This window comes from Vibrio sp. TMPB1044, from assembly GCF_030442075.1.
In the GTDB taxonomy this organism is placed as follows: Bacteria; Pseudomonadota; Gammaproteobacteria; order Enterobacterales; family Vibrionaceae; genus Vibrio; species Vibrio satsumensis.
Map to the genome: position 1 here is coordinate 195,543 of NZ_JAUJED010000078.1, position 57,671 is coordinate 253,213.

Here is a 57,671-nt window from a genome sequence, read left to right on the forward strand (position 1 = left end):
CAAGATCGTCTGAAGAATGACTTTGATCTAGACTTTGATATTCAAGGTTGGTTAGACGAAGACGACAAGCTTTACGAAGAAGCATTGCGTGAACGAATCCTAGGTATGGCGGTTGATTCGTACAAACAGAAAGAAGAAGTGGTTGGTGCTCAAGTACTGCGTAACTTCGAGAAGTCTGTGATGCTACAAACGCTAGATGGTCTTTGGAAAGAGCACTTGGCTGCGATGGATCACCTTCGTCAAGGTATCCACCTTCGTGGTTATGCTCAGAAGAACCCGAAACAAGAGTACAAGCGTGAGTCGTTTGAACTGTTTGAAGGCCTACTAGATGTACTAAAAACAGACGTTGTTACCATTCTTTCTAAAGTTCGCGTTCAGCAACAAGAAGAAGTTGAAAAGATGGAAGCGCAACGTCAAGCCCAAGCTGAAGAAGCGGCGCGTCGTGCAAAAGCACAACATGCAACAGCTGAAAACCAGCTAGGCGATAATGAAGCTGAAGCTGCATCTCCACAAACGGTAGTACGTGATGAGCGTAAAGTGGGTCGTAACGAACCATGCCCATGCGGAAGTGGCAAAAAATATAAACAGTGTCACGGTAAAATTGACTAAGCTTGGTGAATCGTTGCTGTAACGGATGATTGCAGTGTCGGAGGTACTCACTTACTAACGTAAGCTCCGTGCCTCCTCCTCGCACTCAACACGTCACAGCTTAGCTTCACACAAACTTATTGATAAAAAGAGTCGCTTAGGCGGCTCTTTTTGTATATGAAAATAATAAGGTTTCGATGGCGTCATCCTCGAGAGTGAGGGACGAGCGAGTCGTGGACCTTTGGAACTAACAAAAGAGCAGATTCCCTATCTAATTCGTTCCTCATTGTAGGGAATGACGGTAAGGGCACAAAAGGAACACCATCAATGAAAAGAATCCACATTGTAGCTGGAATTATCTTTAACCAAGATAAGTCACAGGTATTTATTACTAAGCGCCCAGACGACAAGCATAAAGGCGGTTTCTGGGAATTTCCTGGTGGTAAAGTAGAAGTAGGCGAAACCATTGAACAGGCGATGACTCGTGAACTTGATGAAGAAATCGGTATCAATGTGACTGAACAGTCTCTGTTTGAACATCTTGAGTTTGATTACAGTGACAAGTCGCTTAAGTTTGATTTCATCCTTGTGACTGATTTCGAGCAACAGCCTTATGGTAAAGAAGGGCAACAAGGTGAATGGGTCGATCTTGAATCATTGAGCCAATACGCATTCCCTGAAGCGAATGTGCCAATTTTAGAGCGAGTAATAAAAGAGTTTTCGTAATTGCTAGCCTGAGTTTGAGATTGTTGTTAGTTTAAAGAGATTAATCGATTGAACGTTGCTGCAAGAGATAAGTGGCAACGGTAACCAAAACAATGGAGATATTCGCAGTGGTAAGAATTGCAATTGCAGGAGCAGCGGGCCGTATGGGTCGCAACTTGGTGAAAGCCGCTCATCATAATTCAGAAGCAAGTGTTGGTGCTGGTTCAGAGCGTCCAGAGTCATCTTTGGTCGGCGTTGATGTTGGCGAGTTATGCGGTGAAGGTCGTTTTGATGTTGCTCTAGTGGATGACTTGTCTAAAGCGATCGAAGAGTTTGATGTGATTGTCGATTTTACTGCACCTGTTAGCACATTAGCGAATATTGAACTTTGTAAACGTCATGGTAAAAAGCTGATCATCGGTACGACGGGTTTCTCTGAAGAAGAGAAGCAGGTGATTGATGCAGCTTCAAAAGAGATGCCTATCGTAATGGCACCTAACTACAGTGTCGGTGTGAACCTGGTATTTAAGCTGCTAGAGAAGGCCGCTAAAGTGATGGGCGATTATTGTGATGTCGAGATCGTTGAGGCTCACCACCGTCATAAAGTTGATGCACCTTCTGGTACTGCGATTGGCATGGGCGAAGCGATTGCTGGTGCGATGGGCAATGAGCTAAACGATGTAGCCGTGTGGTCACGTGAAGGCATTACTGGCGAGCGTACAAAAGATGAGATTGGTTTTGCGACAATTCGAGCTGGCGACATTATTGGCGAGCATACCGCTATGTTTGCTGATATCGGTGAGCGAGTCGAAATTACTCATAAAGCCACAGATCGAATGACCTTTGCTAATGGTGCAATCAAGGCAGCAGTTTGGTTAAATGACAAACCTGCTGGCTTTTATACCATGACTGACGTCCTTGGTTTGAACGATCTGTAAATAGATATTTATGCGCTGGCAACTGCCGGCGCTTTCTTTATTTAGTCCCTTTTTTACAGTGATCCCTCTTCTACTATCCTCCTTTTACTTTCTTATTATCGTCATTTTCCCTTAGTTTAAGTGTTATTTATATTGCCTTTGGTGTGTTTTCTGTTTTAGATCTTTAAATTATCATGTTTTCTCTTTGTATTTATCGTTTGCGTTTTGTTGCTGATATTTTTATTACTCTATGCTTAGCTAAAATGAGGGGTGAAAATTAGAAAATCATAATATTCGGTTTAAATGAGCATGAAAGTTGAACTTTTGAAGCTTTGATGGTGTAAATTGGATTAGTCCTTACAAATGTTTAATTTCTTTTACGTTAAATGTTGACACGTATCACGCACATCACTAAAATACCGCCAATTTGTCTAATTTCCATAAACACGCAGTTTCTGGTGTTGCAGGAAGGTAGATTTGCAAATTAAATCAATTTTAATGCATTTTTATTTCTGGAGGTTGTCTTGAAGAAGTCAGCACTACTCGTCCTAGAAGATGGGACAGTATTTCACGGTGAAGCCATTGGCGCTGTAGGTTCTGCAGTTGGTGAAGTCGTTTTTAATACCTCGATGACGGGGTACCAAGAAATCCTCACTGATCCTTCCTATTCTCAACAAATCGTTACTCTTACTTACCCTCACATTGGCAATACCGGAACCAATTCCGAAGACGAAGAATCTTCTTCAATCCACGCTCAAGGCCTTGTGATTCGCGATCTCCCTCTAATCGCTTCTAACTTCCGTAATGAACAATCCCTTTCTGATTACCTTAAGTCGCAAAACGTTGTTGGTATCGCTGATATCGATACTCGTAAGCTGACACGTATTCTTCGTGAAAAAGGTGCTCAGAACGGTTGTATCGTAGCTGGCAACAATTTAGACGAAGCTTTGGCTTTAGCTAAAGCAAAAGAATTCCCTGGCCTGAAAGGTATGGACCTTGCGAAAGAAGTTACAACAAAAGAAGCGTACCAATGGAAACAAGGTTCGTGGACGCTTACGGGTGGACTTCCTGAAGCGAAAGCAGACTCTGAATTGCCATACCACGTTGTTGCTTATGACTTCGGTGCAAAACGAAACATCCTACGAATGCTTGTTGACCGCGGTTGCCGCCTAACGGTTGTTCCAGCTGAAACTTCTGCTGAAGAAGTACTAGCTCTGAACCCAGACGGTGTTTTCCTTTCAAATGGCCCTGGTGACCCAGAACCATGTACTTACGCAATTGAAGCGACAAAAGTGTTCCTAGAAAAAGGCTTGCCAATCTTCGGTATCTGTCTAGGTCACCAGATTCTTGCTCTTGCGTCAGGTGCTAAGACAGTGAAGATGAAGTTTGGTCACCACGGTGCAAACCACCCGGTTAAAGATTTAGATCGTGATGTTGTGATGATTACTTCGCAAAACCACGGCTTTGCTGCTGACGAAGAAACCCTTCCAGAGACACTGCGTGCAACTCACAAATCACTATTTGATGGTTCTCTACAGGGTATTCACCGTACAGACAAACCAGCATTCAGCTTCCAAGGTCACCCTGAAGCAAGCCCAGGTCCAGAAGATGCGGCACCGCTATTCGACCACTTCATTGAATTAATTAAACAGCACACAGCGTAATCCGGAGTAGTAGATAATGCCAAAACGTACTGACATTAAAAGTGTTCTAATTCTAGGTGCTGGCCCGATTGTTATCGGTCAAGCATGTGAGTTTGATTACTCTGGTGCTCAAGCTTGTAAAGCACTTCGCGAAGAAGGTTACCGAGTTATTCTTGTAAACTCGAACCCAGCGACAATCATGACTGACCCTGACATGGCTGATGCAACTTACATTGAGCCTATCCAATGGGAAGTTGTGCGTAATATCATCGCTAAAGAGAAGCCTGATGCAGTTCTACCTACAATGGGTGGCCAAACTGCATTGAACTGTGCTCTAGACCTAGAAAAGCACGGTGTTCTTGAAGAGTTCGGTGTTGAAATGATTGGTGCAACGGCTGACGCTATCGATAAAGCAGAAGACCGTTCACGCTTCGATAAAGCAATGAAAGCTATTGGCCTTGAGTGTCCAACTGCTGATACAGCGAAAACGATGGAAGAAGCTTATAAAGTTTTAGACATGGTTGGCTTCCCTTGTATCATTCGTCCATCGTTTACGATGGGTGGTACTGGTGGCGGTATCGCTTACAACAAAGAAGAATTTGAAGAAATCTGTCGTCGTGGTTTGGACTTATCTCCAACAAACGAACTTCTTATCGATGAATCACTTATCGGTTGGAAAGAGTACGAGATGGAAGTGGTTCGTGACAAAAGCGATAACTGCATCATCGTATGTGCGATTGAAAACTTCGACCCAATGGGTATTCACACGGGTGACTCAATCACCGTGGCTCCAGCACAAACGCTGACAGACAAAGAATACCAACTAATGCGTAACGCATCTCTAGCAGTACTGCGTGAGATTGGTGTTGAAACAGGTGGTTCAAACGTACAGTTTGGTATCAACCCGAAAGATGGCCGTATGGTTATCATCGAGATGAACCCACGTGTATCTCGCTCTTCAGCACTAGCTTCTAAAGCAACAGGTTTCCCAATCGCTAAGATTGCAGCGAAACTGGCTGTTGGTTTCACGCTAGACGAGCTAATGAATGACATCACTGGTGGCGCAACGCCAGCATCATTCGAACCAACAATCGACTACGTAGTAACTAAGATTCCTCGTTTCAACTTCGAGAAATTTGCAGGTGCTAACGACCGTCTAACGACACAAATGAAGTCTGTTGGTGAAGTTATGGCTATCGGCCGTAACCAACAAGAATCTCTACAAAAGGCACTCCGCGGCCTAGAAGTTGGCGCGACTGGTTTTGACGAAATGGTAGACCTAGACGCACCAGATGCTCTAACGACTATCCGTCACGAACTTAAAGAAGCTGGCGCAGAGCGTATTTGGTACATCGCTGACGCATTCCGTGCTGGTATGTCGGTAGACGGTGTATTCAACCTGACGCAAATCGACCGTTGGTTCCTAGTTCAAATCGAAGATATCGTTAAGCTAGAGCAAGAACTTAAAGCGAAAGGCTTTGCTGGTCTAAATAAAGACGAGCTAAACAAGCTTAAGCGTAAAGGTTTTGCTGATGCGCGCCTATCTAAGATTCTAGGTGTAGCGGAAAGCGAAATCCGTCGTCTACGTGACCAATACGACATCCATCCGGTATACAAGCGTGTAGATACGTGTGCAGCTGAGTTCTCTTCAGATACGGCTTACATGTACTCATCTTACGATGACGAGTGTGAAGCAAACCCAACAGACAAAGAAAAAATCATGATTCTAGGCGGCGGTCCAAACCGTATTGGCCAAGGTATTGAATTTGACTACTGTTGTGTACATGCATCACTAGCGCTACGTGAAGATGGCTACGAAACTATCATGGTTAACTGTAACCCTGAGACAGTTTCTACAGACTACGATACGTCTGACCGCCTGTACTTCGAACCGGTAACTCTAGAAGACGTGCTAGCAATAGCTCGTGTTGAGAAGCCAAAAGGCGTTATCGTTCAGTACGGTGGTCAAACGCCACTTAAACTGGCACGTGCTCTTGAAGCGGCTGGCGTACCAATCATCGGTACTAGCCCTGACGCAATCGACCGTGCAGAAGACCGTGAGCGTTTCCAAGTTGCTGTAGACCGCCTAGGCCTACTTCAGCCAGAAAACGCAACAGTAACAACAATGGAGCAAGCGGTAGAGAAATCTCGTGAAATCGGCTTCCCACTTGTTGTTCGTCCTTCTTATGTACTTGGTGGTCGTGCGATGGAAATCGTATACGACGAGCAAGATTTACGTCGCTACTTCAACGAAGCAGTTAGCGTATCAAACGAATCTCCAGTACTACTTGATAGCTTCCTAGATGACGCTGTTGAAGTAGACGTTGATGCGATTTGTGACGGTGAGCGCGTTGTAATCGGCGGTATCATGGAGCACATCGAGCAAGCGGGTGTTCACTCAGGTGACTCAGCATGTTCTCTTCCTGCATACACGCTAAGCCAAGAAATCCAAGACGTAATGCGCGAGCAAGTTGAAAAGCTAGCGTTTGAGTTGGGTGTTCGTGGTCTGATGAACACGCAGTTTGCTGTTAAGAACAATGAAGTGTACCTAATTGAGGTTAACCCTCGTGCAGCACGTACGGTTCCATTCGTATCTAAAGCAACGGGTGCGCCAATCGCTAAGATTGCCGCTCGTGTAATGGCTGGTCAATCTCTAGAGTCTCAAGGCTTTACGAAAGAAATCATCCCACCTTACTACTCAGTGAAAGAAGTTGTACTTCCATTCAACAAGTTCCCTGGTGTTGACCCACTGTTAGGCCCAGAAATGCGTTCTACTGGTGAAGTTATGGGTGTTGGCGCGACATTCGCAGAAGCATACTCTAAAGCTGAATTGGGTTGTGGTCACATCTACCCTGAAGGCGGTCGTGCATTGCTCTCTGTTCGCGAAGGCGATAAAGAGCGTGTTGTTGACCTAGCATCTAAGCTATCTAAGCTTGGTTACCAGCTAGACGCAACACACGGTACAGCGGTTATCCTTGGTGAAGCGGGTATCAACCCACGTCTAGTAAACAAGGTACACGAAGGTCGTCCTCACATTCTTGACCGTATCAAGAACAACGAGTACACGTACATCGTGAACACAGCTGCTGGCCGTCAAGCGATTGAAGATTCTAAAGTTCTTCGTCGTGGCGCATTGGCTGAGAAAGTTAACTACACGACAACGCTAAACGCTGCATTCGCGACTTGTATGGCGCACACAGCGGACGCGAAGACGTCAGTAACTTCAGTTCAAGAGCTCCACGCACAGGTTAAAGCTTCTCAAGCTTAATAGCCTAAAGTGTATCGCTGTTAAGCGGATATAAATGCTCAAAGCCCACTCTCCGGAGTGGGCTTTTTTATGTCTGTTATCCAATATGAGTTAAATGGTGAAAATCTGGAATAGGTTAGAATCTTGTGTTTCGTTGTTGATCGTTTGCTCACGGTGGTAACTTGTCGCTATACGAGAACTTAAGGCGTGGGTATATGGAAATCACTCTAGAAATATTGGCTATCTTGTTTGTTGTTGCAACGGCAGCAGGCTTTATTGATGCAATGGCTGGCGGCGGTGGGTTACTGACTCTACCGGCATTGCTCGCGGCCGGAGTACCACCAACGCAGGCACTGGCAACCAATAAACTCCAAAGCTCATTTGGTAGCTTTTCTGCGAGTTGGTATTTCGTGCGTAACGGTATAGTCAGTATTAAAGAGATGCGACTCGCGATCTTTTGTACCTTTATTGGTTCTGCCATTGGCGCCGAGTTAGTCCAGCACATTGATGCGAGCCTACTGACTAGTGTGATACCGTTGCTGCTTATCGCTATCTCTCTCTATTTCCTGTTAGCACCACAAACCAGAGCGTCTGAGGGTAAACAGAAGATCTCTGAGGCGATGTTTGCGTTATGTGTTGGCGGCGGTGTTGGTTTCTATGATGGTTTCTTTGGTCCGGGCACAGGTTCTATCTTCACAGTTTGTTTTGTTGCTATTGGCCATTTTTCGTTAGTCGATGCTACTGCGCGCACCAAGGTACTTAACTTCACTTCGAATATCGCAGCCTTGATCTTCTTTATTTTAGCAGGCTTGCCAATTTGGGAGCTGGGATTAGTGATGGCGGTCGGCGGCTTTATGGGCGCCCAGCTTGGCGCTAAAGTCGTGGTGACAAAAGGGCAGAAATGGATTCGCCCCCTTGTGATCGTAATGTCGATGCTAATGGCGTCTAAACTGCTTTGGGAACAGCATCAACAATGGATTCTATCAGTGCTTTAACTCGTGGAGACTGATAGCTATTTGGTCTGACACAGATATGAATCGGTCGAATAAGGCCTTCTAGTTCTTGAAAGCTAAATAGGTATTGAGACTCAATATTGAGCGTCTTTACGATAGAGAGCGGGATTAAGGCTGGTCCAGTTCCACCAAGTGCAAGTTGCGCGGCTGCGGTATAAGCATCCATCTCCATCAAGGGTTTAATGCCAAACTTCTCTAATACAGAGAGCTGATAAGAGTTGGCAGGATTGGTCATATCGTTGGTAATCACCAATGGAGGAAGCTCCGTTAGCGGTGACTTACTCACTATGTAAAACGGCTCATCAAACAGGTGGAATGCCATTAAACCATGATGCGGTGGCAGTAAGCCAGCACACAACCCCAAAGTCGCCTTGCCAGATTGTACTCGCTCTATGATTCTCGGCGTGTGGTTGGTGGTAATGGTGATGTACTTATCTTGTTGGATAAATTGCCCCATCATTTCACCTAAATAACCCGCTATCAGCGACTTAGAGCTATCTAAAGTAATGAGAGTGGTATCTTCCAACTCTTGCTGTTCATAAATAAGACCACGAAGTTCATTGAATGTAGGGCCAATACTCTCGATTAATGCAATTGCATCCGGCGTGAGTTTTATCTGTCGGCCACTCGGTTCAATGAGCTTTTTACCTAGCTTCTTTTCTAAATTCGCAATCCGTTTGCTGACCGCTGATTGGCTGATATAAAGCAAACTGCCTGTGCGGCTCATGGTCTTTGCTTTACTCAATACCAGTAGAGTTTCGATTCCTTCGAGTAGCATTGGGTTATATTCATGAAAGTTGGGAATGATTGTGTCAACTTACCTGAAACGCAATCCATTCTCTAGACTTGAAACTAAAGCTTTGAACCAAGTTAGGTATTTTTAGTTATGCTCGCACGTGTAACGCGAGAGCATAATAATTGTGTTGGGGGGAGCTCAAATTAAGAAAGGCTCCTTTGAGGAGCCTTTCTTAATATTTGGTAATGGTCTATTTGATGGCGAAGGTCGGCAGTGATAAGTGCCAACGAATAGCCCCAAGCCTGATCAGCAGCGTTGAGAATACACCGGCTAAAAATGCCGTCTCTGAATCGTGCCCCATGCGAATAGCCATAGTGTGGAATGCACCGCCGATGATACAAGCGGTCGCGTAGACTTCGCTTCGTAGGATCATCGGTACTTCACGGGCAAGTACGTCACGAATAATACCGCCACCACAGCCGGTGATGACACCCATGATGATGGCCACTAGTGCTGAATCTTGATAGATAAGCGCTTTTTCTACACCAATGCCAACAAACACCGCTAGGCCGATTGCATCACATACTGGCAGTATCCACCACGCCAGACGTTTGGGACGCCTTACGATGATCATGGTCAGCAAGCAGGTAATGATGATTACCCAAAGGTAGGTGGTGTCAGTGATCCAAAACACTGGAGTTGCACCCAATGCCATGTCACGAATAGTACCGCCGCCAATTGCGGTTACACTGCCTAGAACGGCTACGCCAAAGGGGTCCATCTTAAGACGGCCAGCGACAAAAACGCCTGAAATAGCAAAGATGGCAGTGCCAAATAAATCGATAATATAAAGCAGCATGGAGTCCATGATACTGGTGCTCTTATAGTTAAAATTATAGGGACAGGTCGGTGGCGAATTGTACGAAAAAACGCAGCAAATAGTTAGTGATTTTGCCTAGCTCTATCGAAGAAATCGCACACTTGTTGGATCGCTTTCAAAGTTCTCGTTGTCGGGCGATTAATCCAGTCAGAATTGAGTGACCAAATCTGATTTTGAACAACTGCTGGGATCTCATCTTCCCATGTTTGCCACATGGTTCCATTCTCAATCGCGTGCTGAGACGTGAAGATCACTTCAGGTTTCTTAAGTACAACTTGTTCGATGCCAACTTGCGGATAGGGGGAAGCACTGTCTTTAAAAATATTGTGGCCACCACAAAACTCAAACACCTCACTTGGCCAGTGCCCTTGAGCAACAGTGATGATCGGCTTCTCACTGAGTTGGTAGAAGTAGTTTACAGGTTCGGCGCCTTTATATTTTAGTCTTAACGCGTTGAGTTGTTCTTTGTATTGCTTGGCATTATTTTCACCGACACTTGGGTCATTTGCGTACTGGCTGAGTTGTTCAATATTGGTCGCGATGCTGTCTAGGCTTTTGGTTTTTGAGTAGTAAATATTAAAACCAAACTGCTCTAGCTTCGCGAGTTCTCTAGGCGGGTTGCCGGCAGGCCATGCAAGAATCAGATCTGGCTGCAGTGCGATGATCTTTTCAACCTTGATGCCTTGATAGTTTGCCACTTTTTCAAGCTGGTCTGCTTGTGGTGGGTAATCACTACGTTCACTTACCGCAACAAGGCTATCGCCTAAACCAGCGCTGTACGCGAGTTCAGTGGCGTGAGGAGCAAGGCTTACTACGCGTTGAGCAGGCTGTATTTCTGGAGTCAGCGATGTTTCTTCCGCAAATGATAAAGGCAGCCATAAGGTGGAAGACAAAATAGTAAGGCTTGTAACAAGTGTTGAAGGTTTCACTCTAAACCCCTTGGTGAACAAATAGTAAGATTAGGCTTTGTAAAAATATCCAGATAGTAATACGACTAAACAGCAGCTTCTGAACCTGAGATAAATGCAGAGCTGATGGGGCTATTCTTCCGCCTAATTTTGCACGAATGGCTTTGGTGTTGTCATAAATGGCAGGGCCACCCAGTGATAGCTCAAGCTTATTGCCAACGGCTGTAATTAACCATGCCGGACCGGGTAGAGGCCAAGAGCGACTCTGAACGAGCATCATCTTAAATGTGTGAGACGCTTTATCACCACAGACGATCATCAAGGCAAACAAGCGCATGGGTATAAATTCTAGGATAGCGACGATCTTGATTGCCGTTGAGCCAAATGGAGAAAATTGCTTGCGACTTGGTGACCATGCTCGGGCTAACTCGACTACAAGGCGATACATTAACGCGGCGATTCCACCACCGATGGCGTACCAAAACAGGACGCAAACCACGTTACGAGCGTAACCCATGATGATGGTTTCTGTGGCGGCTTTGCCTAGACCAAGTGATGAAAGTGATTCGGTCTGACGATTGACAATTGGAGCCAGTAACTGACGAGCGGCGACTTTATCTTCTCGACCAAGTGCCTTGATCAACTGATTAGCCAGCTTTTCATTATTACGCCAATCAATCGCGAGTAATAACAGTGCTAACTCAAACAGTTGAGATTGCCAAACCAAAGGTTGCAAGGCCAACAGAATAATCAGAGTCGGTAGCACCATTAATCCCCAGGCTAACGTGCCCGAGATTAAGCTTTGGGAATAGTTCTGGTTGTTATTAACCTTGCTTGCTAAAAGCTCAGCAAACTTATGCCATAAGGTCGTCGGGTGTGCGGCATGAGGAATAGGTAAAATTAAATGAAAAAGCAGTGCTCCCCACATTACAAGGAGCACGCCATTTGCAAATACCTGATCAAACAGTGTTTGCATGTCTAGTCGCTTACTTTAGTAGGGCAACCATTTTGATAACCATTTCAGAAGAGCTTTGTGCTGCTAGCGGCAGGAACTCTTCGAAGCTCATTGGTGATTCTTTGTCTGCAACGTCAGAGATTGCACGTACAACCACGAATGGAACTTGGAATTGGTGACAAGCTTGAGCAATCGCAGAAGCTTCCATCTCTACAGCAACCACTGATGGGAAATGCTTACGGATGAACTCTTGGCGTTCAGCTGTGCATACAAATGCGTCGCCAGTACAGATAAGGCCACGAACAGCGTGCTTATCTTCCATTTGAGATAGCGCTTGTTCAGCAACTTGCATCAGCTTGTCGTCAGCTTTGAATGCTGCAGGTTGACCTGCCATTTGACCAATTTCGTAACCGAAAGCCGTAACGTCTGCATCGTGGTGACGAACTTCAGTTGAGATAACAACATCGCCAAGGTTCAGTGTTGAATCAAAACCGCCAGCAGAGCCAGTGTTTAGAACGACATCTGGTTGGTATTCGCTTAGAAGGATTGAAGTACCAACTGCTGCTGCTACTTTACCAATGCCTGATTGAAGCAAAACAACGTCAACACCATTTAGCTGACCAGAGAAAAAGGTACAACCGCCTTTATTAACTTCAGTAATGTCTGAAATTGCTGCTTTTAGGATCGCAACTTCTTGCTCCATTGCGCCAATGATGCCGATTTTCATGTGTAGTCTCTTAATAAAAATATTTAAACAGTAGAGCGAAATTGTAGCATGGAAGAGAAGTGTCGAGCGACAGCCCTGAGGCACTTCTCATCCGAATAGCAGCGATTTATCTACGTATTCTTTTATCTATTTGATTAGGCCTTCGCTTTTTAGGCTTGCGCGAAGTTGTTCAGCACGTTTTCGGTTCACACCAAAATCAGAATGACCAGTACGAGACTCAGAACGTACGATCAGTTTGCCATCGGTGATTTTAAGTTCTAAGTCATCGACAAAACGCATGATGCGAGAGGTACATTCAACACGCAGGTAATCTTCTGTTTTGCTCGCGGTTTTTGACCCCGGTAAGGTGAGTGCAACCTGCTCAATCGCATCTAGGTTTGCTGAATCTGATAACTCAAACGCGGCCAATGCATGCTGCTCACGGTCATCTTGAGTTGATACGCAGTTTGGTTTGTCTCCACAAGGTGATGAAGTTCTGTCTTTCATGTCCGTGATTCCTTGGCTGCAAGCGGTTAACGTTAAAAGTGATAGCGAGAGGAGAGCGGCTTTTTTCATAGTGTTTCCTATGGCTTGTTTTTAATTCTAATTGTAGTTATCGGTATTGGCTTATTTGTAATTGTTTTACGTATTTTCGTTGTGCTTGTGATAAACGAATCTAATTCAAAAAAGGATCCATAATTGGATCCTTTTTTATAGTAACGAACTGAGTAATAAAGGAAACCCAATCACACTTCTAGGTAATCTAATATCCCTTCAGCGGCTTTGCGGCCTTCATCGATAGCGGTCACTACCAAGTCAGATCCTCGAACCGCATCGCCACCTGCAAAGATCTTGCTATTGGTGGTTTGGTATTGAAACTCTTGTTGTCCGGGAGCCTTGATTCGTCCCCATTGATCCAATTCCACACCGAAAGGTTCTAGCCACTCCATCGCGTGAGGTTGGAAACCAAATGCCATGATCACGGCATCGGCCTCAAGAACATGCTCACTGCCTTCGACAGGTTCTGGACGACGACGGCCTGCTTCATCAGGCTCACCCAAAGCGGTTTTCACGAATTTTACACCAACCACATGGCCAGCGCTGTTAAGCTCTAAGCCGATAGGTTGGAGGTTGAACTTGAACTTCACACCCTCTTCACGTGCATTTTTTACCTCACGGCGAGAGCCTGGCATGTTGGCTTCATCTCGGCGGTAAGCACACACAACATTGGCTGCATGTTGGCGAATCGAGGTTCGTACACAGTCCATCGCGGTATCACCACCACCAAGCACGACTACCTTCTTGCCTTGCATGTCGATGAACGGAGTTGGGTTTTCTAAATCCATTACCTTGTAGGTGTTAGAGATTAGGAAAGGCAGGGCATCATAAACGCCCGGTGCATCTTCGTTGTCTAAGCCCGCACGCATGTTTTTGTAGGTGCCGACACCTAAGAAGACAGCGTCGTAATCATCGACAAGTTGTTGAAGTTGAACATCTTTGCCAACTTCGGTATTCATTTGAAACTCAACGCCCATCTCGCTAAAGATGCGGCGACGATTTTCCATGATGCCTTTCTCAAGCTTGAACGATGGGATACCAAACGTCAGTAGGCCACCGATCTCTGGATAACGATCAAACACAACAGCTTTCACGCCATTACGAACTAGGATATCAGCCGCCGCCAGACCTGCTGGCCCTGCACCGATGATAGCGACCTTTTTATCAGTCCACTCAACGTGAGACATGTCTGGCTTCCAACCCATTTCAAAGGCTTTGTCGGTAATGTACTTTTCAATATTACCGATGGTGACCGCACCGAAATCGTCATTGAGGGTACAAGAGCCCTCACATAGACGGTCCTGAGGACACACTCGTCCGCAAACCTCAGGCAGGCTGTTGGTTTGGTGAGACAATTCAGCGGCTTCGATAATGCGCCCTTCATTGGCAAGCTTAAGCCACTGAGGGATGTAGTTATGAACTGGACATTTCCATTCACAGTATGGGTTACCACAGTCTAAACAACGGTCTGCTTGCGCTTTCGCTTGCTGTTTAGTGAAAGGTTCGTAGATCTCTACAAACTCAATCTTACGTATCTTGATTGGTTTTTTCGCTGGGTCTACGCGATTCACATCAATAAATTGGTATACATTCTGGCTCATTATTGGCTCCTTCCAATTATTGCGCTTGAACACGAAGTTCAGCTGAGCTGCGGCTTTGGTGGCCGAGCAAGGTGTTCAGGTCTGCCGTTTTTGGCTTCACAAGGTAGAACTTCGGAATCCATTCATCAAAGTTCGCCAGAATAGCTTCAGCGTGTACTGAGCCCGTCTCTTCTAAGTGCTCTGCAATTAAGCCACGCAGATGTTCTTGGTGGATAAATAAGTCAGACAGAGAAAGTGCCTCGACCGACTCGTTGTTCACTCGGCCTTGGAAGTCTTCGTTCTTATCCATCACATAAGCGAAGCCACCCGTCATACCTGCGCCGAAGTTCACTCCAGTTGCGCCAAGGATGGCCACAATACCGCCTGTCATATACTCACAAGCGTTATCACCTGCGCCTTCAATCACAGCGACGGTACCAGAGTTACGTACGCCAAATCGTTCACCAGCAGTACCTGCGGCAAATAGCTTGCCTCCGGTTGCGCCATACAGGCAAGTGTTGCCTATGATGGTTGCTTCGTTACAAGTAAATGCGGTGCCTTGGTGAGGCTTGATAACCACCTTACCACCAGCCATGCCTTTACCAACATAGTCATTGGCATCGCCTGTTAGGTACAGCTCAACGCCGCCTGCGTTCCAAACCGCAAAAGATTGGCCTGCAGTACCATCGAGATACAATTTGATTGGTGAACCAGCCATGCCTTGGTTGCCATATCGCTTAGCAATTTCGCCAGAGATACGTGCGCCTATCGAACGGTCTGTATTAATCACGTTGTAGTAAAGGCTGGTGGATTGACGTTTCTCAATCGCATTGAGTGCATCATCAAGGATCTGCTGGTTGAGCTGAGCCTTATCAAATGGTGCGTTTGGCTCGGTCCAAAACAGCGGGTGACCTTCCGGAGAGACTGGAGCTTCGAGTATTGAAGATAGATCGAGTTTGCTCTGTTTCGCTGTGAGACCTTGAACGGCTTCAAGTAAATCAGTACGGCCAATCAAGTCGGTGAGTTTTTCTACACCAAGCTCTGCAAGGTATTGGCGAACTTCATCGGCTAGGCCCGTAAAGTAGTTCACCACCATATCTGGCAGGCCTTTGAAGTATTCGCGGCGCAATGTTTCATCTTGAGTCGCGACACCTGTTGCACAGTTGTTGAGATGACAAATTCGTAAGAACTTACAACCCATTGCGACCATTGGTGCGGTACCAAAACCAAAGCTTTCAGCGCCTAAAATCGCACCTTTAATCACATCAAGACCGGTTTTCAGACCACCATCGACTTGCAGACGGATCTTATGACGAAGCCCGTTAGCAACCAATGCTTGCTGGGTTTCTGCTAGCCCTAGTTCCCAAGGACAGCCTGCGTATTTTACTGAGGTCAGTGGGCTCGCTGCGGTACCGCCATCGTAGCCAGAAATAGTGATTAGATCGGCATAGGCTTTTGCTACACCTGTCGCGATAGTACCAACACCCGGTTCGGATACTAACTTCACTGAAACCAAGGCATTAGGGTTAACTTGCTTAAGGTCGAAAATCAGCTGCGCTAGATCCTCGATAGAGTAAATATCGTGGTGTGGAGGAGGGGAAATCAGAGTGACACCTTGAACTGAGTATCTCAGTTTGGCGATTTCTGCCGTGACTTTATGACCCGGTAGCTGACCACCTTCGCCGGGTTTCGCCCCTTGTGCAACTTTGATTTGTAGAACATCCGCATTGGTTAAGTAATGTGGCGTTACACCAAAACGGCCTGACGCAATCTGTTTGATGCGTGAGTTACGGTCGGTACCAAAGCGTCGTGGATCTTCACCGCCTTCACCAGAGTTTGAGTAACCACCTAAGCGATTCATCGCCATGGCCAGCGCTTCATGAGCTTCTGGGCTCAGAGCACCAATCGACATCGCTGCTGAGTCAAAGCGCTTAAAGAGGTCACTGCTCGGCTCTACTTGCTCAAGTGTTAGTGGCTTATCGGCTTTTTTAAGGCTCATTAAGTCACGCAGCATCGCGGCAGGGCGAGCATTTACCTGCTTAGCAAAAGATAGGTAATCCGACGTTTCGCCAGTTTTCACTGCGGTTTGCAGAGTGCCGACCACATCTGGGTTATAGGCGTGGTATTCACCGCCATGGACGTATTTCAGTAAACCACCGTGCTCGATCGGTTTACGCTTGGTCCACGCTTTACGCGATAAGTTATAGATATCTTGTTGGAAATCGCTAAAGCTAGCACCTTGGATTCGTGTGGTAACTCCGCGGAAACAGAGTTCAACAACGTCGGAATGTAGGCCAACGGCTTCGAAAAGTTGCGAACAACGATATGAAGCAATCGTAGAAATACCCATCTTCGACATGATCTTATACAGACCTTTGTTGATGCCGTTTTGGTAGTTCTGCATCGCGGTGCGATAGTCTTTATCTAAAGAGCCATCATCTAACATTTTACCTAATGCTTCATAAGCCAGGTATGGGTAAACCGCGGTCGCACCGAAGCCAAGTAGCACTGCGAATTGGTGTGGGTCTCGAGCAGTTGCTGTCTCAACCACGATGTTGGCATCGCAACGCAGATTGGTATCAGCAAGTCTTGTTTGCACCGCACCAACCAACATGGCTGCAGGGATTGGTAGTTTGCCTTTCTCTAACCCTTTATCCGACAGCACAACTAAAACGGCACCTTCACGGACTTCTTGTTCGGCGCTATCACATACTGCTTTGATTGCTTGTTCAAGGTCTTGATGGTTAGGGTCATAGTGCATGCTGAGAATAACATGACGGTAATGTTTTTGACTTAACTGCAGAAGCTGCTGTATGTCTGAGTAAAGCAGTACTGGTGAATCAAACGTGACACGATAGGCGTGACCGTCTGTCTCACAGAACACATTCATCTCTTTACCAATACTGGTCGCCAAAGACATCACGTGTTTTTCACGCAGTGGATCAATTGGTGGGTTGGTGACCTGTGCAAACTTCTGGCGGAAGTAATCAGTAATCAGACGCTCTTTTGAAGAGAGCACAGCCATCGGCGTATCATCGCCCATTGAACCTACCGCTTCTTGACCCATGTCACCAAGTACACGCAGTACTTGGTCTGATTCCTCGTTGCTCATCGCAAACTGTTTTTGGTAGGTCTTTAGCGTGTCATCGTCAAAGCTACGCTTACCGACTTGGTCATCTTGCAGCGCAGAAAATGGCGTTAACTTGTGAACGTTCTTTTCCATCCACTCTTTATATGGGTGGCGACCTTTGAGGTCATTGTCGATCTCATTAGATTGCCACAGCTTGCCGCGGCGAGTATCTATTACCAGTAGTTCACCTGGACCAACACGGCCTTTTTCTGCAACTTCATCCGGTGCGTAGTTCCAGATACCGACCTCAGATGCCAGTGTGATTAGATTATCTTTGGTAATCACATAACGCGCAGGACGCAGGCCATTTCTATCAAGGTTACATGCGGCGTAACGACCATCTGAAAGTACGATGCCAGCAGGGCCATCCCACGGTTCCATGTGCTTGGAGTTGAAGTCGTAAAAGGCACGCAGATCTGGGTCCATGTCTGGGTGATTTTGCCATGCGGGCGGAACAAGCATACGCATCGCTCGGAACACATCCATACCTCCGGCAAGGAACAGGTCGAGCATGTTATCTAGGCTTGAAGAATCTGAGCCTGTCTCATTCACAAAAGGTGCAGCGGTTTGCAAATCGGGAAGCAGCGGTGAAGAGAATTTATAGGCACGAGCCTTAGCCCACTGTCGGTTACCTTCTATGGTATTGATCTCACCATTGTGCGCCAAATAGCGGAATGGTTGAGCCAGTGGCCAGCGTGGTTGTGTGTTGGTTGAGAAACGCTGGTGGAACAGACATATCGCCGATTCCATACGTAAGTCTGCAAGATCGAGGTAAAATCGCGGAAGATCGGCAGGCATACACAGACCTTTATAGACCATCACCTGTGTTGAAAGGCTACAGATATAGAAATCTTTGTCTTCGGTGATCTGCTTTTCAATTCTGCGACGAGCAATGTATAGGCGTCGTTCGATGTCGCGTTCACGCCAACCTGCAGGTGCTGAGATAAAGACTTGTTGAATGTTGGGCACTGAGTCTTTTGCGATTGGACCTAACACGTCGGTGTTAGTCGGCACGACACGCCAACCTGCGACGGTGAGTGTCTCTTGAGCGAGCTCTTTATTGACGATGTCTTGCGCGGATTGCGTTTTGATTGGGTCTTGGCTGAAGAAAATCATGCCGACAGCGTATTGCTTGCCGAGGTTGAAGTTATTCTCTTCTGCGATAATTCTGAGGTAAGAGTCTGGCTTCTGCAGTAATAACCCACAGCCATCTCCGGTTTTACCATCCGCAGCGATACCACCACGGTGTGTCATGCGATCTAGGGCTGAAATAGCAGTTCTTACCAACTTATGACTAGGTTGGCCTTCCATTTGCGCTATTAAACCAAATCCACAGTTGTCTTTTTCAAGACTAGGATCATATAGAGCCATTGCAATTCTCCCTTTTGCTTCTCTGTCATCCAGACAGTAAATGACTAACTATTCATGTACTTGTTGTTTTTTATAAACTGATAGTCTGCTTTAGCCAGTTAAAACGTTATTGGTTGTGTTAACAAAACCGATTGATTTTATTTTCATCAGCTTTACAACGTATAGCTAATTGTGTTTAAGGTCAAGTTCATGGTTAATTATCATGCATAAACGCGATTAGCCACTTAATAATCTAAAATAGTCGATGGATATCAATGAGATATGCAAGATGAATGTTAATGATATTTAACATATACAACAGGGTGTTTTTGAAAACGCCGAAGGCCAGATAGAAAAAAGGCTAGCATCGAGTGCTAGCCAAATATAAAAGTTAGGAAGGGTGTTGCTTTTCCTCTAGGCTAACGTCATCGACGCTAGCCCGAGAAATATTATGCGGAAAGCATGAGTGAATCAGCTTTCGCTTCTAAGTTTGAGTTACCCATTAAGAAGTCATCAATAGCAATTGCACATTCACGACCTTCATTAATACAACGTACTACTAGAGACTGACCTGTACGCATATCACCAGCAGCGAAAACGCCTTTCTGGTTAGTTGCGTAACCTTCAGAAGCGACGTTACCGCGCTCGTCCAGTTTAATGTCTAGTTGAGCTAGCACACCTGTTGGCTCTGGGTGTAAGAAACCCATCGCTAGGAATGCCATATCACAAGGGATAACACGTTCTGTGTTCGCCACTTCTTCAAAGCTTGGGCGCTCACCTGGTTTCGCATCTTGCCAAACGATGTCAGCAATACGTAGACCCGTCACTTGACCTTGCTCGTTACCGATGAACTCTTTGGTTAAGATGTTCCAGTGGCGTTCACAACCTTCTTCGTGAGAAGTCGTTGTTTTCATGATCATTGGGTATTGAGGCCAAGGCATATTTGCAGGGCGTTTCTCTGGTGGGATCGGCATGATCTCTACCTGAGTAATGCTTGCTGCTTTATGACGGTTTGATGTACCCACACAGTCAGAACCCGTATCACCACCACCGATAACCACAATGTGTTTATCTTGAGCGTAAATCTCTTCTGTTTTCAGGTCTAGGTCGTTGGCACGACGGTTGTTTTGACCAAGGAATTCCATCGCAAAATGAACGCCTTTTAGCTCACGACCTGGAATTGGTAGGTCACGCGGAACCGTAGAACCACCTGTTAGCAAGACTACATCAAACTCTTGACGTAGTTGCTGAGCATTAACATCAACACCGATGTGCTGGTTCACTTTAAATTCAACGCCCGCTTCAGCCATTAGGTTGATCTTACGATCAATCACGTCCATACCCAGTTTGAAATCTGGGATACCGAAACGCAGTAGGCCGCCAACTTTCTCGTCACGTTCAAATACAGTCACTGAGTGACCTGCACTGTTTAGTTGCTCAGCAGCGGCCAGGCCAGCAGGACCTGAACCGATAACAGCTACTGTTTTACCCGTGCGAGAACGAGGTGTTTTAGGTTTTGCGTACCCTTCACGGTACGCAGTTTCTACAATTGTTTTCTCGATATTACAGATAGTGATTGGGTCTTGGTTGATACCTAGTACACAAGCACTCTCACAAGGAGAAGGACACACACGACCTGTAAATTCAGGGAAGTTATTGGTTGAGCTTAGGATGTTCCAAGCCTCTTCCCAGCTGTCACGGTAAACCGCGTCATTGAATTCTGGGATTATGTTACCAATCGGACAACCGCTGTGACAGAAAGGTACGCCACAGTCCATACAACGAGATGCTTGAGTATTGATCTTGTCACCAAACTCTTCGTTAAGTACGAACTCTTTGTTGTCTTCGATACGAACTGACGGGTCGAGCTTCTTTGGAAGCTCACGACCGTGTTCTAAAAATCCAGTAGGCTTACCCATTATACTGCCTCCACTTCTTCCGTTTGTGCTTGTTGTGCTTCAGCTTTACGCTTCTCAAGAACTGCTTTGTAGTCGCGTGGCATGACTTTAATTAGTGATGCAACACTTGCTTCAAAGTTGTCGAGGAAAGACTGAGCAACTTCACTTCCTGTGAATTCAACGTGCTTGGTTAGCATATCTAGTAGAAGATCTTTATCTTCTTGTTCAATTGGATCTAGGTCTACAAGTTCAGAGTTAAGCTTGGTTTCGAAGTCGCCCGCTTTATCCCAAACATAAGCGACACCACCACTCATACCCGCAGCAAAGTTACGACCCGTTGAGCCAAGGATAATAGCAACACCGCCAGTCATGTATTCACAACCGTGGTCACCAACGCCTTCAACAACAACCTTCGCGCCTGAGTTACGAACACAGAAACGTTCGCCAGCCATACCGCGAATGAAAGATTCACCTGAGGTCGCACCGTAGAAACATACGTTACCAACCACGATGTTATCTTCAGCAACGATAGAAGATTTCGCATCTGGGTACAGTACCAAAGTACCGCCAGACAGACCTTTACCCCAGTAATCGTTCGCGTCGCCTTCTACTTCGAACTTAACGCCTTTCGCAAGGAATGCACCGAAAGATTGGCCAGCACTACCGTGGAACTTAACGTTCATTGGTTGTGGTAAACCTTGGTCTTTGTAAACCTTCGAGATTTCGTTCGACAGCATGGTACCCGCAGAGCGGTCCGTGTTGATGATAGGGAAGGTCGCATTCACGGCTTCACCTTTCTCAAGTGCAGGAATCGCAGCTTGAATCAACTTACGGTCTAGAACATCTTCAAGGTTGTGGTTTTGTTGTGTCTGGTTGTAGATACCATCTTCTTCACGAGCCTGCTCAATGTGCAGTACAGGTGTTAGATCTAGGTTCTTGTACTTCCAGTGGCCGATGTCGTCACGAACTTTAAGTTTGTGCGATTGACCCACCATCTCATCGATAGAGCGGAAGCCAAGTTCAGCCATTACTTCACGTAGGCCTTCAGCCATGTATTGGAAGAAAGTCACTACGTCTTCTACGCGGCCGTCGAAACGCTCACGTAGAGTCTTATTCTGTGTTGCGATACCAACAGGACATGTATTCTTGTGACACTTACGCATCATGATACAGCCTTCAACAACCAATGCTGCTGTTGCTACGCCCCATTCTTCCGCACCAAGTAGTGTTGCTACTGCAAGGTCACGTGGTGTTTTCATCTGACCATCAGACTGAACAACGATACGGTTACGTAGGCCATTTTTCAGTAGTGTTTGGTGCGTTTCCGCTAGACCAAGCTCCCAAGGCAAACCAGTGTGACGGATAGAAGACATCGGAGATGCACCAGTACCACCATCAAAACCTGCGATAAGTACTACGTCAGCTTTCGCTTTTGCTACACCCGATGCAATCGTACCTACGCCAGCTTCCGATACTAGCTTCACGTTGACACGGCCGTTACGGTTCGCGTTTTTCAGATCGTAGATCAGCTGAGCCAAATCTTCGATTGAGTAGATATCGTGGTGTGGCGGTGGCGAGATAAGACCTACGCCCGGAGTCGAGTGACGCGTTGCACCGATCCAGTCATCAACCTTATCACCAGGTAATTGACCACCCTCACCAGGTTTCGCACCTTGAGCCATCTTGATTTGCAGCTCATCAGCGTTAGATAGGTAGTAAGACGTTACACCAAAGCGACCAGAAGCGACCTGTTTGATAGCTGAACGTTCCCAGTCACCGTTTTCTTTACGTTCGAAACGTGCTGGATCTTCACCACCTTCACCTGAGTTTGATTTCGCGCCAATGCGGTTCATTGCAACAGCCAGTGTTGAGTGAGCCTCATGCGAGATTGAACCAAAGCTCATTGCGCCTGTAGCGAAACGCTTAAGGATGTTCTCGATTGGTTCTACTTCTGCTAGAGGAATAGAGCCTGCAGGGTTCTTGATGAAATCAAGTTGGCTACGTAGCGTTGCTGCGTTGTCGCCTTGATCATCGACTGCTTTTGCGTACTTCTTGAACTGACCGTAATCTTTGTTACGCGTCGACTCTTGAAGTAGAGAAATCGTTTCTGGGTTGAATAAGTGTTTCTCACCACGTTGTTTCCACTGGTAAACACCACCAACATCAAGGATCTGAGCTGGGATTTCACGAGCTGGGTAACCAACACGGTGACGAACCAGTACTTCTCGCGCGATATCGTCGATCGTTAGACCTTGGATACGAGAAACCGTACCTGTGAAGTATTTTTCAACCACTGATTTGCTAACACCAAGTGCTTCAAAGATTTGTGCACCGTGGTAAGACTGCAGCGTAGAGATCCCCATCTTAGAGAAGATCTTAAGTAGACCGCCGTTAACACCTTTACGGTAGTTATCGAATAACTCACGTGGGTGTACGTTTGGATCTAGCTTCTTCGTACGTTGCAGTTCAACAATCGTTTCAATAACTAAGTATGGGTTAACTGCGTTTGCACCGTAACCGATAAGCGTTGCAAAGTGGTGTGTTTCACGAGCATCACCTGTTTCAACAACGATGTCACACTTAGCACGTAGGCCTTTACGGATTAGGTGGTGGTGAACCGCGCCAACCGCCAGCATTGCTGGAATAGCGGCGTGGTTAGAGTTAACCGCACGGTCAGTCAGTAGGATGATAGAGTAGCCATCAATCACGGCGTCTTCTGCATATTGGCAGATACGCTTAAGTGCGCGCTCTAACTTACCTTGGTCGCCATTTGCTTGGAATACGATATCCAGCGTCTTCGCTTGAAGGTGCTCGTTATCGATTGCACGCAGTTTTTCTAACTCAGAGTTAGACAGGACTGGAGATTCAAGTTCTACTTTTTGACAGTGCTCAGGTGTTTCAGCAAGTAAGTTCTGATCCTTACCTAGGTAAGTGTTCAGAGACATAACCATACGCTCACGAATCGGGTCGATCGGCGGGTTAGTTACTTGTGCAAACAACTGTTTGAAGTAGTTTGAAAGGTGCTGCGATTGGTGAGAAAGAATCGCTAGCGGCCAGTCAGCCCCCATTGCAGAAAGTGGCTCGTAGCCTGTTTTCGCAAGAGGTAGAATAATTTCGTTTACTTCTTCAGAGCTCACGCCAAACGATTGCTGTTTGTGGAGAAGTTTCTCTGGAGAAGGTTGGCTAAATTCGTTGCTCGCATCTGGTAGCTTTTTCAGGCTCAGAAGGTTCTCTTCAACCCACTTTTCGTAAGGTTGTGCTTTAGCAATGCTGTCTTTCACTTCTTCATCAGAAATGATGCGGCCTTGCTCAAGGTCAGCAACAAAAATACGACCTGGCTGAAGACGACCACGGTACTCAACGTTTTCAGGTGCGATCTCAACAACACCAGACTCAGACGCCATTACTAGGAAGTCGTCTTTTGTCACTGTGTAGCGAGAAGGACGCAGACCGTTACGGTCAAGTGTTGCACCTACTTGAACACCATCGGTGAAACATACAGATGCTGGGCCATCCCATGGTTCCATAACGTTCGCGTGGTACTGGTAGAACGCGCGACGAGTTGGATCCATGTTTTTGTTTTCTTGCCATGCTTCCGGGATCATCATCATCAACGCGTGTGGCAGAGTACGACCTGAAAGAACAAGTAGCTCAAGCGCCATATCGAAGTTTGATGAATCCGAACTACCTTCCTGACAGATAGGCAGTAGCATGTCGATTTCAGCTTGTGTAAACAGATCCGATTCAAGGATCGCTTCACGTGCTTTCATCCAGTTCAGGTTGCCGCGAACCGTATTGATTTCGCCATTATGCGCGATGTAACGGAAAGGCTGAGCTAGACGCCAACGTGGGAATGTATTGGTAGAGAAGCGAGAGTGTACCAGTGCTAGAGCTGTCACCATTGTTGGGTTTTGCAGGTCTAGGAAGTACTGAGGAACTTGTTCAGTTGTTAGCTGGCCTTTGTACACCAATGTCTTGTAAGACATAGAGTTGATGTAGAAGTCATCACCGATATTTGAAACGCTTTCTAGGCATACACGAACTGTGTAGTTACGTAGAACATACAGTTTACGCTCAAGCTCTTCTGGTGTGATACCAGGGCCGCCAGAAATAAATACGTGTTCAAATTGAGGTTCAGTGCTTAGTGGGTCAGCACCAATCATTGAATTGTCAGTTGGAAGTTCACGGTAACCGATAACTTCTAACTCAAGGCGTTGTGCATTGCGTTCTAGAATGTCACGACACTGTGCACGTTTGTGTTCATCTTTAGGGAAAAGTACAACACCAACACCATATTTTTCAAAAGATGGCAGCTTAATTCCAAGCTTTACGGCTTCTTCTAGTAAGAATTCGTGCGGCTTCTGTAGCAGGATACCTGCACCATCACCAGAACACGGATCGCAGCCTTGGCCGCCACGGTGTTCCATACGTGCAAGCATATCGAGTGCTTGAGTTACTACATCATGAGATTTGCGATTCTTTAGATGCGCAACAAAACCGATACCACAAGCGTCATGCTCCAATTCAGGAGTGTACAGACCCTGTGAGTTCTGCTCTTGATCTACCATAGATACATCCTTCCAGTTAAATCTAGGCGCAACTTCTTTGTATAAAGTCAGCCTTGTCCTTTTATATTTATGGGTCTAAACCTGCCTATGCTGGCGGTTTGAATCCTTTCCGTATCTCGCAGGAAAAGTATTGCGAGAAAAACAATCCTTAGTGATATCCGTTTATTTTTAACCACAAACTAGTGGTTTATATAGGTGGGATATGGATATCACCGACTTATTAGCAAGTTTTAGTTGTAAGTAAATACTCAAAAATAGCCAATATGTGTAAGTATCCTACAATTTTGTTTAGGCGAATTGCAATGAAAGTTGAACCATGTAGACCATTTTTTTCGTTTTATTTTGAATTTAATGTCTAACAAATGTGCAACATTAGGCAAATGGAGCAGATTTTTTGCATGTTTATTGATATTTGTTAGGTTGCTCGCAAAAAGCCTTGAGTAAACTAATTGGTCGAATTTTGCAGGGATGTAATTTTTTTTCAAAAAAAGACTGATATTCATTCTTATTTACTTGAGTGCTTTGAAAATATGCAATTACATGAGTTAGTTAATACTATCGGCCAAGATCTTCAACGCCGTTATGGCGAGAAAGTCCACAAGCTGACGCTTCACGGTGGTTTCAGCTGCCCAAACCGAGACGGGACAATTGGCCGTGGAGGTTGCACGTTTTGTAACGTGGCTTCCTTTGCTGATGAACAAACTCAAATTCAAAGTATTGCTGACCAGCTAAAAGATCGTGCGGGTGAGATTGCTCGTGCCAAGAAGTATTTGGCTTACTTTCAGGCGTACACCAGCACTTATGCTGAGGTGCAAGTGCTCAAGAATATGTATGAAGAGGCGCTAAAAGCACCCGGTGCAGAGATCGTTGGTCTTTGTGTTGGCACGCGACCAGACTGTGTGCCTGATGCGGTGTTGGATCTGTTAGCGGACTACGTTAAACAAGGCTATGAGATTTGGCTCGAGCTTGGCCTGCAAACCGCCAATGATAAAACCCTCAAGCGAATTAACCGCGGCCACGATTTTGCAGTGTATGAAACGATCACCCAACGCGCACGCGCTTTAGGTATCAAGGTGTGTACTCATCTGATTGTTGGCCTACCAAAAGAAACCAAAGCGGATAACCTTGAAACCTTAGACAAGGTATTAGCCGTTGGCACCGATGGTATTAAGCTGCACGGCCTTCATATAGTAGAGGGCAGTACCATGGCTAAGGCGTGGAAGGCAGGAAAGCTAGAAGCCCCAAGCCTTGAAGAGTACATCGATATCGCGACTGATATCATTCAACGCACGCCTGCGGACGTGGTTTATCACCGTGTTTCTTCAGCGGCGAGACGCCCAACGTTACTTTCTCCTTTATGGTGTGAGAACCGATGGTTAGCGATGACTGAAATAGGCCGTTCGCTCGATAAAACCGGTGCTCAAGGCATCAAAACTGGTTCTGCATTCGAGTACACGTTGCCTGTTTTAAACGCAGCCAATTAATAGAAATGGGTGACTGTAGGTAACAGCAGATAAAACCAACAAATAGTGGTAACATTTCCCTCACAGATTTTATGGTATAGATTGAGAGTAAATGGAACTGGTAATGACTTGGTTGTGGGACAGGGCGTATGGCTACGGTATTTATATCGTTGTTGTATTGCTGATTGCTCTCATCTGCTGGCATCTCTATTCTCGTTATCAGTCGCATATCGAAACGCTTCTACTTGCTACCCCGTCGCCACTCTATTTTGTTGATGTTCGAAGTGGCGAAATACTCTATGCCAATCGCCAAGCCATGCAGTTGCTTGGTATCCGCCAAATCGGTGTTAATTTTCGCTTTCCTACTGTGGAAAGTGAGAACAGCTTTCGTCAGTACTTAACCAATCACATTAACTCTCGAGCCTTCGAGCAGGTCTCCCTGTGGGCGCTTTCTGAATTTGAGTCGTTCAAGATCAACTTGGTCGGTCGTAAGATCCATTTTAGAAATAAGCAGGCTTGGATGATTCACGCCTCACCTTATAAAAACACTAACGAAGAACTGTCCCAAGAAGTTCGAGAACTGAATGTTGCTCGTACCGCGTTGGATTCTTTGTCTGAGCTGATCTACGTGAAAGATAAAAAGGGTGAGTTGGTCGCGAGTAATCGCTCGTTTAAAAAATTTTGGCACGGTCGCCCGGAAGAGGGCACCTTGAGTGTTTCTGGTGGTGCATTAAAAGGCCGTGTTAGTGAGCGTTCGTGGACAACCGATCAGGACGGCAAAGGGTGTTTGCTCGAAACTTATCAAAGTGTATTGCTCTCGCAAGATGGAGAAACCATCGGCACGCTCTCTATTAGTCATGATGTGACCGATTGGCATGACATGCAGCAGAAATTGCGTGGCGAAATGGAGAAGCGTAAAGATACCGAAGTGGCACTTGCGCAACGTGACACCATATTGCAAAACATCTTGGAAGCGAGCCCAGACTCGATTGGTATCTTCAACGAAAACATGGTTTATCAAGCGTGTAATAAACCGTTTGTGGCGGCGCTTGGTATCTCTGCGGTCAGTGACCTAGTGGGTAAGCGCCTGCAAGATGTCGTGCCGAATAGTATGTATATGCGTATCTCAGACACTGATCATCAAGTGCTTCATCATGGTAAATCGTTACGCTATATCGATAAGGTCGTCTCCAGTGATGGAGAATACACTTGGTACGATGTCGTGAAATCACCGTTTAGAGATCCAGTATCAAGTACTAATGGTGTTTTGATCATGGCGCGTGATATCACCGAGCGTTATCTCGCTGAGCAGAAGCTTGAAGAGGCCAACCTTGAGCTTGAACGTCTCAGCTTTATGGATAGTTTGACCCAGGTTTCCAACCGACGCCGTTTCGACGAACAGCTCTCTACACTGTGGCATTATCATGTGCGTGAGAAGTTACCACTGACCATCATGTTGTGTGATATCGACTTCTTTAAAGGCTACAACGATTTTTACGGACACCAACAAGGTGATGATGCTTTGATTCAGGTTTCGCAGGCATTTAAGCAGGTGTTGAATCGTTCATCTGATTGTGTGGCTCGTTATGGTGGCGAAGAGTTCGGCTTTATTCTACCAAATACAACGACCGACGGTGCTCAGCTGGTGGCGCAGCGTATTCATGACGAAGTCCTAAAATTGGAACTTGCGCATGAGAAGTCGACAGTCTCTGAATTCATCACGGTGAGCATTGGTATTATCTCTTACATTCCTACACCTGATGATGAAATGGAATCGGCTGTTGCCTTGGCTGACAGTGCGCTGTATCAAGCAAAATCTGACGGTCGAAACCGTTCTATGGTGCATCCATCCTCAATTCGCTAACTCTATAAAATTGGTGATTTGTCCACCTTTGTCTGTTTTGGTTGTTCGGTATTTATATTAATTGGATTAACCTGCGATATTGCCGCTGATCTCTTTCTGCGTGTGATGTAGCTAGCTTACCTCCTATCTTCAAACAGGGTAGAATGTTGCTAGTCTTATCGCATGGAGCGCTAAATGAAACCCATGAAAAATCTTGCCCAGTATTACGTGGATCTACTCGTAAAGCTGGGGATTGTCCGCTTTTCTATCTTACTCGCCTTAGCGCTTGTTGCCCTCGCTGTTGTTGTGCAAGTCGGCATTACCCTCGCACTTAAAGGTAATGTTGATGATATCGACATTGTCCGTTCAGTTTTCTTCGGCTTAGTGATCACGCCTTGGGCGGTTTATTTCTTATCGGTGGTCGTTGACCAGTTGGAAGAGTCTCGTCAGCGTCTAGCGAAACTGGTCTCTAAACTTGGCGACATGCGAGAGCGAGACCAAGAGCTCAACAATAAATTGCAGCTCAATATTGAGAAGCTTAATCAAGAAATTGAAGAGCGTGAAAAAGCGGAGGAAGCACGTGCAGAAGCGATGCACGACCTTGAGAACGAGGTGTTCCAACGTGAGCGAACTCAGCTTGAACTGGCAGAGCGAACGGCACTATTGCGCTCGTTTATCGATGCTTCTCCTGACCTTATTTACTACCGTAATGAAGAAGGTGTTTTCTCTGGTTGTAACCGTGCGGTTGAAGAGCTCACCGGCAAGACAGAAAAAGAGCTAGTCGGTTTGACGCCTTGGGATGTCTACAGTAAAGAGGTCGCTCAACAAGTTGTGGAAACCGATAAGAAGGTGTTTGCCGATAACCAAGCGCTAACTTATGACCAGTGGCTTGAATATCCTGACGGACGTAAGAGCTACTTCGAACTGCGTAAAGTACCTTTCTACAGTAAAGATGGTCGCCACTTAGGCTTAGTGGGTTTTGGTCGTGATATTACCGAGCGTAAAGAGCATCAAGAGTCGCTAGAGAAAGCCAGTCGTGATAAGACCACCTTTATATCAACCATTAGCCATGAGCTAAGAACACCGCTTAACGGCATCATTGGTTTGAGCCGCATGCTGCTCGATAGCCAACTGACCACTGAGCAGCGCAAGCAGATGCAAACCATCAAGGTAAGCGCAGTGACACTGGGTAATATCTTTAACGATATTATCGATATGGATAAGTTCGACCGTCGTAAGCTTGAGCTATTCCCAACCCCAATCAACTTTGAAGATTTCGTTGTTGAGATCGAAAGTATCTCTGCATTGATGGCTGAACAAAAAGGGTTGAGGTTCGATCTAGAAAGGTTGTCTGATCTTCCTGCTGCCGTTGAAGTGGATGGCACTCGCCTAAGACAGGTGTTGTGGAACCTTGTAAGTAACGCGATGAAGTTCACCAAAGATGGTGGCGTGGTGATGACAGTCAGCGCCGACATTGATGGCGACTTTGCCAACATCACGATGGAAGTAGAAGACACCGGGATTGGTATCCCTGAAAGTGAAATCGAGAAGATCTTCGCGATGTATTATCAGGTCAAATCCGGAACGGATAATCTGCATGCGGTGGGCACAGGTATTGGCCTTGCTGTCTCACAACAGCTGATCAATATGATGGATGGGCACATTGAAGTGACCAGTGAAGAGGGCTTTGGTAGTACCTTTACGGTTTCGATTCGAGTTCCTGTTAATCACGATACTCAAGCATTGATTAAAACACCAAGAAAGCAGTCGAACCTTAAGATCTTCATGGTCGAAGATATTGAACTGAACATCACGGTGGCTCGCTCTCTACTCGAAAGCCTGGGTCACGAAGTGACGGTGGTGATGACGGGTAAAGAGGCGCAAATTGCCTTCAACCCTGAAGACTATGACTTGGTACTGTTGGACATCCAACTGCCAGACATGACTGGCTTCGACATCGCTCAGTACTACCGCGAGAAGTACAGCCAGTTACCACCTTTGGTTGCGTTAACTGCCAACGTGTTAAATAACAAACAAGAGTACTTCCAGAAAGGCATGGACGAGGCGATCAGTAAACCATTGTCGGTTCGAGCTATCCAAGATGTCATCAGTGAACTTATCGAAGATGCACCAGAGGTTATTGAGAAAGTAGATAGCACGGATAAGGTTGAGATTATTGAGAAAGTCGATGCAAGTAAGCCTGTTCTTTCAGCTATTGATACCACTTTGCTTGATATTGATATGCTAGAGTCTTATGTTGATATTGTTGGACCGAAACCGGTTTTGGATAGCATCGTGATGTTTGAAGATATGATGCCGGAGTATATGGAAATATTGAACTCCAACATGGTCGCGAAAGACAAAGCCAGTATCGTTTCCGAGGCACATAAGATTAAAGGTGCAGCAGGGTCCATTGGTTTGAAACGTATCCAGCAAGTGGCTCAGAAAGCTCAATCTCCAGATATGCCTGCGTGGTGGGAGAACATTTCAGATTGGGTTGATGAAATAAATAACGAATACCAGAATGACATTGAAGTCTTAAAGAGTTGGTTAAATCAAAGGTAGAAGAATAATGAAAAAATTAGCATTCGCCGCATGCGTAGTGGCATTAGCGGGTTGTTCTGCGCCGCAAGTAGAATGGCAGCAAGATAATCAAGTAGAAGTATCTGCAGCAACAGTCACAATGAAAAGCAACCTTTGGCACAACAAGATGCCAACGATTGGAGAAGCTCAAGATAAGACACTACACGGTTCTATCTACCTAGAGTCAGACTCACAGCTACCAGCAACACTTGCGGTGGAGAGCGTGACCGTTAAGCAAGGTGCAGATACCTTGCTAGTAACGGCTGACGACCTTGATCTAAGAACACATAGCGAGACTCAGTGGGAAGTGGCGTTTGTATGGCAGTTAGAGATCGATAGCGAAAAGCCTGTTGATGTTGCGGTTGAGCTGAGAGACGGTGAAACTGTGAAGTGGCTGGTGGAGAAAGACGTTAAGGTTGATACGGTTTACTAAAGCCTTATCAATTAAGAAGAATAAAAAAGGGAGAATGCGTTGGCATTCTCCCTTTTTAATAACTATTGATAGCGCTTCTACTGTTAAAAACACCGAGTGTTAAACGATCAGAAACGCCAATCGAATTAGTCTTCTAGGTCACCACAGAAGCGGTAGCCTTCACCGTGAATCGTTGCAATGATTTCTGGCGTACCAGAAACAGATTCAAAGTGCTTACGAATACGACGGATTGTTACGTCTACAGTACGATCGTGTGGCTTAAGCTCACGGCCAGTCATCTTCTTAAGAAGGTCTGCACGTGTTTGGATCTTACCTGGGTTCTCACAGAAGTGAAGTAGAGCACGGAACTCTGAACGAGGTAGCTTGTAGCCTTCGCCATCTGGGCTAACCAGAGAACGGCTGTTGATATCTAGTACCCAACCGTTGAACTCGTACTTCTCAACGCTGCGCTTTTCTTCTTGAACAGAGCTTGTGCTCATTGAACGGTTCAGAAGGTTGCGTGCGCGGATAGTCAGTTCACGAGGGTTGAAAGGCTTAGTGATGTAGTCATCAGCGCCGATCTCTAGGCCAAGGATCTTATCAACTTCATTATCACGACCAGTTAAGAACATAAGTGCTACGTTTGCTTGCTCACGTAGTTCACGCGCAAGTAGTAGACCATTCTTACCTGGAAGGTTGATGTCCATAATTACAAGGTTAACTTGGTTGTCAGATAGCACTTGGTGCATCTCTTCACCGTCGCTAGCCTCAAAAACAGCATATCCCTCTGCTTCAAAAATACTCTTTAGAGTGTTACGAGTTACTTGCTCATCTTCAACGATAAGAATCTGCGGGGTTTGCATTTGGCGGTACCTAAATTTGTGACGAAACTGTGCTAATAGAATAAATTCTAGGCAAAAACATAACATACAGGTAATGTATTTTTGATGATAACTTAAAGTTTTCAAAAAAACACTTACTTCCAGCTATCTGCCTTCCTTGAAGTATTGCCCAATAACGTAGATCCAGTACGCCTTTCAATCATTCTTTTAGTGATTGAAGAGGATTCTATAATGTTAACAGCATGCTAACAACGCGAGAATGTTAATTCCATTCAGTTTGTTGATTTACATCAATTGCCGTATCGCAACAAACTTTAATAGTATGGCTACAACTTAACCAATGTTATGGTGACTATTTAGTACCAAAACAAGAATGATTATTCGAGATGCTTCGGACATCTCGGTTGCTAAAGACCGGATTATTAACCAAGGAAGCTGAAAGCTTTCCTAAGAGTCTAGTAGATAAATATGCTCAATCAACTTTTATTGAGTAATAAATTGAGCATAGAACAATGAAAACAAAGGATTAATTTTAATAACATATAAAAGCATAGAGGCTCACCTGACTTAACAGGTAGCGCCTTACTCACGGAGGATATATGCACGATATAACACCTGACTTGTGTGATGAGTTTGAAAGCAAAGTCACCCTACTGAATATGCCATTACAGAACTTCGGTCAACGTGGTGCGTTCTTTGGAAAAATTGTAACAGTTCGTTGTTATCACGATAATTCCAAGGTTCGCGAGGTTTTAGAGACAGACGGCTGTGGCAAAGTGCTTGTTGTTGACGGGAATGGTTCATGCCAAAAGGCGCTGCTTGGTGATCAACTCGCGATTCTCGCAATAGAAAATGGCTGGGAAGGCGTGATTGTAAACGGTGCTGTGCGTGATGTTGGCATGATGTCGCAAATGGATCTTGGTGTTCAGGCATTGGGTGCATCGCCATTCAAGACGGAGAAGCGCGGCGTAGGCCAAGTGAATGTCACGCTATCTATACACAATCAACTGATTCAGCCTGGGGATTACATTTATGCCGATTGGAATGGTGTGTTAATTTCATCTGAGCTATTGCTTGAATCATAACTGGTACGTAACTAGTAAAAGAGGCTTGAATACGTAACATATTCATCGATATCAAGTTAATTGGATTAGAAGCGAAATCCTAATCCCACTTCAACACCTTGCTGCCACTCTTCATAATCAAGAGTGGCATGCAAATCTAAATTGTCGGTCAGCTGTACTCGGCTAGAAACTTCTGCGGCCACCGATTTCTCATTGTCTTCGGTTTCATCTTTATAGGTGTGTAGAGAACTGTTGAAAGAGACTCTTTCTGATAACTGATAACTGACACCACTCAAGAATCCGCTTTCCTGTTTCAGTGCAGCACTATTGATACGTGTACCGACATAAAGATCCACATCCGAAAACAAACTATATGAATAGCCACTGTCTATTTTCCAAGTATCGAAGCTTTCATTCGATGCGTTTTGGGTGGAGATAAAAAATTTATGAGAAGAGCGATCGATTTGACCGGGAAGCAGAGGCAAACTATTTAGAAGAGGTAAACTGTTCGCTGAACAAACAACAGGCATAGCCAAGGCTATAAGAATAAGTAATCTCTTCACTTCCCACTCCTGATGTCATTATTATTGTTTTTCGAACGTTATCGTTCAATTAAAGCACAGAATTTGTACGCTCGCCGCACAATCGATATAGCATTTTGTTATTAGAATATGCAATTAGCTACTTATATTTGCTCGGTGAGTGAATTCAGTATCTTAATTGAAGGTTAATACAGGGTGTTTTATCCCTAAAATGATGGTTTGCTCTGAAAAATGGTGCGAATGTAAAAAAAACGCAACTTTTCATTGACGTCTAGTGGTAAAAATTGATACACGTAGAGTAAAGCACAAGCAGAGAATTTGATATGCAGCACGTAAGCCACCTAGTAATGACCACAACCATTATTATTACCGACATTAACATTGTTGGGGCAGGCTGCTAAGTAACGGATTTTAAAAAAAAGGCCTGTATCCAACAAGATACAGGCCTTTTTTTGTACCATTTTTATGACTTATGGAGAAAGGGATGCGCGTTTTAAAGTTTGGAGGTTCATCATTAGCTGATGCAGATCGTTTTTTACGAGCGGCGGATATCATCGCTAATAATGCCCAGCAAGAAGAGCTAGCCGTTGTACTATCGGCTCCAGGAAAAACAACCAATAAGTTGGTCGCTGTTATTGAAGCTGCACTGAAAAATGGTGAAGCAGACGCACAGATTACAGAGATCGAATCTTCATTCGCTGCGCTGTTTGCAGAGATTAAAGCGGTTGTACCTTCTATTGATGGTACTGCGTTCCAAGAGCAGGTTGATACCTCTCTTGCTCAGCTAAAGCAGTTCGTGAACGGCATCAACCTACTTGGTATGTGCCCGAACCACGTCAATGCTCGCATCATCAGTAAAGGTGAGCGAATCTCTATCCAGTTAATGAAAGCGGTACTTGAAGCAAAAGGCCAACCAGCAAGCCTGATTGACCCAGTTCAATACCTATACGCTAAAGGTGATCACCTTGAAGCTATGGTTGATGTGGATGTGTCTACTCAGAACTTCCGTCAATCGCCACTTCCACAAGGTCACGTTAACATCATGCCGGGCTTCACTGCCGGTAATGATAAAGGCGAATTGGTCACTCTTGGCCGTAATGGCTCTGACTACTCAGCAGCAGTGCTAGCTGCATGTCTGCGTGCTGATTGCTGTGAAATCTGGACAGATGTAGACGGCGTTTACAACTGTGACCCACGTTTAGTCGATGATGCTCGTCTTCTTAAGTCATTAAGCTACCAAGAAGCGATGGAGCTTTCTTACTTCGGTGCTTCGGTTCTACACCCGAAGACTATCGCACCTATCGCGCAATTCCATATTCCTTGTCTGATCAAAAATAGCTTTAATCCACAGGGTGCGGGTACTTTGATTGGTCAAGACACTGGCGAAGATAACCTAGCAATCAAAGGTATTACTACGCTAAGTGACCTAACAATGGTTAACGTATCAGGCCCTGGTATGAAAGGCATGGTAGGCATGGCAAGCCGCGTATTCGGCGCGATGTCTTCGGCTGGCGTTTCTATTGTCCTTATTACTCAATCTTCTTCTGAGTACAGCATCAGCTTCTGTATTGAATCGGCTGACAAAGTGAAAGCGAAACAAGTGTTGTCAGACGCGTTTGAACTTGAACTTAAAGATGGCCTACTAGAGCCCGTTGAGTTCATGGACGACGTAGCGATTGTAACGCTGGTGGGTGACGGTATGCGTACTTCACGCGGTGTCGCTTCTCAGTTCTTCTCTTCTTTAGCTGAAGTGAACGTGAACATCGTTGCGATTGCTCAAGGTTCTTCAGAGCGTGCTATCTCTGCGGTTATCCCTGAAGACAAGATTTCTGAAGCTATCAAGGCGTGTCACGAGAACCTATTCAACTCTAAGCACTTCCTTGACGTATTCGTTGTGGGTGTTGGCGGTGTTGGTGGCGAGCTTGTTGACCAGATCCAACGTCAACAAGGCAAACTGGCTGAAAAAGGCATCGTGATTCGCGTATGTGGTTTAGCAAACAGCAAAGGTTTGTTGCTAGACAGTGAAGGCTTGCCTCTAGAGCAGTGGCGTGACCGTATGTCGAGTGCGACTGAAGAATTCAGCCTTGCGCGTTTAGCGGCTCTGGTTCAACGTAACCATATCATCAACCCAGTATTGGTTGACTGTACGTCTAGTGAAGATATTGCTGCGCAGTACGCTGATTTCCTAGCGGCTGGTTTCCATGTGGTAACACCAAACAAGAAAGCAAACACAGCAAGCATGGCTTACTACCATCAGCTGCGTGAAGTTGCGCGTAACTCACGTCGTAAGCTGATGTACGAAACAACCGTAGGTGCAGGTCTACCGGTAATCGAAAACCTTCAGAACCTTATCTCTGCAGGTGATGAGCTTGAGAAGTTCAACGGCATTCTTTCTGGTTCACTGTCTTACATCTTCGGTAAGCTTGATGAAGGCATGACACTGAGCCAAGCAACCAACATTGCTAAAGATAATGGCTTTACTGAACCGGATCCACGTGATGATTTATCAGGCATGGATGTGGCGCGTAAGCTGCTTATTCTTGCTCGTGAAGCCGGCATGGCACTTGAACTTGAAGACGTTGAAGTAGACCAAGCACTACCACCAGGTTTTGACGATTCAGGTACGGTTGAAGAGTTCATGGCTCGCTTGCCAGAAGCAGATGCTTACTTCCAAGAGCAGTCAGCTATCGCAGCAGAAGAAGGCAAAGTACTTCGTTATGTTGGTGAGATTGCTGATGGTAAATGTAAGGTTCGTATCGCAGCTGTTGATGGCGACGACCCAATGTTCAAGATTAAAGATGGCGAGAACGCGTTGGCATTCTACAGCCGTTACTACCAACCAATCCCGCTAGTACTTCGTGGCTACGGTGCCGGTACTGAAGTAACAGCAGCAGGCGTATTCTCTGATGTGATGCGTACTCTTGGTTGGAAATTAGGAGTTTAGGAATGAGTTCAAGTGATATGGATGTTGTCGTTTATGCTCCTGCATCAATCGGTAATGTCAGTGTAGGGTTTGATGTGCTGGGGGCCGCTGTGTCTCCAGTGGATGGCACACTGCTGGGTGACCGAGTTATGGTTAAAGCAGGTGATGAACCATTCTCACTTAAAACAGCAGGCAGCTTTGTTTCTAAGCTGCCGACTGAAGCCAAAGAAAACATCGTCTACGACTGCTGGGTGGTGTTCTCTAGAGAGCTTGATAAAAAAGGCGTAGCGCTAAAGCCTTTGGAAATGACACTCGAAAAGAACATGCCTATTGGTTCTGGTTTAGGTTCAAGTGCATGCTCAATCGTAGCGGCACTTGATGCGCTAAACCGTTTTCACGGTCAACCACTGAATGAAACGGAACTGCTTGCTCTGATGGGCGAAATGGAAGGTAAGATTTCAGGCGGTATCCATTATGATAACGTTGCACCATGTTATCTTGGTGGTGTGCAGTTAATGCTTGAAGAGCTAGGCATCATTAGCCAAGAAGTCCCATGTTTTGATGATTGGTACTGGGTGATGGCTTATCCGGGCATTAAGGTTTCAACGGCAGAAGCGAGAGAGATCCTACCATCTCAGTACCGTCGTCAGGATATCATTGCTCATGGTCGCCACTTAGCGGGCTTTATCCACGCGTGTCACTCAGGTCAACCTGAACTGGCGGCGAAGATGATCAAAGACGTGATCGCTGAACCATATCGTGAGAAACTGCTTCCAGGGTTTGCTAACGCTCGTAAATACGCGCTGTCGGCAGGTGCATTGGCTACTGGTATTTCTGGTAGTGGCCCAACTCTATTTAGCATTTGCAAAGAACAAGATGTCGCCGAGCGTGTTGCACGCTGGTTAGAACAAAATTACGTACAAAATGAAGAAGGATTCGTTCACGTTTGTCGCTTAGATAAGCAAGGTTCGATCGTTACAGGAAGTGAGTTATGAAGCTGTACAACATCAAAGAAAATGACGAGCAAGTCTCTTTTGGCCAAGCCGTTCGTCAAGGCTTAGGTCGTAATCAAGGTCTATTTTTTCCATCTGAGCTGCCAAAGTTTGATGATATCGATGCGCTGCTAGCAGAGGACTTTGTCCCTCGTAGCTCAAAGATTCTGTCAGCATTGATTGGCGATGAACTACCAAAAGAACAGATCGACCAAATGGTGGATGCAGCGTTCCAATTCCCTGCTCCAATCAACCAAGTAAAAGATGGCGTTTACGCGCTTGAGCTTTTCCACGGTCCAACACTGGCGTTTAAAGATTTCGGCGGCCGCTTTATGGCTCAGTCTTTAGCAGCCGTTTCAGATGGTGGTCAAATCACTATCTTAACAGCAACATCAGGTGATACTGGTGCGGCGGTTGCGCATGCTTTCTACGGCATGGAAGACATCAATGTTGTGATTCTTTACCCGAAAGGCAAGATCAGCCCATTGCAAGAGAAGCTTTTCTGTACGCTGGGTAAGAACATTCACACTGTCGCTATCGATGGTGACTTTGATGCGTGTCAGGCTCTGGTTAAAGACTCATTTGATGACGCAGAACTGCGTAAAGAGATTGGTCTTAACTCGGCAAACTCTATTAACATCAGTCGTCTAATGGCTCAGATCTGTTACTACTTTGAAGCGGCTTCTCAGCTGACTAAAGAGCAGCGTGAAAACCTCGTTATCTCTGTACCAAGTGGTAACTTTGGTAACCTAACGGCTGGTCTATTGGCTAAAGCACTCGGTTTACCTGTTAAGCGTTTCATCGCAGCAACCAATGAAAATGACACGGTTCCTCGCTACCTAGAAACAGGTCAATGGGATCCAAAACCGACCGTTGCGACAACATCGAACGCGATGGACGTAAGCCAACCAAATAACTGGCCTCGTATTGAAGAGCTTTGCCAACTGAAAGGTTGGGGCTTAGATACATTAGGCAAAGGTAAAGTATCTGACGAGCAGAGCGCTGAGTCAGTACGTGACCTAAAAGCACAAGGTTACCTATGTGAACCACATGGTGCGATTGCTTACCGTCTATTGGATGAGCAACTGCAAGAGAACGAAACTGGTTTGTTCCTGTGTACAGCACACCCAGCGAAATTCAAAGAAGTGGTTGATGACATCCTAGGTTCTGATATCGAACTGCCTGGCCCGCTAGCAAAACACGCGGCAATGGAGTTGTTGTCTGAAGATCTTGATAACGATTTTGAAGCGCTAAAAGCAGTGCTTCGTCGAGTTCAACCGTAACGTCCATTTGTTTTTCGAACAAATAAAAACGGCGCTCAATGAGCGCCGTTTTTGTATTCTAATTTAAGCTCTAAAAATTATAGAGACTCAGTGAACGTACGTGCGATAACGTCACGTTGCTGTTCAGTTGTTAGAGAGTTGAAACGTACAGCGTAACCCGATACACGGATTGTTAGCTGTGGGTAGTTCTCTGGGTGAGCAACTGCATCTTCTAGCGTTTCACGTTTAAGAACGTTAACGTTTAGGTGTTGACCACCTTCGATGCGTGGTGCTGCTTCGATTGCAACTTCACGGCTTTCGTACTCGCCTAGGTCTGCAGCTGAGATAACTTGGTCAGCTTCGAAACCTGCAGTAGCAACAACACAACGAGCTTCATTCTTCTCGCTATCTAGTAGCCAGATTGAGTTTAGTAGGTCATCGTTTGCTGCTTTAGTAATTTGAATACCTTGGATCATAACTATCTCCTAGTCCACTGAATGTGGTTTGATTATGGTGTTAACTTTCGATTTTTATTGAGCTGGGTAATATATACCTAATACCCATGAGGTTATCATTGATTTAAGTCAAAAAACAACCAAAAACCATATTTTTACAAAGGTAATTATATTGAGGCAAATCAATAAAACCTTTGAAAACAAAGTAATTACAAAATATTTTAAAGTATAAAAAATATTTAACAGTCATATTTGTTGTAAGTTTACTACATTTGTTGTGTTTTTATTGACCTGCAACCGATACGACCCTTTATTTATTAAGCATTCTGAAAGTGTAAAGTGATTTAATGACAAACAATAATTCATCCTCAAAACCGGAAACAAATATGAAGTTTATTGGCGCTCATGTGTCGGCTGCTGGTGGTGTCGATCAGGCGCCTATGCGTGCTCGTGAGATTGGCGCTAATGCGTTCGCACTGTTTACCAAAAACCAGAGACAATGGGCTGCAAAACCATTGGAAGCTAAAACAATCAGCGCCTTTAAGGCCAATTGCAAAATGTTAGGTTTTAGCGCTGAACACATTCTTCCTCATGACTCCTACCTTATTAACTTAGGAGCACCAGAAGAAGAGAAGCTAGAGAAATCACGTGCGGCTTTTATTGATGAAATGGAGCGTTGTAATCAACTTGGCTTAACGCTTTTGAATTTTCATCCTGGGAGTCATTTAAAGAAAATCTCAGAAAGCGAATGCTTGGCAAAGATCGCTGAATCGATCAATCTCGCTCATCAAGCGGTTCCTGATGTGATCGCGGTGATCGAGAATACGTCAGGGCAGGGCACTAACCTTGGTTGGAAGTTTGAGCACCTAGCAGAGATTATCGATCAGGTAGAAGATAAGTCACGTGTTGGTGTGTGCTTAGACACTTGCCATACCTTTACTGCTGGTTACGACCTACGTACAAAAGCGGCGTGTGAGCATACTTTTGCAGAGTTCGACCGCATTGTGGGTATGCACTATCTAAGAGCAATGCACATCAATGATTCAAAAGCTGAGTTCGCGAGTCGAGTCGATCGACACCATTCTTTAGGAAAAGGCGAAATTGGCTGGGACTGTTTTGAGTATATTGCTTCGGATTCTCGCTTTAATGGTATCCCTCTCATCTTAGAAACCATTGATTCGACGATCTGGAAAGAGGAAATTCAACAACTTAGAATGTTTCATCGCTCAGCAATGGAAGTGAGTGAAGAAGCGTAATATATAGAGAAAAAAATAATTTTCTTCTACTCCTAAAATTGGCATCTTTCTTTCATAGTGTTTAGTTGAATATGTAGTTCACTGTAATAATAGAGGAGGGTGCCATTATGTATTCTATAACTTATACCCCAAGTGCTTCTTCAACAGTCCATGCTGCAGCGCGTCTGCCAGCACCGAACCGTCACATCCATAGTCATGGTCACCATCGTACTCCCCAGAAGAGTGGCTAACCGAGATAAACTTAAATTGAACCCATTAATATGATTCATCAACAAGCGAACCCTGCACATCATGTTTATTGATAGCTGTATGAGGTATAACTAGAGCCTTATTTAGGACAGTTAGCCGATACCGCTATTTTTTTGTCTGGCGAAAGCCCCTAGAAACCTTGATGATTGGGAAGTAAAACGATGAGCACACCAAAGACTTGGGAATCCATTATTAATGATGAACGTGACAAAGAGTACTTTGAGAGTATCCTCGCGTTTGTTGAACAGCAACGTAATAGTGGGAAAACAGTCTACCCGCCACAAGATCAGGTATTCAGTGCCTTTGACATGACGCCTTTTGAATCTGTACGAGTGGTTATCTTAGGGCAAGATCCTTATCACGGTGCTAACCAAGCTCATGGCTTAGCATTCTCAGTGCTTCCTGGCGTGAAAATCCCACCTTCTCTACGCAATATGTACAAAGAGCTTGCTCAAGATATAGAGGGCTTTGAGATTCCTAGTCATGGTTATCTCGATTCTTGGGCATCGCAAGGGGTGTTGATGTTGAACACGGTCCTTACAGTAGAAGAAGCAAAAGCACACTCACATGCGAAGTGTGGCTGGGAAATCTTTACCGACGCCGTCATTGCTGAGCTCAATCAGCGCTCTGAACCTATCATCTTCTTATTATGGGGTGCACACGCCCAGAAGAAAGGACAAGCGATCGATGTAGGTAAGCACCATGTGTTGATTGCGCCTCATCCATCGCCATTATCCGCCCGTCGTGGCTTTTTTGGTTGTCAGCACTTCTCAACAACTAACAAGTTACTTTCTTATATGGATCAACAACCTATTGACTGGCGTTTACCAACAGAAGTGTAGGTTGGTGATTTTCTGAGCAGAGTCAAATCATAAATGAGCATCTTCGTATACACTTATAAACAGTAGGTGTAATGGAGTGCAATACTATGATGATTGAAAGGATAAGACGAGAGCATGGCTATATGGCTCGTTTGCTCGCGATACTCAACAATAAGTTAGAGCTTCTAAAACAAGAGCGAGAAATAAACTATAGCTTGATCGCTGAGGTGGTTGATTACCTGATGAATCATTCAGAGAAGGTCCATCACCCAAAAGAAGACGTTATTTATCGCTACTACCTTAAACAGTATGGCGGTGACCAAGTGATTGAAGACTTGGAGTTAGAGCATCAATTGCTTTCTGAGAAAACGGCGGACTTTTTAGGAGTGGTCGATATGATCCTTCAAGATGCGGTGGTTCCTCAGCAAGTCTTTATTGAGCAGCTTGAAGCGTTTGTTAAAGCTCAGCGAAAGCATATGGAATATGAAGAGAAGCATGTGTTACCAATGATTGTTGAGGCGTTCACGGTGAAAGATTGGCAAGAAGTTGAATCTCAATGGCTTCAACCGGAAGATGACCCTGTCTTTGGAGAGACCATTGCTGATCAGTATCGTCAACTCGCAGCCCGTGTTCGACAAAATGAACAAGAGTGCGTTTAGTGAGTCGGCAGTTGCCTCTATAGTAGAGGGGCTTTCTCTGATAACTGGGATTTCAAATCGACTCACAGGGAGAAATGTCACCTCATCAACTAAAAAAGGCACCTAAATAGGTGCCTTTTGCTATCTGATTTCTTATCGTGCTGATTAAAGCTTTATATCGTCTAGGCTAAAATCGAGTCCTAGATTCATTTCTCTCAGCTCTTTTTCAAGCTGTCTACGATCGTTGATGGCTTCGATTTCACGCCACTTACGCTTGAGTGGTTTTGAGCGTGATTTTTGAGTTACACGAGGCATTTCTAGTTCTGATACTTCATCGAATTGAAAGCTATCCATAAGCCATATCTCCTTCCGTGGGACTAGTTCTTACGAACCAATAAATATCATATTTAGGTTTACAATAACTTTGATTTGTTTCTCATTTGTTTCAAATCTATGAAGCTTTTGTTCTGTTTTCTCATGCATGCTCACACATTGTGAGAATTTTTATGTGCAAAAAACAAGCAAACAAACCTAAGTAAACGATTAAATTGGGGGTTATTGAATGTTAATTCATTGTGCGAATGGAATAGCGTTTTGATCACAATGCATTGAAGTGTATATGGTGTCGTGCGGTATAGGGATATCATTGGCCTAGAAAAAAACGAATATCTTCACTATACCTTGTAAAACCTAGGCTGACGTCATTTTTATAGGATGATGTTCTTGTTGGGGCGGTGCCATGGCTGTTGTTGATATTATGTCCCGATAATGTGACTTTTATTGAGCTGCATTGTTGAAAGTTGTGTTAACAAAAGGTGTGTTATTAGTGAAATGTCATTTTAATATAAGTGTATTTGCATATTGATTTTTAGGCCGTCTCGCTGCATTATCCGCCCGTCAAAAAATACACTGATACGTAAAATGGATGCATGAAGCGACATTTACAGTCTCAATCGCCGCAAGAATATAACAAGAGTGCCGACACAACATTGACAGAGGCATAGGCGATTAAGAGGAAGGCTAGGAAGCATGATCGGTGCTTAAACTCAATTACGAGGTTCACGTGACAGACTTAATCAATTTGATGAACGATCTCCTTTGGGGATCTATCTTAGTTTACTTACTGGTTGGTGTGGGTATCTACTTCACTGTACGACTAGGCTTCATTCAATTCCGCCATTTCGGCCACATGTTCTCTGTTCTAAAGAACAGCCGTAAAGCAGACAGTGCTGGTATCTCTTCTTTCCAAGCTCTTTGTACTAGTCTCGCTGCTCGTGTAGGTACGGGTAACATGGCCGGTGTTGCTGTAGCACTAACCGCTGGTGGCCCGGGTGCTATCTTCTGGATGTGGTTAATCGCAATGCTAGGTATGGCAACATCGTTTGCTGAAAGCACACTGGCTCAGCTATACAAAACGCGTGATAACGACGGTAACTACCGCGGCGGCCCTGCATACTACATGGAGAAAGGCCTAGGCATGCGTTGGATGGGGGTTCTATTCTCTATCTTCCTAATCATTGCATTTGGTCTTGTATTCAACGCGGTTCAAGCAAACGCGATTGCAAGCGCAATGAACACAGCATTTGACCTTGAGCGTAGCTACGTTGGTGTTGGTATCGTAATTATCTCTGCATTCGTTATCTTCGGTGGTATCCGTAAGATTGCTCGTACTGCAGAAATCATCGTTCCAATCATGGCATTGGCTTACCTAGCGATCGCTATGTACGTGATGTTTGCGAACATTGAGAAAGTGCCTGAAGTATTGGCTCTTATCTTCAAGAGTGCATTCGGTTTGCAAGAAGCAGCTGCGGGTGGCCTAGGTTACGCAATCGCACAAGCGATGATTAACGGCATCAAACGTGGTTTGTTCTCGAACGAAGCGGGTATGGGTTCTGCGCCAAACGCAGCAGCTTCTGCTACGCCTTACCCACCGCACCCAGCATCACAAGGTTACGTGCAAATGCTAGGCGTGTTCATGGATACCATTGTTATCTGTTCAGCAACAGTTGCAATCATCCTGATGTCTGGTGAGTATGTACCACACGGTGAAGTAACGGGTATCGAACTAACGCAACGTGCGCTAACAGCACAAGTGGGCGAATGGGGCGGCATCTTTGTAGCGGTAGCGATTTTCTTCTTCGCTTTCACTTCAATTATTGCAAACTACTCGTACGCTGAAACGAACCTTATCTTCCTTGAGCACAACAACAAGAAAGGCCTAGTGCTGTTCCGTATCGTTGTTCTGGGTATGGTTATGTTCGGTTCTCTAGCGACACTGCCAACGGTATGGGCACTGGCTGACGTATCAATGGGCCTAATGGCGATTGTTAACTTGGTGGCGATTATCCTGCTATCAGGAATCGTGATTAAGCTAGCGAAAGACTACAACCGCCAACTAGACGCGGGTAAAGTACCAACATTCGATTCGAATGACTTCCCAGAGCTTAAGTCTCAGCTGGAAGACGGTATTTGGGACAACAACAAGAAGTAATCTTGTTGGGGCGATAAACGGCTCATCCTAAAGTGATTAGAAAGGCTAAGGTTTCGACCTTAGCCTTTTTCTTTGCCTGTCATTTGTCTCATTCTGTCTATCGAAGCTCATTCTTCCTATCGAAACAATAGGAAGAGTCATAAAGACAAGTTGATGTTTTTTCTATACTCTAGCAGCATCCAGTTAGATAACCGATTAGGGTAAAGTTATGTTAGTTGTCGTTTCTCCAGCCAAAACACTTGATTACGAATCACCATTAGCGACGGAACGCTTTAGTCAACCTGAGTTTGTTGAACACTCTGCTGAGTTGATTGAAGAGTGCCGTAAGCTGACGCCAGTCGATATTTCTGCACTGATGAAAGTCAGCGATAAAATCGCAGGGTTGAACGTAGCGCGCTTTGAGCAGTGGAGCGAGACCTTTACCCAAGACAACGCACGCCAAGCAATCCTAGCCTTTAAGGGCGATGTATACACTGGCCTAGACGCTGAAACGCTATCGGATGAAGATTTTGACTACGCACAAAACCACCTGCGCATGCTTTCTGGCCTATATGGTTTGCTTAAGCCGTTAGATTTGATGCAGCCATATCGCCTAGAGATGGGTACACGCTTAGCGAATGCTCGTGGTACTAACTTGTACCAGTTCTGGGGTAACATCATCACAGACAAGCTAAATGAAGCGTTGAATGCTCAAGGCGACAATGTGTTGATCAACCTAGCATCGAACGAATACTTTAAAGCCGTGAAGCCGAAGAACTTGGATGGCCAAGTGATTACCCCAGTATTTAAAGACTGTAAGAATGGTCAGTACAAGGTAATCAGTTTCTACGCCAAGAAAGCGCGTGGCATGATGGCTCGTTACATTATCGAGAACAAGATTGACTCGGTTGAAGCGCTGACCCAGTTTGATACGGCGGGTTACTACTTCGTTGAAGAAGAGTCGAACGCGAAAGAGCTTGTCTTCAAGCGTGAAGAGCAAAACTAGACGTTATTGATTAATGGTCTTCACGCTCTATGGCGAGATACTAACCAGATAGAGAAAAGCCCCATGCAGCGAACTGCATGGGGCTTTTTTATTGAATCGTTGAAGCAGTTAGATTATTTCTTCTTTGCTGCTTTCTTTTTCTTGGCGATTTTTTTCTTCTTGGCGATTTTTTGTTTCTCTACCGCTTTTTTATCTTCTTTCTTCGGCTTCTTCTTCTTAGTCACCGCCGCTTTCTTATGCGTAGGACGCATGCCTTCGATGAAGCGTTCTTTGATTGGTTCGTCTGTGTAACGAGCTACACGCTCAATCATCAGTTGATCGTGCGCTTCAATGATAGAAACCGCGTTACCTTTTTTACCAGCACGAGCTGTACGACCAATGCGGTGTAGGTATACGTCAGCCGTACGTGGCATGTCGTAGTTGATTACGTGGCTTACGTCTGGAAGGTCGATACCACGAGCAGCAACGTCAGTCGCTAGCAGTACGTTTACAGAACCGTCACGGAAACGAGCAATCGCGTTGTTACGACGATCTTGAGGCATTTCACCTTGGATCCATGCACATGGGATTTGCGCGCTTTCAAGTTGAGCTCGTAGATCACCTAGACGATCACGTGTCTTCAAGAATACGATGCTGCGCTCAGCTTGTTCTGTGATGATGTGTTTTAGGATGCTCAGCTTGTGCTCTGCTGTGTCTGCACGGTGGTACCACTGAGTGATTTTCTTACGCTCACGAAGTGATGATTTCGCATCGATCTCTGCTGGGTTTTTCAGTAGGTCTTCAGTGAAGCCTTCAATGCCTTTACCTTCTAGCGTTGCTGAGAACAGTAAAGTTTGTTTACGCCAGCGACATTCTGCAGACAGACGGTCAACAACAGGACCAAAGCCCATGTCTAGCATACGGTCGGCTTCATCTAGAACCAGCCATTCAATCGCACGACAGTCAAAACGCTCGCCTTCAATGTATTCCATCAAACGACCAGGTGTTGCTACTACGATATCTTGAGTCGTACTTAAGATATCTGCATGCTCTTGATACATCACACCGCCCGTGATCGTGAAGATATTTAGGCTGGTGTATTTAGCAAGCTCACGTGCTTGTTCGGTTATCTGCATTGCTAGCTCACGCGTTGGCGTCAGGATAAGCATACGTGCAGGGCCAGATTTCTTACGTGGGAAATCCAGTAGGTATTGCAGTGCTGGCAATACAAATGATGCTGTTTTACCAGTACCTGTTGGCGCAGAAGCCAAAACGTCTCTTCCATCTAACGCTTGTGGGATTGCTTCAGCTTGTATCTGTGTTGGACGTTCGTAGCCCATTTCGTCAATTGCTTTAAGCAGCTCTTGGTTTAGATCGAGTTCTGCAAAGGTTCTGATCACTGTTGTTTCTCCACAAGCAATAAATGTTTCTGCCTCAAAAGCAGACGATAAAAAAGAGTAGTCGGACATTATAGAAGCATTAGTGATTAGGATCACATGGTATTTGCTACATCTTGAGATAAAAATCTTTAGTGAGCGCAATAAATGCTTCGCTATAACCATCTTGCTGGTGAATTGTAAGCGATTCGCGCTGCAAATCTTGCTCGCAAGCAGGATCTTTAGATAACTCAAATAGAATTCGGCTAGCTGGCTTTTTATCTGTTGTTTTCACATCAAGGCGTTTTGCTAGATACCAACCACATTGCTCGGCAAACTTGATAAAACCTTCCCCTTCAGGCGTCGGTAGGATGAAACTGGCAGTCGCGAATTCAGTGGTTAGCTCAAAACAACGCTGTGCAAGCGCTAGGTGATCCAAGCTGTCGGAGTGTCTGGCGGTGGCTCTTTGGCTTTGCTGCGCCTGTTCTCCAGAGTTGAAGTAGGGCGGGTTACAGATGATCGCATCAAACCTTTGTGGAAAGTCGGCCGTTAACACGCTGTCGTGATGAAGGGAGATACGATCTTGCCAAGGCGACTGATCAATATTGACTGTGGCAGCATCAATGGCGTGTTGATCAATATCTATCGCGGAGATTGAAGCATCCTCAAAACGCTGCGCTGCCATTAAGGCCAGCAGACCTGTTCCTGTTCCAATATCGAGTACACATGATCTTTGTGGCAGGCTTACCCATGCGCCAAGTAATACGCCATCGGTACTGACTGGCATACCGCTTTTCCCGCCGTAAATTGAGAATTGCTTAAAATTGAAGCTTTTAGTCTGCACTGTTTTGTCTTTCATTAATGTTCTGAGTATCGAGATATTTTAAGTGATTAGCTCTAATGTTAACCGCTTGTATGAATCAATGTTCTGCTTGAGAAACTATTGTTGTGAATTATGGTTAGTTTATAATTGTGGCTATTTTTCTATAGCTAGTGGAATCCACTGCTTTTTGTTCTCATATGCAAATTTATATGGTGTTTTTGTGTGGTGACTTGCAGCTAGCCAGTTGTTTCGTCATTATGCGCGACTATTTTATAGATTGATTGGCAGCTTTGAGCTGTAACATTCATGTAAGCACAACATAAATTCATAAATATAATTAAGGATTATCTGTGAAACAGAGTCTAAAACTAACAGATATAATGGCATTGGGCTTTATGCTTTTTGCGTTTTTCTTGGGTGCGGGTAATATCATCTTCCCACCTCTAGCTGGTCAATTGGCTGGTGATCACTTCCTTCCAGCGATGTCTGGTTTTCTGCTGACTGCCGTTGGTCTGCCGTTAATCACTATCGTCGCGGTCGCAGTGGCTGGTGGCTCTTGGGGTCACTTAACTAAAGATCTTCCTAAGAAAGCAGCAACCATCATGGCTGTACTGATCTTTATCATTATCGGTCCTGCATTTGCTGCACCACGTACCGGCCTTGTTGCCTATGAGATGGCGGTGAAACCGTTCTTCATCGATGCCTCTCAAGCTCACCTAACTCTCTTTTCGATTGCATTTTTTGTAGTAGCGATGTTTTTCTCTTGGTCGCAAGGTAAGCTTATTGACGTCATTGGCAAGGTACTAACACCAGCACTGTTTGTTGGTTTGGTTGTACTGGCGATTGCTGTATTCGTTAATCCTCAAGGCGATATTCTTGCGGCTCACGGTGAGTACATTACTCAGCCACTGACCAAAGGTTTCCTGGAAGGTTACAACACCATGGATACTTTTGCTGCTTTGATGTTTGGTATGCTGATTGTTGATGCGATTCGTAGCAAGGGCATTACTGACCGTGCAGCGACAACTAAGTACCTAATTAGCGCGGGTTGTATTGCCGCAACGGGTCTAGCGTTTGTTTACATCTCTCTATTCTTCCTGGGTGCAACAAGTGCAACAGTAGCAGCCGGCGCGGACAATGGCGGTGCTATCTTAAGCCTTTACGTTCAATCGTTGTTTGGTCCTTCTGGTCAGCTAGTACTTTCTGTGATCGTATTGTTGGCGTGTCTAACGACGGCGATTGGTCTTGTGTCAGCATGTTCTGATTACTTCAGCTCACTAACGCCTCTGTCTTACAAGACTTGGGTAATCATCAATGGTGTAGCTTGTGCAACTGTTGCGAACGTTGGCCTTTCTCAATTGATTTCTCTGTCTGTACCAGTACTGTTTGCACTGTACCCAGTCGCTATCGCTTTAGTAGCACTGACGTTCTTGCGTAGCCGTTTCCCTAATCCAAAAGCGGCTTACCGCGTGGTGGTATTAGTGTCACTGCTGTTTGCTCTTATTGATGGTGCTAAAGTAGCGGGTGTAGACGTGTCTGCACTTAAGATGCTGCCACTGTTTGAGATTGGTATGGGTTGGTTGCTTCCAACGACTGCTGCAATCATCTGTATGTTCTTTGTTGGGAAATCAACAGAACAAGAGATGGCTGAAGAGACTGTTTAATCTTCCGTTGAGATTAGATTGTCCTTCGAGATGAAATAGAAAAGGCCTCATTACTTCGCAGTAATGAGGCCTTTTTGTATTCTGTGGTCTTTTTATATTCAGCTACTTAGCTGGGGGCACTTCTGTTTGGTTATAGTTTTTCGCTGTACTCAACCAGTACTTGTTCAACCCAGCTTGCGATACGGTCGTCGCTAAGCTCGTATTGTGAATCTTCATCAAGCGCCAAACCAACAAATTGAGATTTGTCTTCCGTTAACGCTTTAGACGCTTCGAATTCGTAGCTGTCATCGTTTGGCCAGAAGCCAACGAACTCTGCTCCTGCGGTTTTCAGTTCATCATGCAATAGACCCATCGCATCTAGGAACCATTCGCCGTAGCCTTCTTGGTCACCCAAACCAAACAGAGCCACAACCTTGCCCTTCATTGGCGTGGTTGCGATGTCTTCCCACAGTTCATTCCAATCTTCTTGGATTTCACCGAAGTCCCAAGTCGAGATGCCCAGCAATAAAAGGTCGTAGTCCGCCATCAATGAAAGAGGGGTTTCTTTCACGTTATGGATATCAACTAGGTCTTCACCAATAATGCCGCGAATTTTCTCTGCTGCCATTTCTGTGTAGCAGGTGGTTGAGCCGTAAAATAATCCAATTTTCATAGCAAACGTTCGATTTTAATTTCAGATGGCGAATTCTAACCATAAATCGACTTCGATTGCAGCGATTATCCGCTCAAGTCGTAATTTTTATGGCATTCATATTTGCTCTGGCATACTCTCAAAACAGTTTCCAATATTGTGAGTAACACTATGCAGTCGCCTCAAGGGCAGAGCGCAGACCACGGTCTCGTTGAGCAGTTTTTAGATGCTATGTGGATGGAGCGAGGATTATCGGAGAATACGCTTGTCTCGTACCGTACCGATTTGTCCAAATTATTAGCGTGGATGGAAAAGAACAATTACCGCCTCGACTTCATTAGCCTTTCAGGTTTACAGGATTATCAAGGTTGGTTAGCCGACGCTGATTTTAAACAGACTTCTCGTGCTCGTATGTTGTCGGCAATTCGTCGCCTGTTTCAATACTTACATCGCGAGAAAATCAGAGGTGATGATCCAAGCGCATTGTTGATCAGCCCGAAGCTGCCGCAACGCTTGCCAAAAGATTTGAGCGAAGAACAGGTTGATGCTTTGCTTGATGCACCTGATCCGAACGATCCAATTGAGCTTCGCGATAAGGCGATGCTTGAGTTACTCTATGCAACCGGTTTGCGTGTTACAGAGCTGGTTAGCTTGACGATGGAAAACATCAGCCTAAGACAGGGCGTGGTGCGTGTTATTGGTAAGGGTGGCAAAGAACGCTTGGTACCAATGGGTGAAAATGCGGTGGATTGGATCGAGACATTTATTGAACAAGGTCGCCCGCAGTTGCTTGGCGAAAACAGTTCTGATGTGGTTTTTCCGAGTAAACGCGCTAAGCAAATGACCCGTCAGACGTTTTGGTATCGTATCAAACATTACTCGGTCGTCGCTGGTATCGACACGGAGCTATTGTCACCACACGTATTGAGACACGCTTTTGCGACTCATTTACTGAACTATGGTGCAGATCTCAGGGTCGTACAGATGTTACTTGGGCATAGTGACTTATCGACAACCCAAATTTATACTCACGTGGCGACTGAAAGGCTGAAGCAAATTCACGCACAGCATCACCCACGTGCTTAAATCCATTTATTTTTAAGGTGAACTTAATGAGCGTATTACGCCGTCTTCCTCTATTAGCGCTTCCTCTCATGATTACTGCATGTAATGCATCAGAAGCGAAAGTAGAAACAACATCAACAGCCGTAGAAGCTGCTCCAGCTCAAGCTATTGATACTGCAGCGTTAACTAAGCGTTTTGAAAAAATCGGCATTAAGGTCGATAAGATTGTTCCTTCGGATATCGATGGTCTTTTAGAAGTTCAAACCAACAGCGGCATTATCTTTTCTTCTCCAGAGGGCGACCATTTTCTAGCCGGTACACTTTACTCTTTGGATGACAACGGCAAGTTCAGTGATGTTTTGGCTGAGCGTCAAGCTCCGTTGAATGCAGAAAAAGTAGCAGCAATGTCGGATACAGTTATCGAATATAAAGCAGATAACGAAAAGTATGTTGTGACGGTATTTACTGACATTACCTGTGGCTACTGTGTTCGTCTGCACAGCCAAATGCAGGGCTACAACGATCTGGGTATTACCGTTCGTTACATGGCTTACCCACGCCAAGGTGCGACAGGGCAAGTTGCCGATCAAATGGCGGCAATCTGGGCGGCTGATGATCCAAAAACAGCGATGCACGACGCTAAAGTCAACCGTCAAATGCCAGCGTCTGGCAAAGACCTAGCAGAACAGAAGCAGATCATCGCTAAACAGTACCAATTAGGTCGTGAACTTGGCATCAATGGTACACCGGCTATCGTGCTAGCAAGTGGTGAGTTGGTGAGTGGTTACTTACCGCCAGCACAACTGCTTCAAAGTTTAGAGCAATAATCTCGTTTTCTGTATTGCCAATTTATCCCCCCATGTTTTTGATTTAAGGAGTGGCCTGATTGATATTGGGCCCATTTTTATATGATAGAGATCCAACGCCGTCCTGAGGTCGACATTTCAGTTTTACCTGCTCACTTACCTGACTTGTTAAAGCGCATCTATGTGAGTCGTGGTATCGACAATGCTGACCAACTAGAGACTGCTGCGAAAGGCTTGCACTCTTATCAGAAACTGGGCGGTATTGATGCTGCAGTTGAGTTGTTGTTCAACGCGATTCAGCATCAAAAACGTATCATCATTGTTGGTGACTTTGATGCTGATGGCGCGACCAGTTCAGCCTTGTCAGTGCTTGCTTTGCGTATGCTGGGCAGCTCTAACGTCGATTATCTGGTACCAAACCGTTTTGAAGATGGTTATGGTTTGAGCCCTGAGGTTGTCGAACAGGCAATCGAGCTTGGCGCTGAAGTGATCATGACGGTTGATAACGGTGTATCTTCGATTGAAGGTGTGCGTTTTGCCAAAGAGAAAGGACTAGAAGTCCTGGTTACCGATCACCACTTGCCGGGTAATGAACTGCCAATGGTTGATGCGATGGTGAACCCGAACCTTGAGAGCTGCGCTTTTCCTTCAAAAGCTCTAGCGGGTGTAGGAGTTGCGTTCTATCTGATGATGGCGCTGTGTGTTCACATGCGTAAGTTGAACTGGTTTGCTCAACACGGCATGACAGAACCTAAGTTGATGGAACTGATTGACCTTGTGGCGTTGGGTACTGTTGCCGATGTTGTTCCGCTCGATGAGAATAACCGAATCTTGGTTCATCAAGGGTTACAACGTATTCGAGCGGGTAAAGCTCGTCCGGGCATTCAAGCCTTGATCGAAATTGCTAAGCGAGACGCTAAGCGTTTGGTGGCGTCTGATTTTGGCTTTGCTCTTGGTCCTCGTATCAATGCAGCTGGTCGACTGGATGACATGTCTTTTGGTGTTGAGCTGCTAATGAGTAACAACATCCATGCTGCGCGTCGTATGGCGAGTGAGTTGGATGGATTGAACCAAACTCGTAAAGAGATCGAAGAGGGCATGAAGCAAGAAGCGATGGCTTTTTGTGAGCGCCTTGAGTTTGGTAAAGACGACCTGCCTTCTGGTTTAGCCCTGTTCCAACGTGATTGGCACCAAGGTGTGATTGGTATCTTGGCTTCGCGTATCAAAGACAAATACCACCGCCCAGTGATTGCGTTTGCAGATGGCGGCGAAGGTAGTATTAAAGGCTCTTGTCGTTCGATTCCGGGTTTGCACATGCGTGATGCTTTAGACCGAATTGACACTCAAAACCCAGGCTTGATTCTTAAGTTTGGTGGCCACGCAATGGCGGCGGGTTTAACCATCATGGAAAAGGATTTTGAACGCTTCAGCAAGCTGTTCAATGATGTCGTGAAGAATGAGCTTGGAGAAACAGCACTGAAGGGCATTATTTTGTCTGATGGTGAGCTGTTACCTGAAGAGTTTTCGATGCACACCGCTGAAACGTTGCGTTCAGGTGGTCCTTGGGGACAAGCATTCCCTGAGCCCATCTTCGACGGTGAGTTTAAAGTGCTACATCAAAAACTGGTGGGTGAAAAGCACCTTAAGCTGATGCTCGAGCCGTTATACAAAGGCCACCCAACCAATGTGATGATTGATGGTATTGCCTTTAACGTGGATTTGCGTCGTTGGCCTGATGCGTCAGTGAAAACGGTTCACCTTGCATTTAAGCTCGATATCAACGAGTTTCGTGGTAACCAATCGCTGCAGTTGATGATTGATCACATCGAAGCTAAATAGCCAGCTCTCGGCTGAATAATGTTAATCATTTAGCGCTAAATTCAACAAGCTCTGTTCAAAAACAGGGCTTGTTTTCCTTTCTGCCCTTACAAATTTTAGGTGTTTTTTCTGCCTGTCAATTTTATATCCGATTAAGTTGTTGAATCTTGGTTCACCACTCTAAAAAATTCTGTATCTCCGTCACACTTTTGAGTACAATTCTTCGGTTAAATTCTACTCATAAATGATGAGCTAAAATGTTTGAAATCAATCCTATAAAAAACCGTCTGCAGGATGTGTCTGAGCGCACAAATATCCTGAGGGGGTATCTTTGACTATGACGCTAAGCAAGAGCGTCTAGAAGAAGTAAACGCAGAATTAGAACAACCGGATGTATGGAACGAACCTGAGCGTGCTCAAGCGCTAGGTAAAGAACGTTCTGCATTGGAAGCGGTAGTAGAAACGATCGACCAACTTGACCAAGGTGTTGAGGATGTTGATGGCCTATTAGAGCTTGCGGTTGAAGAAGAAGATCAAGAAACGTTTGACGAAATTGAACCAGAACTGGCTGAGCTAGAAGCTAAGCTAGAGAAGCTGGAATTTCGTCGTATGTTCTCTGGTGATCACGATGCATCAGATTGCTACATCGATTTACAGTCAGGTTCGGGCGGTACAGAAGCTCAAGACTGGACTTCAATGATGTTGCGTATGTACTTACGTTGGGCAGATTCGAAAGGCTTCAAGACTGAAGTTATCGAAGTGTCGGATGGTGATGTTGCTGGCCTTAAAGGCGCAACGGTACGTATTTCTGGTGAGTACGCTTACGGTTGGTTACGCACAGAGACTGGTGTTCACCGTCTAGTTCGTAAGTCACCATTTGATTCAAGTGGTCGTCGTCATACTTCATTTGCATCTGCGTTTATCTATCCTGAGATTGATGACAACATTACGATCGACATTAATCCTTCTGACCTACGTATTGACGTATACCGTGCCTCTGGCGCTGGTGGTCAGCACGTAAACACCACGGAATCGGCGGTACGTATTACTCACGTTCCGACTAACACCGTGGTTCAATGTCAGAATGACCGTTCGCAGCATAAGAACAAAGATCAAGCGATGAAGCAGCTACGTGCTAAGCTTTTTGAACTTGAGATTCAAAAACAAAATGCTGAAAAACAAGCGAGCGAAGAAACCAAATCAGACATCGGTTGGGGCAGTCAAATCCGCTCTTACGTACTGGATGATTCTCGTATCAAAGATTTACGCACCGGCATCGAAAACCGTAATACTCAAGCGGTTCTTGACGGTGACTTAGACAAGTTTATTGAAGCTAGCCTGAAATCAGGTCTGTAAGCTTTACCAACTATTAAGCTTTACCAATAATATTGGTAAAAATGCCTATATTTGCAAAAATATAGCTGTCCAAATTTTAAAAGCAGGGTACATCTCTAATGACTGATGCTGTTCAAAACGAAAACGCACAAGAAGCTTCTTCACCTGAAGAGAACAAACTAATCGCTGAGCGCCGCAGCAAGCTGGATCACATCCGCCAAAACTGCAAAGCTAACGGTCACCCAAATGACTTCCGTCGTGAGCACCTAGCTGGCGATCTTCAAGCGGAATTCGGTGAGAAGACTAAGGAAGAGCTAGAAGAGCTCAACCACATCGTTGCGATCGCTGGTCGTGTTATGGCGAAGCGTGGTCCATTCCTTGCGATTCAAGAAACTTCTGGTCGTATCCAAGCATACGCAGCGAAAGACGTACAAAAAGTACTGAAAGAGAAGTACCAAGGCCTAGATATCGGTGACATCATCGGTGTTAAAGGTGCGCTTCACAAATCAGGTAAAGGTGACCTTTACGTGAACATGGAAGAGTTTGAATTGCTGACTAAAGCACTTCGCCCTCTACCAGAGAAGTTCCACGGTCTAACTGACCAAGAGATGCGTTACCGTCAGCGTTACGTTGACCTAATCGTGAACGAAGATTCTCGCAATGCATTCATCGTGCGTTCTAAGCTTGTATCTTCAATCCGTAACTTCATGAGCTCAAAAGGCTACCTAGAAGTTGAAACGCCAATGATGCACGTGATCCCGGGTGGTGCGACTGCACGTCCATTCATCACTCACCACAACGCACTAGACATCGACATGTACCTACGTGTTGCACCTGAGCTTTACCTTAAGCGTCTAGTGGTTGGTGGTTTTGACCGTGTATTCGAGATCAACCGTAACTTCCGTAACGAAGGTTTGTCTCCACGTCACAACCCAGAATTCACAATGATGGAATTCTACCAAGCGTACTCTGACTACAAAGACCTTATGGATCTGACTGAAGAGATGTTAAGCACGGCAGCAATGGACGTTCTTGGTTCTACTTCTATGCCTTACGGTGATGAAACAGTTGAGTTCGGTGGCACTTACGCTCGTATGAGCATGTTCGATGCAATCAAACACTACAACCCTGAGCACGCAGAGATTCAAGCGCTAACAGAGGCAGATCTGCAAGACCGTGAGAAGATGGTAGCTATCGCTAAATCTGTACACGTAGACGTAGAAACGTTCTGGACATGTGGTCAGCTTCTTGAAGAGATCTTTGGTGAAACGGCTGAGCCTCAGCTAATTCAACCAACGTTCATCACTGGCTACCCTGCGGACATCTCTCCTCTAGCTCGCCGTAGCGATGACAACCCGTTCTTCACAGACCGTTTTGAATTCTTCATCGGTGGCCGTGAAGTAGCGAACGGCTTCTCTGAGCTTAACGATGCACAAGACCAAGACGAGCGTTTTAAAGCGCAAGTTAACGCGAAAGACGCAGGCGATGACGAAGCAATGTACTACGATGCAGACTACATCACAGCTCTTGAGCACGGCCTACCGCCAACAGCGGGTCAAGGTATCGGTATCGACCGTCTAGCAATGCTATTTACAAACACGCACACAATCCGTGACGTGATCTTGTTCCCGGCAATGCGTCCACAAGCGTAATTCTTGCTTAAGGGTCGTAGCAGCCCACAAAATTAAAAAGCCACCTTCGGGTGGCTTTTTCTGTTTTTGGGCTTCAAAACCTAGTCTGTACCGCACTCTTGATTCGAAAAATCGTTATTTCTGACATAGTCTTACTATTGAGACATAAAATCTAAGATAGTCTCACTACTATACGTCTCTGCGCTGAATACGATCTCGTGGCATTTTGTCGAACGATGAAGCATTGACTCGTATTAGCCTGATTTAAATAAAAATAGAATAAGGAAGAAGGATGGGAACTCAATTTAAGATGGATTCCTTACCAGGTTCTCTTATCGTC

The 57,671-nt window shown here is 45.3% G+C and carries 44 protein-coding genes, 1 pseudogene and 1 other annotated feature (2 of these 46 cut by a window edge); of the genes and pseudogenes, 27 read left to right on the forward strand and 18 right to left on the reverse strand.

Annotation, left to right across the window (positions count from 1 at the left end):
* The 6 genes from secA to QQ041_RS23200 form a co-directional block, all read left to right on the forward strand.
* On the forward strand, nucleotides 1-609 hold the 3' portion of the coding sequence (secA, locus tag QQ041_RS23175; RefSeq protein ID WP_061019049.1) for a preprotein translocase subunit SecA. Its footprint begins 2,118 nt before the window's first position; only the last 609 of its 2,727 coding nucleotides appear in the window; its start codon lies beyond the left edge, outside the window; the stop codon is at nucleotides 607-609.
* A 306-nt stretch (nucleotides 610-915) separates the two neighbouring features.
* A complete protein-coding gene (mutT, locus tag QQ041_RS23180; protein ID WP_076670693.1) occupies nucleotides 916-1,314 on the forward strand; it encodes an 8-oxo-dGTP diphosphatase MutT in 399 nt (132 codons plus the stop codon).
* A gap of 92 nt (nucleotides 1,315-1,406) precedes the next feature.
* Nucleotides 1,407-2,231 (forward strand): 4-hydroxy-tetrahydrodipicolinate reductase, encoded by an 825-nt coding sequence (gene dapB, locus QQ041_RS23185; RefSeq protein WP_026084086.1) that lies wholly within the window; start codon nucleotides 1,407-1,409, stop codon nucleotides 2,229-2,231.
* A gap of 503 nt (nucleotides 2,232-2,734) precedes the next feature.
* The gene (carA, locus tag QQ041_RS23190) at nucleotides 2,735-3,874 is read left to right on the forward strand and encodes a glutamine-hydrolyzing carbamoyl-phosphate synthase small subunit (RefSeq protein ID WP_048609692.1); all 1,140 of its coding nucleotides are present in this window, start codon (nucleotides 2,735-2,737) and stop codon (nucleotides 3,872-3,874) included.
* Between the two features lie 16 nt (nucleotides 3,875-3,890).
* Nucleotides 3,891-7,121 carry a carbamoyl-phosphate synthase large subunit gene (carB, locus tag QQ041_RS23195; RefSeq protein WP_285955148.1) on the forward strand — a complete coding sequence of 1,077 codons (3,231 nt, stop codon included), beginning with the start codon at nucleotides 3,891-3,893 and terminating at the stop codon, nucleotides 7,119-7,121.
* A gap of 194 nt (nucleotides 7,122-7,315) precedes the next feature.
* Nucleotides 7,316-8,095, forward strand: coding sequence for a TSUP family transporter (locus QQ041_RS23200; protein ID WP_060983043.1), 780 nt, complete (start codon nucleotides 7,316-7,318; stop codon nucleotides 8,093-8,095).
* Here the strand turns inward: QQ041_RS23200 and QQ041_RS23205 are convergent.
* From QQ041_RS23205 to gltB (QQ041_RS23250), 10 genes are all read right to left on the reverse strand, one after another.
* Nucleotides 8,046-8,891, reverse strand: a complete 846-nt coding sequence (locus tag QQ041_RS23205) for a LysR family transcriptional regulator (protein WP_060983044.1) — start codon at nucleotides 8,889-8,891, stop codon at nucleotides 8,046-8,048. The two genes, QQ041_RS23200 and QQ041_RS23205, sit on opposite strands and share 50 nt — an antisense overlap.
* Nucleotides 8,892-9,099: 208 nt before the next feature.
* Nucleotides 9,100-9,717 carry a TRIC cation channel family protein gene (locus tag QQ041_RS23210; protein ID WP_146490532.1) on the reverse strand — a complete coding sequence of 206 codons (618 nt, stop codon included), beginning with the start codon at nucleotides 9,715-9,717 and terminating at the stop codon, nucleotides 9,100-9,102.
* 74 nt (nucleotides 9,718-9,791) lie between these two features.
* Entirely contained in the window at nucleotides 9,792-10,658 is an 867-nt protein-coding gene (btuF, locus tag QQ041_RS23215) for a vitamin B12 ABC transporter substrate-binding protein BtuF (RefSeq protein ID WP_285955149.1), read from the reverse strand.
* A gap of 1 nt (nucleotide 10,659) precedes the next feature.
* Complete coding sequence (locus QQ041_RS23220; RefSeq protein ID WP_285955150.1) at nucleotides 10,660-11,613, reverse strand: cobalamin biosynthesis family protein; 954 nt, start codon at nucleotides 11,611-11,613, stop codon at nucleotides 10,660-10,662.
* A gap of 10 nt (nucleotides 11,614-11,623) precedes the next feature.
* Nucleotides 11,624-12,319 (reverse strand): 5'-methylthioadenosine/S-adenosylhomocysteine nucleosidase, encoded by a 696-nt coding sequence (mtnN, locus tag QQ041_RS23225; RefSeq protein WP_017630246.1) that lies wholly within the window; start codon nucleotides 12,317-12,319, stop codon nucleotides 11,624-11,626.
* A gap of 126 nt (nucleotides 12,320-12,445) precedes the next feature.
* Nucleotides 12,446-12,874 carry a DUF1499 domain-containing protein gene (locus QQ041_RS23230; protein WP_017070085.1) on the reverse strand — a complete coding sequence of 143 codons (429 nt, stop codon included), beginning with the start codon at nucleotides 12,872-12,874 and terminating at the stop codon, nucleotides 12,446-12,448.
* Nucleotides 12,875-13,044: 170 nt separating this feature from the next.
* The gene (locus tag QQ041_RS23235) at nucleotides 13,045-14,457 is read right to left on the reverse strand and encodes an FAD-dependent oxidoreductase (protein ID WP_285955151.1); all 1,413 of its coding nucleotides are present in this window, start codon (nucleotides 14,455-14,457) and stop codon (nucleotides 13,045-13,047) included.
* A 16-nt stretch (nucleotides 14,458-14,473) separates the two neighbouring features.
* Entirely contained in the window at nucleotides 14,474-18,937 is a 4,464-nt protein-coding gene (gene gltB, locus QQ041_RS23240; protein ID WP_285955152.1) for a glutamate synthase large subunit, read from the reverse strand.
* Between the two features lie 428 nt (nucleotides 18,938-19,365).
* On the reverse strand, nucleotides 19,366-20,835 hold the full coding sequence (locus QQ041_RS23245) for a glutamate synthase subunit beta (protein WP_285955153.1): 1,470 nt from the start codon (nucleotides 20,833-20,835) through the stop codon (nucleotides 19,366-19,368).
* Nucleotides 20,835-25,382 carry a glutamate synthase large subunit gene (gene gltB, locus QQ041_RS23250; protein ID WP_123423002.1) on the reverse strand — a complete coding sequence of 1,516 codons (4,548 nt, stop codon included), beginning with the start codon at nucleotides 25,380-25,382 and terminating at the stop codon, nucleotides 20,835-20,837. The genes QQ041_RS23245 and gltB (QQ041_RS23250) overlap by 1 nt, the downstream gene beginning before the upstream one ends.
* A gap of 530 nt (nucleotides 25,383-25,912) precedes the next feature.
* On the opposite strand from gltB (QQ041_RS23250), the gene QQ041_RS23255 reads away from it, so the two are divergent.
* The 4 genes from QQ041_RS23255 to QQ041_RS23270 all read left to right on the forward strand — a co-directional run bounded on the left by QQ041_RS23255 (nucleotide 25,913) and on the right by QQ041_RS23270 (nucleotide 31,704).
* Complete coding sequence (locus tag QQ041_RS23255; protein WP_285955154.1) at nucleotides 25,913-26,866, forward strand: TIGR01212 family radical SAM protein; 954 nt, start codon at nucleotides 25,913-25,915, stop codon at nucleotides 26,864-26,866.
* A gap of 91 nt (nucleotides 26,867-26,957) precedes the next feature.
* Complete coding sequence (locus QQ041_RS23260) at nucleotides 26,958-28,709, forward strand: diguanylate cyclase (protein ID WP_285955155.1); 1,752 nt, start codon at nucleotides 26,958-26,960, stop codon at nucleotides 28,707-28,709.
* Between the two features lie 174 nt (nucleotides 28,710-28,883).
* The gene (gene arcB / locus QQ041_RS23265; protein ID WP_146490541.1) at nucleotides 28,884-31,253 is read left to right on the forward strand and encodes an aerobic respiration two-component sensor histidine kinase ArcB; all 2,370 of its coding nucleotides are present in this window, start codon (nucleotides 28,884-28,886) and stop codon (nucleotides 31,251-31,253) included.
* Nucleotides 31,254-31,260: 7 nt separating this feature from the next.
* The gene (locus tag QQ041_RS23270) at nucleotides 31,261-31,704 is read left to right on the forward strand and encodes a hypothetical protein (protein ID WP_146490542.1); all 444 of its coding nucleotides are present in this window, start codon (nucleotides 31,261-31,263) and stop codon (nucleotides 31,702-31,704) included.
* 125 nt (nucleotides 31,705-31,829) lie between these two features.
* Here the strand turns inward: QQ041_RS23270 and arcA are convergent, their stop codons facing one another.
* Both arcA and QQ041_RS23280 read right to left on the reverse strand, forming a co-directional pair.
* Nucleotides 31,830-32,546, reverse strand: a complete 717-nt coding sequence (arcA, locus tag QQ041_RS23275) for a two-component system response regulator ArcA (protein ID WP_004741534.1) — start codon at nucleotides 32,544-32,546, stop codon at nucleotides 31,830-31,832.
* Nucleotides 32,547-32,975: 429 nt separating this feature from the next.
* Nucleotides 32,976-33,077 (reverse strand): annotated as a pseudogene (locus QQ041_RS23280) (ribonuclease activity regulator protein RraA); the annotation flags it as partial.
* Between the two features lie 47 nt (nucleotides 33,078-33,124).
* Between QQ041_RS23280 and QQ041_RS23285 the strand changes: the two are divergent.
* A complete protein-coding gene (locus tag QQ041_RS23285; protein ID WP_060983054.1) occupies nucleotides 33,125-33,610 on the forward strand; it encodes a putative 4-hydroxy-4-methyl-2-oxoglutarate aldolase in 486 nt (161 codons plus the stop codon).
* A 65-nt stretch (nucleotides 33,611-33,675) separates the two neighbouring features.
* On the opposite strand, the gene QQ041_RS23290 is transcribed toward QQ041_RS23285, so the two are convergent.
* Entirely contained in the window at nucleotides 33,676-34,152 is a 477-nt protein-coding gene (locus tag QQ041_RS23290; RefSeq protein ID WP_285955156.1) for a ribonuclease regulator, read from the reverse strand.
* 315 nt (nucleotides 34,153-34,467) lie between these two features.
* Nucleotides 34,468-34,586: a sequence feature (Thr leader region), on the forward strand.
* Nucleotides 34,587-34,615: 29 nt separating this feature from the next.
* Here QQ041_RS23290 and thrA point away from each other — a divergent pair.
* The 3 genes from thrA to thrC are packed head-to-tail and all read left to right on the forward strand — an operon-like array spanning nucleotide 34,616 to nucleotide 39,329.
* On the forward strand, nucleotides 34,616-37,075 hold the full coding sequence (gene thrA / locus QQ041_RS23295; protein WP_285955157.1) for a bifunctional aspartate kinase/homoserine dehydrogenase I: 2,460 nt from the start codon (nucleotides 34,616-34,618) through the stop codon (nucleotides 37,073-37,075).
* Between the two features lie 17 nt (nucleotides 37,076-37,092).
* The gene (thrB, locus tag QQ041_RS23300; protein ID WP_285955184.1) at nucleotides 37,093-38,049 is read left to right on the forward strand and encodes a homoserine kinase; all 957 of its coding nucleotides are present in this window, start codon (nucleotides 37,093-37,095) and stop codon (nucleotides 38,047-38,049) included.
* Complete coding sequence (gene thrC, locus QQ041_RS23305) at nucleotides 38,046-39,329, forward strand: threonine synthase (RefSeq protein WP_285955158.1); 1,284 nt, start codon at nucleotides 38,046-38,048, stop codon at nucleotides 39,327-39,329. The genes thrB and thrC overlap by 4 nt, the downstream gene beginning before the upstream one ends.
* A gap of 77 nt (nucleotides 39,330-39,406) precedes the next feature.
* Here thrC and grcA read toward each other — a convergent pair whose 3' ends face one another.
* Nucleotides 39,407-39,784: an autonomous glycyl radical cofactor GrcA gene (grcA, locus tag QQ041_RS23310; protein WP_017059315.1), complete on the reverse strand. Its 378-nt coding sequence runs from the start codon at nucleotides 39,782-39,784 to the stop codon at nucleotides 39,407-39,409.
* Between the two features lie 326 nt (nucleotides 39,785-40,110).
* On the opposite strand from grcA, the gene nfo reads away from it, so the two are divergent.
* The 4 genes from nfo (at nucleotide 40,111) to QQ041_RS23330 (ending at nucleotide 42,748) form a co-directional block, all read left to right on the forward strand.
* The gene (nfo, locus tag QQ041_RS23315; protein WP_146490547.1) at nucleotides 40,111-41,019 is read left to right on the forward strand and encodes a deoxyribonuclease IV; all 909 of its coding nucleotides are present in this window, start codon (nucleotides 40,111-40,113) and stop codon (nucleotides 41,017-41,019) included.
* Nucleotides 41,020-41,126: 107 nt separating this feature from the next.
* Complete coding sequence (locus QQ041_RS23320; protein WP_261383420.1) at nucleotides 41,127-41,249, forward strand: hypothetical protein; 123 nt, start codon at nucleotides 41,127-41,129, stop codon at nucleotides 41,247-41,249.
* Between the two features lie 180 nt (nucleotides 41,250-41,429).
* Nucleotides 41,430-42,110, forward strand: coding sequence for a uracil-DNA glycosylase (gene ung / locus QQ041_RS23325; RefSeq protein WP_146490548.1), 681 nt, complete (start codon nucleotides 41,430-41,432; stop codon nucleotides 42,108-42,110).
* A gap of 86 nt (nucleotides 42,111-42,196) precedes the next feature.
* Complete coding sequence (locus QQ041_RS23330) at nucleotides 42,197-42,748, forward strand: hemerythrin domain-containing protein (protein WP_285955159.1); 552 nt, start codon at nucleotides 42,197-42,199, stop codon at nucleotides 42,746-42,748.
* A gap of 144 nt (nucleotides 42,749-42,892) precedes the next feature.
* Here QQ041_RS23330 and QQ041_RS23335 read toward each other — a convergent pair whose 3' ends face one another.
* Nucleotides 42,893-43,081, reverse strand: coding sequence for a DUF3545 family protein (locus QQ041_RS23335; RefSeq protein WP_017059319.1), 189 nt, complete (start codon nucleotides 43,079-43,081; stop codon nucleotides 42,893-42,895).
* A gap of 709 nt (nucleotides 43,082-43,790) precedes the next feature.
* Here QQ041_RS23335 and QQ041_RS23340 point away from each other — a divergent pair.
* Together QQ041_RS23340 and yaaA are read left to right on the forward strand one after the other, a co-directional pair.
* Nucleotides 43,791-45,218, forward strand: coding sequence for a sodium:alanine symporter family protein (locus QQ041_RS23340; protein WP_146490578.1), 1,428 nt, complete (start codon nucleotides 43,791-43,793; stop codon nucleotides 45,216-45,218).
* A gap of 208 nt (nucleotides 45,219-45,426) precedes the next feature.
* Nucleotides 45,427-46,203, forward strand: coding sequence for a peroxide stress protein YaaA (gene yaaA, locus QQ041_RS23345; protein WP_048606773.1), 777 nt, complete (start codon nucleotides 45,427-45,429; stop codon nucleotides 46,201-46,203).
* A 113-nt stretch (nucleotides 46,204-46,316) separates the two neighbouring features.
* Here the strand turns inward: yaaA and srmB are convergent, their stop codons facing one another.
* The gene (srmB, locus tag QQ041_RS23350; RefSeq protein WP_060983060.1) at nucleotides 46,317-47,582 is read right to left on the reverse strand and encodes an ATP-dependent RNA helicase SrmB; all 1,266 of its coding nucleotides are present in this window, start codon (nucleotides 47,580-47,582) and stop codon (nucleotides 46,317-46,319) included.
* 106 nt (nucleotides 47,583-47,688) lie between these two features.
* On the reverse strand, nucleotides 47,689-48,417 hold the full coding sequence (locus tag QQ041_RS23355; protein WP_285955160.1) for a tRNA1(Val) (adenine(37)-N6)-methyltransferase: 729 nt from the start codon (nucleotides 48,415-48,417) through the stop codon (nucleotides 47,689-47,691).
* A gap of 314 nt (nucleotides 48,418-48,731) precedes the next feature.
* Here QQ041_RS23355 and brnQ point away from each other — a divergent pair, with 314 nt between their 5' ends.
* Nucleotides 48,732-50,045, forward strand: coding sequence for a branched-chain amino acid transport system II carrier protein (brnQ, locus tag QQ041_RS23360; protein WP_285955161.1), 1,314 nt, complete (start codon nucleotides 48,732-48,734; stop codon nucleotides 50,043-50,045).
* Between the two features lie 130 nt (nucleotides 50,046-50,175).
* Here brnQ and fldB read toward each other — a convergent pair whose 3' ends face one another.
* Nucleotides 50,176-50,697 carry a flavodoxin FldB gene (gene fldB, locus QQ041_RS23365; RefSeq protein WP_048606779.1) on the reverse strand — a complete coding sequence of 174 codons (522 nt, stop codon included), beginning with the start codon at nucleotides 50,695-50,697 and terminating at the stop codon, nucleotides 50,176-50,178.
* Nucleotides 50,698-50,847: 150 nt separating this feature from the next.
* Here fldB and xerD point away from each other — a divergent pair, with 150 nt between their 5' ends.
* The 6 genes from xerD to vpsR all read left to right on the forward strand — a co-directional run.
* Entirely contained in the window at nucleotides 50,848-51,762 is a 915-nt protein-coding gene (gene xerD / locus QQ041_RS23370; protein WP_285955162.1) for a site-specific tyrosine recombinase XerD, read from the forward strand.
* Between the two features lie 26 nt (nucleotides 51,763-51,788).
* The gene (locus QQ041_RS23375) at nucleotides 51,789-52,568 is read left to right on the forward strand and encodes a thioredoxin fold domain-containing protein (RefSeq protein ID WP_285955163.1); all 780 of its coding nucleotides are present in this window, start codon (nucleotides 51,789-51,791) and stop codon (nucleotides 52,566-52,568) included.
* Between the two features lie 81 nt (nucleotides 52,569-52,649).
* Nucleotides 52,650-54,386, forward strand: a complete 1,737-nt coding sequence (recJ, locus tag QQ041_RS23380; RefSeq protein ID WP_285955164.1) for a single-stranded-DNA-specific exonuclease RecJ — start codon at nucleotides 52,650-52,652, stop codon at nucleotides 54,384-54,386.
* 236 nt (nucleotides 54,387-54,622) lie between these two features.
* Nucleotides 54,623-55,721 (forward strand): peptide chain release factor 2 gene (gene prfB, locus QQ041_RS23385; protein ID WP_102300662.1). Its coding sequence is split into 2 segments (ribosomal slippage): nucleotides 54,623-54,697 and nucleotides 54,699-55,721, totalling 1,098 coding nucleotides; the frame shifts between segments, so codons are not numbered across the junction.
* A 98-nt stretch (nucleotides 55,722-55,819) separates the two neighbouring features.
* Nucleotides 55,820-57,352: a lysine--tRNA ligase gene (lysS, locus tag QQ041_RS23390; RefSeq protein ID WP_060983067.1), complete on the forward strand. Its 1,533-nt coding sequence runs from the start codon at nucleotides 55,820-55,822 to the stop codon at nucleotides 57,350-57,352.
* Between the two features lie 271 nt (nucleotides 57,353-57,623).
* Nucleotides 57,624-57,671, forward strand: partial view of a cyclic-di-GMP-binding transcriptional regulator VpsR gene (vpsR, locus tag QQ041_RS23395; protein WP_086773746.1) — the start only. 1,287 nt of this gene lie beyond the right edge of the window; only the first 48 of its 1,335 coding nucleotides appear in the window; its start codon is at nucleotides 57,624-57,626; its stop codon lies off the right edge, out of view.

Excerpts from the sequence above, each read along its gene's own strand:
- QQ041_RS23285 (WP_060983054.1), top strand. The coding sequence starts at position 33,125 with ATGCACGATATAACACCTGACTTGTGTGATGAGTTTGAAAGCAAAGTC.
- QQ041_RS23230 (WP_017070085.1), bottom strand. The coding sequence starts at position 12,874 with ATGAAAAAAGCCGCTCTCCTCTCGCTATCACTTTTAACGTTAACCGCT.
- QQ041_RS23210 (WP_146490532.1), bottom strand. The coding sequence starts at position 9,717 with ATGGACTCCATGCTGCTTTATATTATCGATTTATTTGGCACTGCCATC.
- thrC (WP_285955158.1), top strand. The coding sequence starts at position 38,046 with ATGAAGCTGTACAACATCAAAGAAAATGACGAGCAAGTCTCTTTTGGC.
- QQ041_RS23255 (WP_285955154.1), top strand. The coding sequence starts at position 25,913 with ATGCAATTACATGAGTTAGTTAATACTATCGGCCAAGATCTTCAACGC.
- arcA (WP_004741534.1), bottom strand. The coding sequence starts at position 32,546 with ATGCAAACCCCGCAGATTCTTATCGTTGAAGATGAGCAAGTAACTCGT.
- recJ (WP_285955164.1), top strand. The coding sequence starts at position 52,650 with ATGATAGAGATCCAACGCCGTCCTGAGGTCGACATTTCAGTTTTACCT.
- QQ041_RS23320 (WP_261383420.1), top strand. The coding sequence starts at position 41,127 with ATGTATTCTATAACTTATACCCCAAGTGCTTCTTCAACAGTCCATGCT.
- QQ041_RS23220 (WP_285955150.1), bottom strand. The coding sequence starts at position 11,613 with ATGCAAACACTGTTTGATCAGGTATTTGCAAATGGCGTGCTCCTTGTA.
- QQ041_RS23335 (WP_017059319.1), bottom strand. The coding sequence starts at position 43,081 with ATGGATAGCTTTCAATTCGATGAAGTATCAGAACTAGAAATGCCTCGT.
- arcB (WP_146490541.1), top strand. The coding sequence starts at position 28,884 with ATGAAACCCATGAAAAATCTTGCCCAGTATTACGTGGATCTACTCGTA.
- gltB (WP_285955152.1), bottom strand. The coding sequence starts at position 18,937 with ATGGCTCTATATGATCCTAGTCTTGAAAAAGACAACTGTGGATTTGGT.
- QQ041_RS23245 (WP_285955153.1), bottom strand. The coding sequence starts at position 20,835 with ATGGGTAAGCCTACTGGATTTTTAGAACACGGTCGTGAGCTTCCAAAG.
- lysS (WP_060983067.1), top strand. The coding sequence starts at position 55,820 with ATGACTGATGCTGTTCAAAACGAAAACGCACAAGAAGCTTCTTCACCT.
- QQ041_RS23270 (WP_146490542.1), top strand. The coding sequence starts at position 31,261 with ATGAAAAAATTAGCATTCGCCGCATGCGTAGTGGCATTAGCGGGTTGT.
- ung (WP_146490548.1), top strand. The coding sequence starts at position 41,430 with ATGAGCACACCAAAGACTTGGGAATCCATTATTAATGATGAACGTGAC.
- thrB (WP_285955184.1), top strand. The coding sequence starts at position 37,093 with ATGGATGTTGTCGTTTATGCTCCTGCATCAATCGGTAATGTCAGTGTA.
- xerD (WP_285955162.1), top strand. The coding sequence starts at position 50,848 with ATGCAGTCGCCTCAAGGGCAGAGCGCAGACCACGGTCTCGTTGAGCAG.
- mutT (WP_076670693.1), top strand. The coding sequence starts at position 916 with ATGAAAAGAATCCACATTGTAGCTGGAATTATCTTTAACCAAGATAAG.
- QQ041_RS23260 (WP_285955155.1), top strand. The coding sequence starts at position 26,958 with ATGGAACTGGTAATGACTTGGTTGTGGGACAGGGCGTATGGCTACGGT.
- QQ041_RS23235 (WP_285955151.1), bottom strand. The coding sequence starts at position 14,457 with ATGAGCCAGAATGTATACCAATTTATTGATGTGAATCGCGTAGACCCA.
- nfo (WP_146490547.1), top strand. The coding sequence starts at position 40,111 with ATGACAAACAATAATTCATCCTCAAAACCGGAAACAAATATGAAGTTT.
- QQ041_RS23205 (WP_060983044.1), bottom strand. The coding sequence starts at position 8,891 with ATGCTACTCGAAGGAATCGAAACTCTACTGGTATTGAGTAAAGCAAAG.
- fldB (WP_048606779.1), bottom strand. The coding sequence starts at position 50,697 with ATGAAAATTGGATTATTTTACGGCTCAACCACCTGCTACACAGAAATG.
- dapB (WP_026084086.1), top strand. The coding sequence starts at position 1,407 with ATGGAGATATTCGCAGTGGTAAGAATTGCAATTGCAGGAGCAGCGGGC.
- yaaA (WP_048606773.1), top strand. The coding sequence starts at position 45,427 with ATGTTAGTTGTCGTTTCTCCAGCCAAAACACTTGATTACGAATCACCA.
- grcA (WP_017059315.1), bottom strand. The coding sequence starts at position 39,784 with ATGATCCAAGGTATTCAAATTACTAAAGCAGCAAACGATGACCTACTA.
- QQ041_RS23375 (WP_285955163.1), top strand. The coding sequence starts at position 51,789 with ATGAGCGTATTACGCCGTCTTCCTCTATTAGCGCTTCCTCTCATGATT.
- thrA (WP_285955157.1), top strand. The coding sequence starts at position 34,616 with ATGCGCGTTTTAAAGTTTGGAGGTTCATCATTAGCTGATGCAGATCGT.
- QQ041_RS23200 (WP_060983043.1), top strand. The coding sequence starts at position 7,316 with ATGGAAATCACTCTAGAAATATTGGCTATCTTGTTTGTTGTTGCAACG.
- mtnN (WP_017630246.1), bottom strand. The coding sequence starts at position 12,319 with ATGAAAATCGGCATCATTGGCGCAATGGAGCAAGAAGTTGCGATCCTA.
- QQ041_RS23330 (WP_285955159.1), top strand. The coding sequence starts at position 42,197 with ATGATGATTGAAAGGATAAGACGAGAGCATGGCTATATGGCTCGTTTG.
- gltB (WP_123423002.1), bottom strand. The coding sequence starts at position 25,382 with ATGGTAGATCAAGAGCAGAACTCACAGGGTCTGTACACTCCTGAATTG.
- QQ041_RS23355 (WP_285955160.1), bottom strand. The coding sequence starts at position 48,417 with ATGAAAGACAAAACAGTGCAGACTAAAAGCTTCAATTTTAAGCAATTC.
- carB (WP_285955148.1), top strand. The coding sequence starts at position 3,891 with ATGCCAAAACGTACTGACATTAAAAGTGTTCTAATTCTAGGTGCTGGC.